A 54,092-nucleotide genomic window follows, 5' to 3' on the forward strand; every position below is an offset into this window, starting at 1 on the left:
TGGGCTGAAATCCAGCCAGACGGCTCTATCAACGGACAAATCTGCTTCCAACGCGGCGACGAAGCAGACTTCATCGCCCGCAAATGGACTTCTTCAACAGCCTGCTAAGTCAGGCCGCGGATAGTCTATCCAGGCTGAGCTTACCGTTTTGTAAGCCAAGTCACACGAACGTGCTGAAGGCATTGCATAATCTCGCCACTGTTCCCGCCCAATTTGCGATTATCCCGCCAATTGTCCCCGGAAGCAGATGTTGCAGACCTCACCCGTGCCGTTCCGCTCTATCCTGGTCATCCAAACGAAGTTCATCGGAGATCTCGTCCTCGCCTCGACATTTGCAGAAAACCTGCGGCTCGAATTCCCCGGCGCCAAAGTCGTATTTCTGTGCGAGGCTAGCTTCGAGAGCTTCGTGATCGCTCATGGCATCGCTTCGGAGGTGGTCACGTTTCGGCGCGCCCGTATGCGCGGCACTAACCTCGAGCGCGGGAAAGAGCTTTACGCCATGGTGCGGGCGTTACGCCGGTTCCGTTTCGACCTGACGATCGACCTGACCGATTCAAAGACGTCGCGCATTGTCAGCGGGCTCGTCAACGCAAAGACCCGCGTCGGCTACAATCCTTCCGAAAGACCCTTGCGTATGCTGGAGCGCCAGCCCGCCAATATCTTTGCCAAGCCCTACGGCTTTGATGGCCAGCATTTTCTGTACCGCTACCTCTCGCCGCTCGAAGCGCTCGGCATTGAACTCCGCAAGGTGATTCCGAGCCTTCAGCCGCTGCCGCTGGAGACGGCGAAAGCATTGGCGCTGCTGGGCAAGCACCACCTGCGGCCAAACGCCTTCATCGCCGTGCATGCAGGTGCAAGCTTCGAGGGGCGACGCTGGCAGCCCGAGCGGTTTGCCGCTGCGATCGGCGAGATTATGGGCGAAACCGATCTGGACGTCGTCCTGGTGGGCGGCCCGGACGAGCGGGAGATTGCCGAACGTATCGTCGCCGGGACCGCGCCGTCGGTCGTCAATCTCGTCGGGGACCTGTCGCTCGAAAGTCTGCTGGCGGTGCTGAAGCAGGCCCGGCTGTTTCTCGGCAACGAGAGCGGCCCGATGCACATGGCTGCCGCCACCGGAACCCCGGTTGTCGGGCTGTTCGGTTTGACGCGTCCGTCGCGCTGGGGTCCTGTCGGCGTGCCCAGCATCTCGCTCCAGCCGCCGATGCCTTGCAACTGCCTGGCCAAGGGCCTCTGCCGCGCGCCGGATCCCAGCAAGGCCTGCTGCGTCTGGGGCCTGGAGGTCAAGCCGGTTGTCGACGCGGTGCGCGAGGTTCTTTCGCGCACCGAAATGAAGCTAGGACGCGCCATCTGACATCGTCGTCGCGCAGCCAACCGCTATCGCCGCAATGGCCTTTTCACCACACGAACGGTCAAATTGTCGCGACAGCCACTTTCCTGCTATCCACCATCCCGATTTCCGCCTTCATGCGGGTCTTGGCATGCCGGCTTGAAACGACCGGTCAGGAATTAGGTTTGATGCGCCTGCTGCGAAAAAATCTCTGCATGATCGCCATGTCGTTGGCGATGGTATCCGCCGGCCATGCCGCGCCGCTCGTCGAGCCCACGCTGCACATCAGGGCGGAGACGAGCGGAGCCGGCCGGGTTGCGCTCACGCTCGATGCCTGCGGCGGACAGACCGACAACCGGATTCTTTCGGCTTTAGTGGAAAACAAGATCCCCGCCACCATTTTCGTGACCGGCATCTGGCTGAAGCGAAACGCCGCTGCCGTCGGGATCATGCGCGCCCATCCCGATCTGTTCGAGCTTGAAAATCACGGCGGCCATCATATCCCGGCGGTCGATACGCCAAGGAAGATCTACGGCATCCGCAGCGCCGGCAGCCCAGATGCGGTGCTGGCCGAGGTCGAATCGGGTGCCGCCGCTCTTGCCGGGACCGGCGAGCCGGCGCCGAAATGGTTTCGGGGCGCAACCGCCGAATACAGCCCGTCGGCAATCGCCATGATCCGCAAGCTTGGTTTCAAGATCGCGGGCTTCTCGATAAACGGCGACGGCGGTTCATTGCTTGGCGCCAAGGAGACCGCGCGGCGCATTGCGGTGGCCAAGGACGGTGACGTGATTATCTCGCACATCAACCAGCCGACCCATGCCGCCGGCGAAGGCGTGGTGCAGGGGCTCCTGGCGCTCAAGGCCAAGGGCCTGACCTTTGTGCGGCTCGACGATGCCAATGCCGATGGCATTGGCGATCACGGCACCACCGACTGACCGGTGCATTGATATTCAGGTGATGCCGGCCTGCGAATGTTGGTTTCCTGCGCTTCCGGTACTCACGGACCAAAAGTCCGCTCCGTTCCGGTTCTCGGAACCCAGCATTCTCGACTAGGCCTGACCTGAATCTCAACGCACCTCACGCCGAGTTCGCCTGGGTTCGAAAGTCGGTCAGTCCGGTTTGGCTTCGATCGTGACCTTGCTGGCATAGAACGCGCCGTGGTTGCGGATCTCAGCCATTTCGTCGAAAGGATGCTCGTAGGCCCACATTGCGTTCTGGCCGGTTTCGCCGGCAGGCAGCACGCTCCAATAGCTTGCATCGCCCTTGTAGGGGCAATGGGTCGAGTGTTCGGTGCCGGCGAGCTTGCCGAAATCGATGTCGGCGAACGGAATGTAGAAGACCGCGGGATAGGGGGGCTCACTCAGCACCTTGGCCCTCGTGGATGAAGCGATGACCGTGTCTCCGGCGCGCACGGTGACTGTGCCGGCAAACGGCTCGATGGTGATGACTTTGTCGGGATTGCGTTGAAAACCGGGGGCGGGGTTGGTGATCTGGTCCATGCGGGTCTCCTTGCGTCGATTTTTCAGATGTGTCGCGCAAGGGCATTGTTCAAGGCCGGCGGTGGCCATGCACCACGCAGGCCCCAATCGGCCGAAAAAGACGGATCGTGCCTCCGAAGCAAATTGAAATACCTGTCGCCAGCAATCAGGCGGCGGCCTTGAACACGTCCATGAGACCGGCATAGGCAGCAGCGATGCCGGCGACCGGGTTGCTGCTCCTCGACGCGGTTTCGACCTTCAATGGGCCGCCGCCGGTCGGCAGGGTGAGCAGCAGGAACTGGCGATTGCCGCCGTCGCCGACGGATGCGGCCGCGACATGCTGGCCTTCGCCGTGGTTCTGGACGCACATCTTGAACAGCAGCGTGCCGCCGACCGCTTCGAGCGCGCCGCCGACAACTTCGACAAATTCGTCTTCGGAAACAGTCTTTGCGTCTGGCACCAGATCGGTCAGACTTTCGGCAAGCGTACTCTCGAGGGTCTTGTCGTCGAGTTGCGCGTCCATGCGAACCTCTTTCAGTCGCCAATCGCTCCCTTGCCCGTTAACGAAGCTTAACGCCGAGGATGGCCGGATTGTGGCGGTTTTCCACCAATGCAGCGCTCGACCGTCATGGCGGCTGGACAATCCGGCGGTTCGCTCCACAATGGCCCGAAAAGCGCACACAAAAGCGCGAAGGGAGGATCGAATGCTGGGATTGATGCAGGAATGGCCGCTGCTTTGCCACAAGCTCATCGACAATGCCGAGCGGCAGCATGGCGTGCGCGAGATCGTGTCGCGATCGATCGAGGGGCCGATCGTGCGCACCACTTACGCCGACATCCATCGTCGCGCCCTGAAAGTCGCCCAGCGGCTGGAGCGTGATGGCTATCGCCTGGGCGATCGCATCGCTACGCTCGCCTGGAACACCGCGCGCCACATCGAGGCCTGGTATGGCATCATGGGCATCGGCGCCATCTACCACACACTCAATCCGCGGCTGTTTCCCGAGCAGATCGTCTGGATCATGAACCATGCCGAGGACAAGGCTGTCTTCGTCGACCTGACCTTCCTGCCGCTGCTCGAGAAGATCGCCGGCGTCGTCAAGTCGCTGAAACGGGTGGTCGTGCTGACCGACAAGGCGCACCTGCCTCAGACGACACTGCCCAACGTGGTCGCCTACGAGGACTGGCTAAACGAGGCGGATGGCGACTTCGCCTGGAAGAGCTTCGACGAAGGCACCGCCGCCGGCATGTGCTACACGTCGGGGACCACGGGCGATCCGAAGGGCGTCGTCTACAGCCATCGTTCGAACGTGCTGCACGCCATGATCGCTGCCATGCCCGATGCCATGGGCCTGTCGTCGCGTGATACGATCTTGCCGGTCGTGCCGATGTTCCACGCCAATGCATGGGGGCTTGGCCAGAGCGGACCGATGATCGGCGCCAAGCTGGTCATGCCTGGCTGCAAGATGGATGGCGCCTCGATCTACGAACTGCTCGACACCGAGAAGGTGACCTTCAGCGCCGCCGTGCCGACCGTCTGGATGATGCTGCTGCAGCATCTGGAGGAGACCGGCAAGAAGCTTCCCTATCTCAACAAGGTCGTCATCGGCGGCTCGTCCTGCCCGCGCGCGATCATGTCCAAGTTTCAGCAGAACTATAATGTCCAGGTCATCCATGCCTGGGGCATGACCGAAATGTCACCGCTCGGCACGCTGTGCACCTTGAAGCCGGACTATGCCGGGCTTGAGGGTGATGCCCGGCTCGATGTCCAGCAGAAACAGGGCTATCCGCCCTTCGGCGTCGAGATGAAGGTGACCGATGACGACAACAAGGAACAGCCTTGGGACGGCAAGACATTTGGCCGCCTGAAAGTGCGCGGACCGGCCGTTGCCCGCGCCTATTACGGCGGTGCGGGCCCAGAACAGTTCGACGAGGACGGCTGGTTCGACACCGGCGACGTCGCTCACATCGACGCCGGCGGCTATATGCAGATCACCGATCGCGCCAAGGACGTCATCAAATCCGGGGGCGAATGGATTTCAACCATCGACCTCGAGAACCTGGCTGTCGGCCACCCCGATGTCGCCGAGGCTGCAGCCATCGGCGTTTGTCATTCGAAATGGGGCGAGCGGCCGTTGCTGGTCATTGTCCGCAAGCCGGGCAAGGAACCGACCAAAGCGGACATTCTCGGCTTCATGGACGGCAAGGTTGCCAAATGGTGGATGCCGGACGATGTCGCCTTCGTCAGCGAAATTCCACACACCGCCACCGGCAAGATCCAGAAGATCACCTTGCGCCAGCAATTCAAGGACTATCGCTTGCCGACGGATTGACGGGATGTCGCGCGTTTCGGCTTCAAGTGGCCGCAAAAAGGCACTAGAGCAATTCAAGGAAAAGCGCATAGCGTTTTCCCTTGGGATTGCGTCAAAACAAGGCGATGGAGCGGTTTGCCGGGTCCGCGAAACGGTGAACCGTTCTAAGTCTCCGTTCGGGTAGGGGCAGCACAGAAGACGATGGTTAGCATTCCTGATCGGCAAACGTCGAGGGCGGCCGGCTGGTCGCGGCGCACGGCCGCTTTTTCGGCGGTGCTGCTGCTGACCGTTTTCGTCGGCCACCGCTTTGACCTCGTCGAAACACCGGCCTTCCTGTGGGTGCTGGGCATTGTCGCGTTGCTGGCGGCCTTGGCGCTGTTGTTTGCCGGATTCGCCTTTTCGAGGCTCTGGAACTTCGGCGACCGCGGCGGTCGCGACCTGACGGTCGGCGCCCTCCTGGCGCTGCTGGTGCTCGCACCTTACGGCGTCGCCGCCTACTGGGCGACAATCTACCCGCCGCTCAGGGATATCTCGACGGATTTCGACGAGCCGCCGGCGCTCGACGTGGGTGACCGGACGAAAGAAATGAACGTGCTTTCCCCGTCGACGCCTGGCGAACAGCGGCTGCAGACCGATAGCTATCCGCTGGTCAGTGCACGCAGCTACGCCCTGCCATTCGAGACTGTCGTCAATGCCGTCGAAACCGTCCTTGACCGGCGCGATTGGGATTTGTCCGAACCCTATCCTGACCTCGCCGGGCAAAACGATGTCACCATCACCGCCGTCGCCAAGGGGTTCGTGATCGGTCTTCCGGCCGACGTTGCGATCCGCGTGACCGACGATGGCGATGCGGTCATCGTCGATATGCGGTCAGCTTCGCGATACGGCCGCTTCGATCTCGGCGACAACGCCGCGCGCATCGTCGATTTCCTCGCCGAACTCGACCAGGAAGTCGCCGGTCAGGTTGGTGCGGCGCCCGCCGAGTGATGTTCAGAACTTGTTAGGCGGATCCGCCTGTCGCCGTGGAGATTCGGCTTGAGCCTGCTGCCGACTATTCGGCGGGCTCGTATCTGCCCTGCAGCAAGATCGCCGCCGACGGCCCAAGCGGATTGACGATCCGACTCTCCAGGACTTCGATAAGCTTGCGTCCAACCGCCGCCATATCTACGAAATGAACACCGATCTTTGCCGGCAGGAAGCGTGCCAGCCGCGTGCTGTCACGACTGACAATGTGGACGTCGTTGCCTGGCACGAGACCTCTTCTGCCAAGAGCATGTAACGCTCCTAGAAGGCCCAGTTCGTTGGCGCATGCCAGGCCTGTCGGCGGATCTGACGACGCCAGCATGCGATCGAACCAGGCCGCACTCAATTCCATCGTGAACATACCATGACCGATCAGTGATTGGTCGATTGGGATGCCGGCCTCGGCCATTGCCCTTCCATACCCGGAAAGACGCATGGCACTCGTCTGATCTTCCGGAACGAGAAGTTGCAGTGCAATGCGTCGACAGCCCTTTTCCATCAGCCGCAGGGTCGCCTCGTAGGCGATCTGTTCGTTGTCGATATCAACATAAGGATATGCGACATCCACGTCGGTTCTTCCGAACGCGACAAATGGCATGCGTTGATCCAGCAGCAGCTTGACGCGCGGATCGCCCGACACCATGCGCGTGATGATCAGTCCGTCTGTGCTGCGCGCCTGAAGCTGCCGCTGCACACTCTCAACGGGATCGTCGTCGGGAGTCGTGGAATAAATGGACACACTATAACCGGCTCGCCGGGCAGCCAGCGTCATGCCTTCGATCAAGGGAAGCTTCAACAGATCGGACAGATGGTCTCGTGTCTCCATCGGGAGCACTGCCGTCAGCGTCAGTGTCCGACCGGTTTTCAGCGCACGACCATGATGATCTGGCACATAGCCAACCCGCTTAGCCACCTCCTTGACGCGGGCTATGGTCGAGGGCTGTACTTCCGGCCCATCCTTCAGAGCGCGTGACACCGTGGTCACCGACAGGGAAAGTTCCGCCGCTATCTGCTTTAGGTTGGCCATTGTTCGCCCGACTTCGAAAGCGCCGGCTGATTGCTGACCTCCATAGCGTTACCGGATTCGACATCCCGGTCAATCTGGAACTCCCGTGGAAAGCAGCTTGACTCCCTTGCATTAAGGTGAAATCGTAACGTTACGATTACAAATAAACGGGCCTTTCAGGCACCATTCGTAAAAGATTGGGGAGGAGAACCTATGTCTTGGCTACGCATTTCCTTAACAGCATTCGCAATCTCGGCAGCCTTGCCCGTCCATGCCCAATCAGTCACCATCACGACCGCGGGCGGCGACTATGGCAACGCCATGAAGGAGGCCATGTGGGCCCCTGCTGCAAAAGAGCTTGGCTATGATGTCCGTGAGGAGACCCTAAGCGACGGCTTGGCCGCCCTGAAGATGCAGGTCACCTCGGGTGCGGTCACAACCGACGTCATTCACCTGGGCTCACCGGAAGGCGCGCAGGCCGCCGCACAATCGCTGCTGGAGCCGCTCGACTACAAGATCATCGACCCAAAGGCCGTGCCGGCTGGCGCAAAGTCCGACTACTGCTATCCGTTCGACTCCTATGGCACCGTCTTGTCGTGGAACACCAAGACCTATGGCGAGAACCCGCCGAAGACATGGGCGGAGTTCTGGGACGTTGCCAAATTTCCTGGCCGTCGTGCGCTGCGTGCCAATGCCCAAGACTCGATTGAGATCGCGCTGCTCTCCGATGGCGTGGCACCGGCGGACGTCTATACCGTTCTCAGCACGCCGGAGGGTCTGGATCGCGCCATCAAGCGGCTTGAAGCAATCAAACCAAATGTCGCCGTGTGGTGGACCTCGGGAGCGCAGTCGGCGCAGTTGCTGAAAGATGGTGAGGCGGATTTGGTCGTTACCTGGAACGGGCGGGCCCAAACCGTGAAAGCGGATGGCGGCGCGGCTGACTACACGTTCAAGGGTTCGGTCATTGGCACCGACTGTCTTGCGGTGCCGAAGGGGGCGCCGAACAAGGAAGCAGCCATGAAGCTCATCGCGGCGATGACACAGCCCGCGCGCGTGGCGAAGCTGACCGACTTCATAGCCTATGGCCCGGTCAATCCTGCTGGCTATGAGGGTGGCCTTATTCCCGAGGACCGTCTGAAGACCCTTGCGACCGCGCCTGAAAATGCCGGCACTTCGGTGTTTTCGAATTCAGAATGGTGGGTCAAGAACGGTGAGGCTGCCCAAAAAGCCTTCGATGAGATGATGGCCCGCTGAGTCTCAGCTGTAAGACTGGAGCAGATGATGGAGTCGCTCCCGATCACCATCGACAGCGTCAGCAAGTCTTACGGGACCTACGTCGCACTGGATGATGTTTCGCTCGACATTCAAGCTGGCGAATTCCTCACGCTGCTAGGGCCATCGGGATCGGGCAAGACCACGTTACTCATGGCTCTGGCCGGTTTTGTCCGGCCGGATTCCGGCAAACTCTTGTTGGGGGATCGGGACATCACCCGCCTGGCCCCCAACAAGCGGGACATCGGCATAGTGTTCCAGAACTACGCCCTGTTCCCCCACATGAACGTTCTGGCGAATGTCGCGTATCCGTTGGCGCTGCGAAAGATGCCGAAGGCGGAGGCCCGTCGGCGAGCGCTTGAAACATTGGCCCGCGTGAAACTGGAAGGTCTGTCGGAGCGCAACATTGCCGCATTGTCCGGCGGTCAGCGCCAGCGGGTGGCGCTGGCACGGGCAATCGTCTTCGAGCCACGTGTGATGCTGATGGACGAGCCGTTGTCGGCGCTCGACAAGAACCTGCGCGAAACCATGCAGTACGAGATCCGGCGTCTGCATGACGATCTGGGGATCACCACGATCTATGTGACGCATGACCAGCGCGAAGCGCTGATCATGTCAGACCGGATTGCGGTGATGAATTCCGGCCGCATCCAGCAGATCGACACGCCGCAGCGGATTTATGATCGCCCATCGACCCGCTTCGTCGCGGAGTTCATGGGTGAGGCCAACATTGTGGCCCCAGGCCTGGTGCGCAGAATCGATGGCGCCGATGCGTCGCGCGCCACTTTGATGATCCGCGCGGAAAGCTTCCATCTTGATGAGAAGCTCGTCGGGCGAGACGGGATAGCGCTCGAAGGAACACTGTGCGCCAAGGCGTTTCGCGGGGAGAACTGGCTTCTTACCCTTGTGCTGGATGGCGGCGGGCAAGAGGTTCTCGTCTGCATTCCGGCAGCCTTGGCCAGCGGCTGCGGCGAGCTTTCCACCGGCCAGCGGGTGACCGCCTATGCGCCGGCATCGAAAGTTCACCCGTTACCGGAAACGATAGCGTGACCGCGACCGCGGATCCCGCACTCGCGGCAGACGCCCTGCGCGAGCGGCGGTTCTTCCTGTCGCTTTCGCTGCCAGCGTTGTTCATCGTTGGACTGGCGGCGATATTGCCTATCCTGTGGATCATCCGGCAATCCTTCCTGACCACGGGAGGCGAATACACTTTCGGCAATTACGAGAAGGTGCTTTCGAGCGGGCTGACATGGTCGGCACTCGTCACAACCCTTGAGCTATCCTTGGCCACGCTGGCGATCTGCATTCTTCTCGGCACCCCGCTGGCGCTCGCTCTGGCCAGCGCCAGACCAAGGGTCGCCAACGTGCTGATGGCTTTCGTCATGCTGCCATTATGGACCTCGATCCTGGTGCGCACCTATGGCTGGCTAGTGCTCTTGCGGCGCGATGGCCTGATCAACGCGGCTTTGACAGGTTCAGGCCTGACAGCGGAGCCATTGCCGCTGGTCTACAACTTCACGGGAACGCTCATCGGCATGGTTCACTACATGCTGCCGCTCTTTCTGCTGCCCGTTTATGCCGCGATGCGCGATATCGACGCAAACCTCATTCGCGCGTCGTCGAGCATGGGAGCCTCTCTCGGGCAAGTGATCCGCACAGTCATTTTGCCTCTTTCGGCCGGCGGCATCTTCTCGGGTTCGACCATCGTCTTCATCTACACCATAGGGTTTTTCATCACACCGGCGGTGCTTGGCGGCGGCAAGGTAAATCCTCTCTCTACCCGGATCGAGCGCACGCTATCGACCTTTCAGGATTGGGGTTCCGCGAGCGTCTTGGGCATTCTGCTCCTCATTGTCATGGCGATGATCGGGGTGATGTTCCTGGCGGCACGGCGACTGTCGACGCGCAACGGTGCGGCCCATGCTTGAGGCCTATCCGGACAACAGGCTGTCCCGCATTTTTCTGTGGGGCTTTTCCGCACTCGTAATGGCGTTTTTGATGTTGCCAACGCTCGTGGTCGTGCCGCTGTCCTTTTCGGCGTCCAATCTTCTCGAGTTCCCGCCGCGCGCATACTCGTTGCGCTGGTACGAGACTTTCTTCGGTTCGGCGACATGGATGGCCGCACTCAGGACGAGCCTCATCCTTGGGACATTGACGGCGATGGTCGCAGTGCCTCTGGGGCTGCTGGCCTGCATTTCGATAAATCGGCTTGGCGGAAAGGCCGCGGTAACCATTCAGGGCGTCCTGCTCACCCCGTCCATTGTGCCGGGCATCCTGCTTGCGATCGGTCTCTTCTTTGTTCTGGCGGCGCAACGGCTGGTCGGGACGCTGTTCGGTGTGCTGGTTGGACATGTCGTGCTGGCCATTCCGGTCGCATGCATTGTGTTGTTGCCCGCCCTGGCCCGCTTTGACTGGAACCAGGTTCAGGCGGCTCGTAGCCTCGGTGCGAACTGGGCCAGAGCTATTGGCGGAATAATTGTTCCCCAACTTCAGATCAGTTTGCCGTCGGCGACATTGATGGCGTTTCTGACTTCGCTTGATGAGTCTGTGATTTCAATCTTCATCTCAAGTGGTCGCAACAGCACGATGCCGAAGCTTATGTTCCTATCGCTGCGCGATCAGATCGATCCGACCATTGCGGCGATCTCGACATTGTGGACCGCCATCGTCGTGGCCGTCGTCCTGATCGTGACCCTTCGCCGAAAATCCTGACCGAGACTGGAAACATGCCTACAAATCATCACCCAGCCGCCGATCTGGCGTATCAATCAACGGACATACCTCAGGTAGGGTTGGCCATCATCACCGGCTCTGCAAACTGGGGGCTTGCCTTCCCGGAAGATGTCGAAGTCGATGGTGTGCGCACTTTGCGGCGCGACATGAGTTTTGAAACGCCTTTCGGTCGCTCCGACAACTGGAAGCTTCTCGAGTTCGATGCGTCGATTACAGCTGAAGGTAAAACGAAACGTGCATTGTGCATGTATTCGCACGGCAATCCCCGAGACCATATCGACCATTCCTGCCATCGCCGCGCGTTCTGGGTCCTGATGAACGCGGGTGTACGACAAGTGCTCGCCTGCTCGACCGTCGGCGCCGTCAACAAGGCGATCCAGCCCGGAGACATGGTGGTGAGCGCCGATATCATCGAACTGTCGCAGACCCCGTTTTCACTGCTGCCTGGCCGCCAGAGCTTCGACTGCTCGGGCAAGCAGATCGTATGTCCAAGATGTGCGGCGTTGCTGGCCGAGACCGCCCGGCGCCATTGGCCTGCCGAATGCCGGGTCCATGGCATCGAACAGCAGTTGGTCGCTGCCCACTGCTACGGGCCGCGATTGACAACCCCCGCTGAAGCTCTGGCGTATCGGAACATGGGAGCGGACGTGCTCAACCATTCAATTGCCCCTGAGGCAACCTTGTCGCGCGAGATCGGCGCGTGTTTCGTGCCATGCGCGTTCGTGACCGCAGGTTTCAACGACTATATGGACCGCAACCGCCAGGAATTGTTGCAGGAGCACGTGTTGCCGAGCCTTTCCATGACAGCCTCGCGGGTTGCGCTGGAGACCGCGGCACGTCTTCCGGCTAACCCTGAATGCTCTTGCCAGGGCTTGAAGTCGCCCCAACCGGCCGCGCGCTCCAGCCGTTTCTAGCGTACGAGAGCACGGATGAACTCGTGCCCGGGTTCTAACCCGCCGGCACAAAGATACCGGTGATAGCCGGGTCGCCGTCAGTGCTGACAAGACTGCGCGCCACCAGGTCCTCGAGATGAGCAAGCACCGACAATCCGGCGGCGCCATGCAGCCGCGGGTCGGTATCGCTGTAGATCGCCTTGACCATATCCACGATCGTCCGGTCGCCCGCTCTGACCCGCTCCAGTATGGCGCGCTCGCGCATCTTGCGGTGCGTCTTCAGGCCGCGCATGAAAGCGCGCGGTGCGGTCACCGCCCCGCCATGTCCTGGCAACAGCAAACGGTCACCACGTTCGATCAGCCGGTCCAGCGAGGCCATATAGTCGGCCATCGCCCCATCCGGCGGGGCGACGATGGAGGTTGCCCAGGCCATCACATGGTCGGCCGAAAACAGGATGCCGGTTCCTTCCAGAGCGAACACCGCGTGATTGGCGGTGTGGCCCGGGGTCAGAACGGTCCTGATCGACCAGCCGTCGCCGTCGACTACCTCGTCGTCGGAAAGCGTGATGTCGGGGGCGAAAGCCATGTCGGCGCTGGCGTCGAGCGCATTGGTCTCACCGATATGCAGCGGTCTTGCAGGGCGATGCGGTCCCTCTGCCAGCACCACGGCGCCGGTGCGCTCTTTCAGCCGGGCCGCCAGCGGTGAGTGGTCGCGGTGCGTGTGGCTGACGAGGATATGACTGACCGGCCGGCCTGCGATCACGTCAAGCAGGGTCTGCAGATGCGCCTCGTCGTCCGGGCCCGGATCGATCACGGCCAGCGTATCGTTGCCAACGATGTAGCTGTTGGTGCCGTGAAAGGTGAAGGGGCTCGGATTGCGGGCCGTGATGCGCTGGATGTCGGGCGCGACGCTTACCCCTTTGCCATAAAGGGGATCGAAGCTGGTATCGAACTTGAGTGCCATGGCGGATGCATCGGTGCCTTGTTTCAGGAACGGCAAAACCGATTGCCGCATAACACGCAAGCCAATATAGGAGAACGTGAGGCCGCGAACATCGGATAGCGGCAACCGGATTGGGGAAATACCATGGCAATTGCAACAACGACGCGTCCGCTTGTTTCTCTGGCTCTGCCGCAAAATGGCGCGGCGCGGCTGGCAACGCAGCTTTTCCTGGCGATCGCTGGAACGCTGCTGCTGACTCTGTCGGCCAAGACCAAGGTGATGCTCGGGCCAGTCGATATTTCGATGCAGACGCTGGCCGTGCTGCTGATCGCCGCCGCCTTCGGTATGCGTCTCGGCGTCGCCACCCTACTGCTCTACATGGCGGAGGGCGCCATGGGCTTCCCTGTCTTCCAGAGCACCCCGGAGAAGGGCATCGGCATTGCCTACATGCTCGGCTCGACCGGCGGTTATCTCGCAGGCTTCGTCGTCATGGCAGCGATTGTCGGCTGGGCCGCGGATCGCGGTTGGGACCGCCATCCGATCAAGCTTTTCAACGCGATGCTGGTTGCTGAAATCGTCATGATGGCCATGGGCTTCGCCTGGCTGGCGCTGCTGATCGGCCCGGAAAAGTCGTGGCAGTTCGGCGTTGTGCCCTTCATCGTTGGCGACCTGATCAAGGTGGCGCTCGCGGCAAGCCTAGTACCGGCCGTGTGGTCGTTGCTGAAGCGCGGCTGAAACGCGAGCGGGTAGGTGCCGGCGGCTTGAGCGGTCAAGCCCGGCTGGAGCACGGCACTTGGCGGACTTCGGCCTGGTGTCCGCCAAGTGACCTCACCTAGCTTTCCAGAAACAGCTTCGGAAACAGCGTATCCAATGCATGGGCCGGGAAGCGTAGCGACACCGGACCTTTGGGTGTTTCCGACGCCAACAGACCGAGCGCGATCACCTCGTTGAACACGCGACGCGCCGTGCGCTCGGGCAGTCCGCTAATGCGCGATGCTTCGCCGCGTTCAAATTCACCGCGCATTAGCGCTGCCTCCAGGAAGCGGCCGGCTTCGGGTTTCAGGCCACTGAGCTCGACATAGCGATGCAGCCGCTTCGCGAGCGTGTCGAGATCGAACAAGCCGGTCATTAAGTTCACCTGATCGATGCATACCTGCATGAACCAAAGCGAAAAGTCGCCAAGCGCGCGCTCGGAGAGGTTGCCCCGTCCGTCGAGATCACCCTGGCGGGGCATATCGGCATGATCCATCATGCGCTTGTAGTCCGTGCGGCTTTTCATTCCGCGCGCCAGACCGCGTGAGATCGACCACAGCCCATGCGCGGCGATCCCGGCTTCATGGGCCATGGCGTGGCTCATCAAACGGCTGACGCGGCCGTTGCCGTCGGGGAACGGGTGAATGAAGTTGAAACGATGATGCGCGGCGGGAATGGCCAGGATCCGCCCGGCTTTGCCCAGCCTATCGAAGCGATAGCGCATGGCAAAATGCTGCATGAAATCGTCGACGTGCTTGCTCGAAGGCGGCTCATGGCGGCCGACGGCGACGTCATGCTCTGGCTTCGATCGCCACTCGCCTGGCGCCATGACGAATTCACGGCCGGCACCCTTGACAGTCAGCATGGGCGCTTCCGCATCGCGGTAAAATTCCGCGTGCAGCCATCGCAGAAACTTGGTGGATGCAGGCTCAGGCAACCGCTTCTCGGCGGCCATACGGTCGATCTCAGCTTGCAGGCGAACATGGGCGGCCGCCTCTAGCTGCAAGTTACGGCGGTTCTCGTCTCGATCGAAATTTCCTGCCAGCGCCCGCTCGATGTCGCGGGGGCGCGTATCATGGCCCTCGATCAGGTTGCTGTAGTAGGTGTTCATGATGCGTACCAGATCGGCGAGGTTGGCAGCGGTACGTGGGTGCAGGCTTTGGCCCAAAATGGCTGACGTGGCCGATAGTTCCGCCAGCGCATCCGATATAGGTTCGGATACATCGGTCAGGCGTGCCGGTTCGATACGCTGTACGCTTTCCATGGTTGGCCGATCTTGGCTTCCGCTAAATGCATAAATATAAAGATATATTTCAAATTTGCCAAGATATTTGGCCGATCTTCTGGCCGATCATCGGCACCCTGCCGGCTTCGCTCGCCATCGGCGTCACGACGACGCCAAGATCCAGCGGCTTCGGGAACACAAGATTCCTCGCCCCGAAACCGATCTGCCCAAGCTCCAGCGCGCCTCGCACGGAGAACTGCACCTTATCATTACCTCTATAATCCTGGCATCGACGTTCCGTGCAGAGCGGCTTTTCTGAAGCGTAAAAGCAATGCTGTTGATCAAGACTTCAGCTAACTATTGATATGAAATAGATACTTGCTAGCGGAGACGAAGTGTTGTAGCCATTGCTCTTCGACTGTGTCGGATCGCCGGGGGGTGAGATGTTCGATTCGTTCTACGAACGAACGGGTAGGTCAGATGCAGAATCGCGCTGGCCCGTGGCAGCAACTTCGGGGCAAGGGGCAAGGCGTTGAATGTCGCGGCTTCAACTATTGTCGGAAGCCGGCATTTCCTGTTCAGGATTCGATTTCAGCTGCTTGGCGGACTGACATTCGCGATTTTTGCCCCAGCCATTATCCGGATTGTCTTCAATCCTGAGTTTATCTATTCGGCATACCTTCAGGTAACGGTGACTGCCGCGGCGATTGCGCACCTTGCGGGTTTCCTCTCCTATCGCCGCATCGGAAATTTCCCGGGAGTGGCCGCGGCAAGCTACATCTTGCCGACATTTGCCTTGTCCTACGGGGCTGTCTTCCTGACCATCTTCTTTTTCCGGTTCGAGTACAGCCGGTTCCAGGCCGCCGCAAGTTTCACGCAGTCCACGCTCTGGTATTTCGGCCTGAGCCTGTTGACGCGGCGTCTCGACCCACACCGGCTCGTCGTGATTCCCGGCGGAGATGTCGAGCGTCTCAAGACCTTGCCCGGGGTGCACTGGTTCTGGATCAAGTCAACCAGCACGGTCATTGAAACAGCCAGCGGCGTGGTCGTCGATCTGCGTGCCGATCTTGGCGCGGAATGGGAGCGGTACATCGCCGATCGGGCCCTTTCGGGAACGCCCGTATACCATGTCAAGCAAGTCAGGGAATCGTTGACCGGTCGGGTCGAGATCGAGCATCTGTCCGAAAACACGCTTGGCTCCCTCAACCCGAACCAGGCCTATCTTAAGATCAAGCAGGCGGCCGACTGGATTTCCGCGTTTGTCTTGGTTGTCGCCCTTTCCCCCGTGCTGGCGGCGATAGCGCTGCTGATCCGGCTGGACTCAGAGGGTCCCGTGCTGTTTCGCCAGCAACGCATGGGGTACCGGGGCAATATCTGCACGGTCTACAAGTTTCGCTCGATGCGGCAACATGGCGAGGCCGGTAGCGACAGGGAGGAGGCGATCACCAAGCGCGACGACGATCGCATCACCCGCGTCGGACGTTTCCTGCGAAAATTCAGGCTCGATGAGTTGCCGCAGGCCATCAACATTCTACGTGGTGAAATGAGCTGGATCGGGCCGCGGCCGGAAGCCGTCGTGCTGTCGCAGTGGTACGAGACTGAGTTGCCGTTCTACCGCTACCGGCACATTGTCAGGCCAGGTATAAGCGGCTGGGCACAAGTAAATCAAGGGCATGTAGCCGCCGTCGATGACGTTATGGAAAAATTACACTACGACTTCTATTACATAAAGAACTTTTCACCCTGGCTTGATGTTCTGATAACGCTCAAGACCACGAAAACAATGCTCACCGGGTTTGGCGCGCGATAGCCCAATGCGAAGCATGAATCTGAATAACAAACAGGAAGCAGATGGATCTCGCCTCCAGAAAGATAGCCATCATCGGACTTGGCTACGTCGCCCTGCCGCTGGCGGTCGCCTTCGGTGCCACCAGGGATGTCGTCGGCTTCGACATCAACCAATCGAGGGTGGACGCGCTGGAGCGCGGCGAGGACCATACGCTGGAAGCCAGCAGCGATGAGATCAGGGCAGCCAAGGTCATCCAGAACACCCAGAGGGACCTCAACATCGAGCTGATGAACGAGCTGTCGCTCATCTTCGGCAAGCTGGGCATTGACACGTCCGAGGTGCTGGAGGCCGCCGGCACCAAATGGAACTTCCTGCGCTTTACGCCGGGTCTAGTCGGCGGTCACTGCATTGGGGTCGATCCCTACTATCTTACCCACAAGGCTCAGGAACTTGGCTATCATCCGGAGGTGATTCTTGCTGGCCGCCGTATCAATGACGGTATGGGTCGACACGCGGCGGATCAGACGGCCCGCCTGATGATGCGCAAGGGGATACCAGTTGTCGGCAGCCGGATACTGGTGATGGGTGCGGCTTTCAAAGAAAATTGCCCGGACCTGAGAAATTCCAAGGGCGCCGATATCGTCTCCCGGTTGAAGGAGTATAATGCCGGCATCGACATTTGGGATCCTTGGGTCGACGCGCAGGAATGTGCGCGCGCCTTCGGCATAACGAGCATGAAGGATATTCCCGACGAGCCCTATGACGGCGTCATCGTGGCCGTCGGCCACAGGCAGTTCCGCGCGCTGGGCGTCGATGGCCTGCAGGCGCTTTGCAAGACCCCAGGCGTCATCTACGACATCAGGGGTCTGTTCCCCAGACATGTCACGGATGGGCGCTTCTGATGAAGGTTCTGGTCACCGGCGCCGCCGGCTTCATAGGCTATCACGTATCGAAGCGGCTGCTGGAGCGCGGCGATGAGGTTGTCGGCATCGACAATGTCAACAGCTATTACGATCCGCAGATCAAGGAGGCGAGGCTGGGGCTGCTCGATGAAGCGAGCCGCAAGACCAATGCGGGCTATCATTTCATCCGCGGCAATCTCGCCGACAAAAGCGTGGTCGACGATTGCTTTGCCGACCACGCATTCGACCGGGTGATCCATCTCGCCGCCCAGGCCGGGGTTCGCTACAGCTTGGAAAACCCGCATGCCTATGTCGAAAGCAACATCATCGCCTACGCCAACATGCTGGAAGCCTGCCGCTACAGCGCCGTTGCGCACCTGACCTATGCCAGCACCTCGAGCGTCTACGGCGCCAATACCGACATGCCATTTTCCGAGCACCGGCCGGCCGACCATCCGCTGCAGTTCTACGCGGCGACCAAGCGCGCCAACGAACTGATGGCACACAGCTACAGCCATTTGTTCAGGCTGCCGACGACCGGGCTTCGCTTCTTTACCGTGTATGGCCCCTGGGGGCGCCCGGACATGGCGCTGTTCCTGTTCACCAAGAACATCCTTGCCGGCGAGCCGATCAAGCTGTTCAACAACGGCAACCACACGCGCGACTTCACCTATGTCGATGACATCGCCGAAGGCGTCGTGCGGGCCAGCGACAGCCCGGCCACGGCCAACACCGCCTGGGAGTCCAGCCATCCGGATTCGGCCACGAGCAGCGCCCCCTGGCGCATCTTCAACATCGGTAACAACAGCCCCGTGAAGCTGACCGCTTATGTCGAGGCGCTGGAAAACGCGTTGGGCAGGAAAGCCATCGTCGAACTGCTGCCGCTGCAGCCCGGTGACGTGCCCGACACCTTTGCCGACACGTCGGCGCTGGAGCAGGCGGTGGGCTATCGTCCGACGACGACGGTGACCGAGGGCGTCGGGCGATTTGTCGAGTGGTACCTGGCGTATTTTGGACGGGGATAGGCCTGGTCTTGGCGGTTCCCGGCGGATCCGCGCTGCGTTCCATGACCGCGCAACCAGGGGAGAGGGGATCGATACGGCTCGCAAACAGGCAGATTGCAATCCATTGCGGTCCCAGGCGCTGTTGAGCGTTTGCATCCCCACGTTCAATCGGCGGGATCGCGTTGCTGCGCTGGTTCAGGAGCTACTGCGCGCGACGTGCCCAGTGCAAATATGTGTCCATGTCGACGGTTCGACCGACGGGACAAGCGAAGCGCTTGCGGAGATCGCGTCACGCGATGCCAGATTGGTGGTCACAACCGGCCCCAATGGCGGCAGAGGGGTCGCGATGTTTTCGGCAATCGCTTCCGCCACTGGCGATTATTGCATGATTTTCGATGATGACGACGATCTGTTCACCGACCGATTGCCGGAGGTTTGTGAGCGTCTCTCCCGGCAAGGTGCCGATGAGAGGATTGCGGGATTTGTGTTCTCCATGGTTCTCGAGGGACCAGATGCAGCAGCAAAGCGGTTCCCGTCCGAGCGCACAAACCTGATCAGGATGCGAGCCGACGAAGGTGTAGTCGGCGACAGGAAAGAGGTCATCAGAACTGCCTTGTTGAAACAGGTTGCCGTGCCCCCTGCGGGCCGGTTCCGCCGCGTTCCAACATCTCTTCTCTGGTCCAGATTGGCGATCGAACACGATGTCATTTGTGTCAACGTCGATGTCGGGCGAAAGAGGTATTTGGCGGAGGGGATGACGGCAAGAATTCGGCATCTTCAGCGGCAAAATGCGTACCCGCTGTTGTTGCTGAACTTGAATTACATCAGGGCATTCTGGCGTGGACGATATCGCTCGGGCCGGTTCCTGAGCAAGGCGGTCCTTGCCTGCTTGCGCTTTGGTGCGTTGAGTTTTCCCTTCTTGCTCAAGAGGTCACTAGCACGGGTGATCTCATGAAGATAACCAGCCTGTGGAAATTCGTGGAGGCCGTCGTCATACGAATTGTGCCCGGCCTTTTGAACATAGTGACCTTACTATACATCGGAAGCCATCTGGAAACTGCGCAGTATGGGATTTTCAGCTCGACGATTGCGACAGTCTTATTTATCTCGACGCTCGTTTTTGGAACTGCGACCTATTCGATAATGCCGGTTTCCGCAAAAATGCATGCCGCTGCATTGGGTAGAGAGTACGTATCGTCTATTTTGGCTGCGCTGGCCATTGTGGCGTTGTTTGTGATCCTGGCTGGATCGGCTCTGGCATGGTTCGGATTTGGCAACGTCGTCGCCGCAACCATCATCGTTTCGTTCGGCTTGCACACCGCACTTCAAGAGGTCCTGAGGTCGCAGTTGCGGTTGTGGGCGTACGGTTGGTCAGCGATCGGCCAGGCTGTCGCATACCAGGCGGGAGCGGTAGTCCTGCTTGCCGGAGATGCAAAAGTAGGTTCTGCTCTTACGGCCTTTTCGCTCAGCTATTTCGCCGGAGCGCTAATTTCATTTGCCTTGCTGGGACCGATGAATCTGAGGCGGCCGCGCCTTTCCTACCTTGGCGGGTCTCTGGCCACAGGCTGGGCATTTGTGCTGAGCAATCTGGCCGAGAGCGGCGTGTTCGTCGGCATTCGATACATCATCTTGTTGTTTGGCTCTCAGGCTCTTCTCGGCGTCTTCTCGTTCTGTGTCGATCTCTCGCAACGCTCCGTCGGCTTCTTTATGAATGCGGCCAGTTTCGTGTTCGTGCCGCGGGCGTTTCTCAATGCCGCAAATGGAGAGGTCAGGGCGTTTCGGCGCGGATTGTTCGAGGGCGCGACCATTGCGCTGATTTTTGCTGTCGCGTCTGCCGTGGGAATAATCGGCCTGTTTTTTTCCGGCTATGCGTCCGGATGGCTGGGAAGGTCATTCCACCCAGCGGTCTTTGCGATCGTTTCCTGCGCTGTCCTGGTAAACAGGACGAAAAAGGTGGTCATCGATCCGTTTGCGCTCCGCTCGAACAACGCAAGGACGCTGACCTATTCCTACGCGGCAGGAGCATTGGCTTGCTGCTGTTTGGCGGCATTGAGTCTGTGGTGGCGGCTGCCGCTTGGCAGCGAAATGGCATTCCTGTCCGGCTATGCCATAGCCGCGGCTTGTTCGTTTTTCTCGTTAAGGGGTGTGATTGCGGACAATGGGCCTGATGCAACGCAGCGAACCCTTTTTTATGGCCGGTCGGATGCCGGAAATGAATGAGAAGAAGGCATTCTATGACGAGAAGAACGTCCGGATCGTCCATGTCGGCACGATAGCCGACGACGACTATTGGGATTCCCACTGGGCCGAAGGGACTGTTTCGAGGCCGGATCGCTTTGTCGTCGAAACGACCAAACGATATCTGTCAGGATCGGCCAAGGTTCTGGACGCCGGATGTGGCCTGGCCAACACGGTCTACGGCCTGCATCAGGCGGGCTTTTCCGCATATGGTATCGACTTTGCGAGAAAGACCGTGGGGATGGTGAATCGCGCCGCGCCGCATTTACAAGTGACGGTTGGGGACGTTCGGGCAACAGGTTTCGCGGACGAATTCTTCGATGGAGTGTGGTCTCTCGGCGTGATCGAGCACTTCTTCGACGGGTACCGCGAGATCGTACTGGAGATGCGCCGCATCATCCGGCCGGGAGGAATTGCCTTCGTGACGGTGCCGAGCATTTCTCCTCTCAGGAGATTGAAGGCCAGCATAGGTCTCTACCCCAGTTTTTCAGGTGAGCGGGCCGGATTTTACCAGTTCATCCTGGAGCCATCCTCGATTGTTTCCGGGTTCGAGCAGCACGGCTTCAAGCTTCTGGACACACGACCAAGGGGTGGCTTCAAGGGGTTGAAGGACGAGACGTTTTTCAAAAAGCCGATGCAGGCTTGGTACGACAGCAGGAACAGCATCCTGAGAGGTTTGCGGGCTGCTGCCGATCGGTTGCTCGGCCCGTTTTCGCATCATACGCGGCTCTATGTGTTCCACAGGATATAGCGCGGATGTCTGCTCCGAGTGGACACAGTTCGGCGAACGAAATTGATGGTGAGGCAGTGTCGATGTTGCGAAAGTTTATTCGCGCGAACGTAGCCGTTTCCGAGTTCCTGGACAGCGTTCTACCCTTGCGCCTTCGTATCGACGGCAACCGAACGTTTGCGACGGAGATAGGACCTGCCTGGCTTGCCTCCGATGCGCTGGTTTATGACCTCGGCGGGGGTGCAAGGCCGTTCGTCGGCCTATCCGAGAAGCGGCGCCTGAGGCTTTTTGTCATTGGGGTCGATCTGGACGCACAGGAATTGTCGAAAGCGCCGCGCGGAATATACGACGAGGAGATTGAAGCGGACCTTACCTCGTTTGAGGGGAGGGGTGATGGCGACGTCGTGATTTGTCAGGCGACGCTCGAACACGTCCGCGACAGTGAGGGTGCCTTGCGTGGCATTGCCAGTTGCGCGAAGCCGGGAGGCGTGGTCGCCATTTTCTCGCCCTCGCGCAACGCTGTTTTCGCAAGGTTAAATCGGGTCCTGCCAGAGGGCATGAAGCGACAGTTGCTTTTTGCGATCTTTCCCGAAAAGGGCAAGGGTCATGACGGGTTTCCGGCTTTTTACGACAAGTGCCTGCCCAGTGAGGTCGAAACAATCGCAAAACGGAACGGCCTGGAGCTCATCGAGCGTCGTCTGTTCTGGAAGAGCTCCTATTTCTATTTTTTCGTGCCGGCCTTTCTCGCCTGGCGCATCTGGTTAGGCGTTTCGGCGCTGTTTCTCGGCAAGGATGCTGCCGAAACCTACGCCTATGTCTTTCGGCGAAAACAGTGAATCCCTGCAGCTCATGAAAAGGAAGCTCGCGCTGGTCGCCATTCCGCTCGACATCAGAGGTGGAGCTGAAACCATCCTGAAACTGGTTGCGCAGGCACTTGCGCGCCGTCCCGACTGGGACGTCGAAATCGGCTTTCTGGGTAGCCAGGCGGCGGGGGATGCCGTTGGGCCACTCCAGGATGAAATTCGGCGCAGTTACGGCTTCGGCGGCGGCAAAGCGATGAGCGAGCTTTTGCTTGCCCCGCGGCTGATCCGGCATCGGTACGATTTGGTATTCTCAAGCCACACGCGGGTGAATTCGTTCCTGGCCGCCGCCCGAAGTATCGGGGTTCTTCGAAGCCGCAGGCTGGTCGCTCGCGAATCCACGGTACTTCTGGATCGCTTCAATGGCCCTCGCGCACTGACCTACAGGGCGCTCTACGCTGCCTATGGCAGCCAGGACATGGTTGTCGCGCAAACGAGCTACATGAATGAACGCCTGCGTGACGTGTTGCCTCGGCGAGCAATCGATAAACTGTGTACGTTGCCCAATCCGGTTGACGAAGATCTCATCGTCAAAATGTCCACCGAAATGTTGGCGGAGGACGACGCGAAGATGATTTCCCGTCGTCCGCAGATAGTCTGGTGCGGCCGGCTGATCGAAGTAAAGCGGCCAACGATCGCGATTGACGTGCTCGCCGAGGTCAGGCGAAGAACCGGCGAAGACTATGAGCTTAGCATGGTGGGGGCCGGACCCATGGAAGCGGAGCTAAGGGCCTACGCCGGCAGGTTCGATCTGGCCTCTCGAGTAAATCTGCTCGGCCAGAGAGATAATCCATTTCCGCTGTTTCGTGCATCGCGCGCCGGCCTGCTCACGTCGGCGATCGAAGGATTTCCAAACGTCCTTCTGGAAATGATGGCTTGCCGGATTCCCGGCATCGTCACCACGCCCTGTGCGGGAGATCTGGACATGCTGTCCGGCCTGGAGATTTCAGCCGGATTTGGCGCGTTGGAAATCGCGGACGCACTGTTGAAGGTCATTCACGCCGGCGATCGGTCGGCCTTGTATGGAGAGACCCTGTCGGAAAGGTCGCCTGGGCGATTTGCGGACGTGCTGTTAGGAGCGCCTTCGCCATGCCCGGGCGGGAGCCAATGATGCCGGCTGCTCGCAGCAAGATAATTGTCTCGACAAACACGTCCTGGAACGTCGTCAATTTCCGCAAGGGGCTGATCGAGGCATTGCAGAGCCATGGCTATGACGTTGTCATCGTGGCGCCGAGAGACGAATACACTTCGCTGATATCGGCCATGGGCTGCCGCTATGTCGAACTCGAAATGGACAATTCCGGCATGTCGCCTTTGCGGGACATGGCACTTCTGTGGCGCTTCTGGCGTCTCTTGCGGCATGAGAGGCCGTTGGCGTTTGTCGGGTTTACGATCAAGCCCAACGTGTTCGGCTCCATCGCCGCCAATCTGAACGGCGTTCCGGTCATAAATAACATTTCCGGACTGGGGACAGCATTCGTCCGCGGTGGGCTCCTGCTCAGAATTGCCAAGGCCTTGTATCGGGTGGCGCTGGCCCGTTCCAAAATGGTTTTCTTTCAGAATGACGATGACAGGACGCTGTTCGTCATTGGGAATTTGGTTCGCAAGGAGCAGACCGGGCTTTTGCCTGGCTCCGGCATCGACCTCGTGCGTTTTACTCCGTCGTCCGAAGCGCGCACCAACCCTGGAGCGATTGTGTTTCTTCTGGTGGCCCGGCTTCTCTGGGACAAGGGTGTCGGCGAGTTTATCGAGGCGGCCCGTCTGGTTCGCCAGAAGATGCCCGGTGTGCGTTTCCAACTGCTCGGCTTTCTCGATGTCGAGAACCGGACCGCCGTCAGTCGGCAGCATGTCGAGCAATGGGTCGGTGAGGGATTGATCGAATATCTCGGCACCACCGATGATGTGCGGCCTTTCCTGCGTGCCGCCGATTGTGTCGTCTTGCCTTCCTACAGGGAGGGAACGCCGCGTTCGCTGCTCGAGGCGGCCGCGATGGGCAAGCCGCTGATCACCACCGACGTGCCCGGGTGCAGGGAGGTGGTGGACCACGCCATCAACGGCTTCCTGTGCAAGGCGAGGGACACTGATGATCTGGCAAGCAAGATGATCGAGTTTGCAATGATGGATGATGCCTCCAGGAGCCGGATGGGAGTGGAGGGCAGAAACAAGGTCGAGCGGCAATTTTCGGAAACTATCGTCATCGCGAAGTATATGCAGCAGATAGAAAAGCTGGATGGCCTCGCGGCGAAAGAATGAAAGGGCTTGACGGCCAAGGGGGAAGACCTGGCTGCCATATTTACGCAGGGCCGAATTCTCTGCGGCGAGTCGATTCAAGCCGGTCCAATGTGCAAGTCTTGCTGAACCGCCACGGACTGGATGCTCTTGCGGCGAAGTGAATGGATCTGCCCTGGCCCCGGCCAACGAGTTTCCTGCATTAGGGTATTTGTGGTCTTCTGCTGGGTAACGTCGGTTTCTGAGATTTTTGGTCGAAACTGTTCATTCGATATGGCTAAAGTACTGTGCTATGACAGTTACGAATCGGCCTAAATTGCCGCCAACGCGAAATGTGTTGGAATTGTGATCGAAAAACTGCTACGTGCTGATCTGCTATCTTTGAATTGGTGCGTCGAAGGTGATGCAGAGGGGATCAAAGACAGATGAATCTGTGAGCAAAACGGCGCCTGCCGTATTTGTTGCGTCGATCGAGTTCGGCGGCTGCAGCCTGAATGTGCCGGCCAATTCGAGTCTCGATATTTTCCGCCTCGACGACAACATTTGCCTCAAGCTTGTTGGTTCCGAACAGACGGCCGCAATTCAGCCGTCCGGTGGCGGCGGTGGGGGTTGACCTACTGGAAGCGATTTTGCCTGCGCGCTTCTGACAGTTCGCGGCGACGCAGTACGACGTCAGCGGCGTCAGCCTCTGACGGAGATTGACGGGGGAGCCGGTGTGATTCATTCCAAGAGGGTGAGTTGCAGGTTTGGGTGGGGTAGAAATGGGGATTCGTCGTAGGTTCGGGGCTGTTTTCGTTTTTGTTGTATTCGCCGCAGAGGGCATTCTGTTTGCAACGCCCGATGCTTTCGCTCAGGAGACCTGTTCCTGTCTTGCGACCGTGCCGGCGTCCGCCGGTGCGGTAGGTCGCCTTACGCAGGTCCATGGTAACGTTCAAATGTCCCAGGCCGGCGGCTATGCTGGCGTGGGTCCCGAAGCACCAGTGTATTCGGGCGCGCGCATCATGACCGGGGCAGAGGCGTCCGCTTTGCTTGCGGTGGGTGCCAACTGCGCATTCGATATTCCTGGCAACACCACGATCAAGGTCGATCCTGTCGAAGGTGGCATGTGCGTTTCGCTCGATACGCCAGTTGCGACGGTTGTGCCTGCCAGCTCGAAGCCTGTCATGCTGCCAGCTCTCTTGGGCGCCGCCGCGGTTGGTGGCGCCGCCGCTCTTATTACCGGGCTGCAGGACGACGATGACGCTGTCAGCCGATAGCCGAGGTCCGACACCCGCTGTTTTGCGTAATTTTGTCGAATGCGTCATTCGCCGTCATGCGGGTAGCGCATTTGTGTTTTGTCGAGGCGACGCTTCTGGCGGTCAACCGTCCGGACGCGATATTGCAGGATCGGGCGCTCGTGCCCATTGGAAAGCGGAATGCGAAAAGGTCGGGTGCCAGCAGCGTAGGCCGTTTCGGCGGATTTGGCCGGCTGTTCAAGAGCGGGACCCACTGATCGGCATCTTCGATTTTGCAAGGCGTAATGCAGGCACCGTGACAGCGCTGCTCGCATCGCTGGCGATATCTGCTTGCACCAGCACCCCGTCGACATCGACGTCGTCCACAAATCCTGTCAGCGCCCTTCAGCCGGCGGCGTCCTCCAGGGCTCTTTCAGGCGGCGGCACACTGCAGGTGGTGAAGGACCTGCCGCCGCCGCAGAATACGCAGAATGGCCGCGAGCAACCCCTCTCTGCCAATGATGTGCTGGAGGTTAGCGTGTTCCAGGTCGACAATTTGAACAGGACTGTTCAGGTCGACGCAGGCGGGCAGATTTCGCTTCCGCTAATCGGAACGATGACTGCGGCCGGCAGGACCGTGCGTCAACTCGAGAAGGAAATCGAGACTGGCTACGGTGAAAAATACCTGCAAGCGCCTGACGTGACGATTTTCGTCAAGGAATCGATTGGCCGGCGCATCACGGTCGATGGCGAAGTCAACAAGGCCGGTATCTATCCTGTGTCCAGCGGTGCTTCTTTGCTGGACGCGATCGCCCTTGCCGGAGGCTTCAATCCGGTCGGTGATGCCGGCAAGGTCTTCGTCTATCGGAATATCGGCCAAAACAAGCTCGTGGCAAACTACAATGTCGAGGAAATCCGGGCCGGCAAAAATCGCAACCCACGCATTTATGGCGGCGATGTGATCGTCGTGTTTGCTTCCAAGTCGAAAATCGCGATGAACAATTTGAAGGATGCCCTGGGTCTCGCGTCCAGCGCGGCCCGCATTGCGGTCATTCCTTAGGACAGGGCACGACGAACAACCCCAGGGTCACCTCGCACATGCTCGATCGTAACAGGCAGTCCCAACTTGCCGGATCCCGACAGGCCCTGTCCGCGGATCTCCCCTATGACGTGCCGCAAAACGACGGTCCTTATGATCGTGACCATGCCGGTCGGGACGATGGGTTCAACCCGCTCAAACTGTTGTTCTACATTGTCCAGTATCGTTGGTTGATCGTCATGATGGTCGCTGCCGGACTTGTCGCCGGCGTCATCGTGACAATGATGCAGACACCAAAATATCAGGCAACGACGCAGCTCGAAGTGCTGGTCCCCTCGGCGAAGGTCTTTCAGGACATCGAAGTTGTTTCCGAAAACAGCGACGTCAGGGCCTTCCTGACCGCCCGTGAAAAGCTGAAGAGCCGCGCGCTGGCTCAGCGCGTGGCCTTCCAGCTAGGGCTTGGCGAAAAGCCGGACTTCCTGTTTCCGACGCCGAGCTTTTCGCTGAGCAACATTGTCTACCGGGCGTTCGGACTTTCGAAGTCGCCTTCCATCGAGGAGAAAACGCCCGAGGAGCGCGAGGCAATTGCCATCAAGCGAATCCTGGACGACCTGACGGTCAATCTGGTCACCAATACAAGCCTGCTGTCGATCACCTTTGTCGATCAGAAGCCGAAATATGCAAGCGACGTAGCCAATCAGGTCGCACAGAGTTTTATCGATCAGCGACTGGACCAGACCAGCGAGACCTCTGATCTGGCAAGGCAATTCATCCAGGAACAGGTTCTGCAGGTGAAGCAAAAGCTGCAAAAATCCGAGGAGGAATTGGTCACCTACGCAAAAGACGCCGGCATCACGGTCACTGGCGACGACAAATCGCTGATCGACTCTAACATCGAAGCCCTGAACACCGCGCAAGCCATGGCGATCCAGGAGCGCCTGGATGCGGGGCGGGTCGTGAGTCAGATAGAAAAGGGGCGCGGATCAAGCCTCGGCCCGGTTCTGGAAAGCGAAGGTCTGCAGAAGCTCAGCGAAAAGCTGGCGGATCTGTCCAGCCAGTATCAGCAGAAACTGGGCATCCTGAAGCCTGGTTATCCGGAAATGCAGCAATTGCAATCGCAGATCAAGGAACTGCAGCGGCTCTATGACAATGGCGTTCTTGCGATAACGGATTCGTTGCGACTGAAATACCAGGAAGCGCAAGGCAAGGAGGCCGACCTAAAATCCAAACTCGCGGAAATGGAGAGACAGCAGGCCGTCTTCAACGACAAAAATATCAAATACACGATCCTGAAGCGTGAGGTCGATTCCAATCGGTCGCAGTACGACAGCCTTATCACCAAGCTGAATGAAGTTGGGGTTAGCTCGGAACTCAAGACGCAAAGCGCCGCGATCGTCGACTTCGCTTCGCTGCCCGTAGCCCCCTATTCTCCACGCCTGAGCATCAATCTTGCAATCGCGCTGGCGCTTTTCATGGCTTTGACTGCATCGATCATCTACATCATCGAGCTCTTGAACAACACCTTCACCAATCCGGAGCAGGTCGAGAAAGAGCTGGGACTGGCGATGCTCGGCATCCTGCCGCTTGTCGACGACCGCGAACTCATAGCCAGCATCGCCGATCAAAAATCCGGGCTCTCAGAGGCCTATCGTTCGTTGCGAACATCGCTGCAGTTCTCCGGTGCGGAGGGTGCGCCGCGATCGCTGCTGGTGACCAGTTCGGAACCTTCGGAAGGCAAGTCGACCACCTCGTTCAAGCTCGGCCAGGATTTCGCGGCGCTCGGCGCAAGGGTTCTGCTGGTCGATGGCGATCTTCGCAAACCGAACCTGCATCGGCTGTTCGGTCTCGACAACGCGATCGGGTTGAGCAACCTTCTGACGAATACCGTTCGCAAGGATGATCTGGCGGGCATTTTCAGGACGACGAAATACCCTAACGTGACTGTACTGACGTCCGGGACCATTCCGCCGAACCCGGCCGACCTGCTCTCTTCGCAGAAGATGGCGCTGATCTTGACCAATCTCGGCAAACGCTTCGATCTGGTCATCATCGATGCTCCACCGGTCGTCGGCCTTTCCGACGGCCCAATCCTCAGCCGGCTGGCGGAGGGCACGTTGATGGTCGTTTCCACCAACCAGGTGACGCGCAAATCAGCCAAGACGGCGCTCAGGCGTCTGCGGGCGGCCGGTGCGAATGTGATCGGAGGGGCGATGTCGAAGTTTGCAGTGAACAAGTTCGACTACAACTATGCCTACAAATATATGAACTACCAGTACTACGACTACGGCGCGAGCACCCCGAAAATCGAAGGCAAAGTCGATGATGGAGCAGGCCAGCCCGCTCACGCGAAATCTCCTGCGGTCAGGCGTTTGGTTCGTCGCCTCCGTTCTAGTGTTGGCCGCTTCGTCGATCGGGCTAAGTCGGCTCCTTGAGGCCGGACCGCCAGCTGTCTCGCTTGCGATCGATCCGCTGAACATAAACGCGTTGATAGGTGACATCACAGGTGACCTGAACGAAACAGGCATTGGTCCTGATCTGGACGTTTTGGCTGCCGAGGCGAGGGGTGCGCTTCGCTTCAATGTCGCGGATGCCCGGCTCTACAGCCTATTAGGCGAGATCAAGTACCGGCAAGGCGAGAAGGACGAAGCCTTTGAATTCTTCGACCAGGCTCGAAAACTGTCCAAGACGGAAATCCATGCACTTCAGAGATCGATCGACCGTTCGATCGAGGTAGGTGATCTGTCACGCGCGGTCGCTGAGATCGACACATTGCTACGTCGGTGGCCGGACCGCTTTCCAATCATCGCGGCGGGCATGCCGGCGATTCTTTCAAATCCGGACGGATACCGGGCTGTCCTGGCAGCCATAAAGATAAAGGCTCCGTGGAGGTCCAATCTTTTTTCTGCCCTTGGTCAGGATCCGCGAGGCCTGCGCGCGGCGAGTCAACTGTTGCTCGACCTCACCGGATCGAGTTCACCACCGACTACGAAGGAACTGTCTGCGGTGATCAACGGCTACATCAGGCAAAAGGACTATGAGCCAGCCTATCGGCTGTTCCTTTTCAGCCTGTCCGATCAGGAGCGGACGCTGGGTGGCTATATTTTCAACGGCGGCTTTGAACCCGTCCGCAGCGGCAAGCCCTTCGATTGGCAGGTTCACGATCGCTCCGGTCTGGAAATTACCTTTGCCGGGTCGCGTGATGTCGGCGAAAGCGACAGCGGAGCGATCGTTCGATTTTTGAACACGCCGGTGAAGAACGCGGGGCTCCAGCAATATGTCGAATTGCCTCCCGGCTCCTACAGGATTTCCCTGACTGCCTCCGGGAGAAACCTGAAGTTGCCAAAGGGGCTGTTCTGGTCCATCCGCTGCGCAGATCCGGCAAGCGAAATAGCCCGGTTCAACATTCCGGCAGGCACATTCAACTGGCAGCATCTGAGCCTTGATTTTGCGATCGGAACGAGCGCGTGTCCGATGCAATTGTTGCGGCTGGAAACAGCAGCCATCGCCGAGAGCTGGCGATTTCGATACGTCGGCACGTTGGTCATGCACAAGCTGAGCATCGAAAGAGTTTCATTGTGAGAGCGCGCCCAAGCCGGTCCACGGAATGGGAAAAGTATCTGCTTGGGTCGGTTCTTTTCCTGTCGATGCTGATTGGCGGCGGCACGGCGAGTGGCCTCTACACCGAAACGCTGATCGAAATTGCAGCGATCGTCTCGGCCGCGGCCGTCTTTTCAAGGCCATCGGGGCAGCGCATCCCTCGTCCGGTCTTGTGGCTGCTTGCCCTGACCCTTGTCGTGTTCTGCTTTCAGATCGTGCCGCTGCCTGCGGCCCTGTTGAGCGGATTGCGGCCGGAGCTGCTGCTCGCCACTCCGTGGCTCGCCGGCGAAACCCGGCTGCGCTTCGTCAGTGTTGGCGTCGGGCGCACGATCGAGTGCTTTCTGTATTTTTCGGCGGGGGCAGCATTCTTTCTGAGCGTTATCCGCTTGCGTACGGATCAGGTCTACGGCCTTCTGCCGTTCTTTTTCATGGGTGTCATCTGTAACGGATTGGCTGCCGCGATCCAGTATTCACTCTCCGATACGGTTGCCATAGAAGGGTTGTTGCCGTTCACGATCAATGCGGGACTGTTTGCCAACCAGAATCATTTTTCGGCGTTGCTGTTCGTTTCCATCCCTTTCGTTGTCTACCACGGCCTGTTCCGCGGGCACCTTCTGTCTGGATCGCTCGGATTGATAGTGCTGTTGCTGCTGCTTCTGGCCGCCGGTTCGCGCGCCGGGATCCTGATAGGGCTGGCGATCACCATAATATCGGTTGTCTTTCTGTCCGCTCGCTCCAGGGTAGGTGGGTATGGCGTCCTTGCGATCTTCATCGGCCTTTCGCTCTACACGATAGGCGCGTGGACGAAGATCGATGCGGAGGTGGTTGATCCGGAATTTGGACGAGCCGAATTCGCCCGCACCACGATTGCGGGAATTGAAGAGAATTGGGCGACAGGTGTGGGTTTCGGCAGCTTTCAGAAGGTGTACCAGATTTACGAAAAGGGCGAGATGATCTTCAAGCCCTACGTCAATCACGCTCATAACGACTATCTGGAGCTGGCACTCGAGGGTGGCGCGCCCGTCGTTCTTCTGATCGCGGTTTACCTGATATTGCTTTTCGCGTCGTCTGTTGGGGTTCGGCGGGAGCCGCTGCAGAAAGCCGCGTTCCTCTCGGTGTCGTTTCTTCTCGTTCATTCGCTGGTTGATTATCCCTTGCGCACAGCGGCGCTTGCGATGATTTTTGCCTACATGAATGGCATCATCTTTCACAAAGGCTTTCCTGTGCGGTTGAGCCAAAGGGGCGGGTCGACCGAGACCCATGATGACGATTTGCGTGTTCCCGCCAGGCCGTTGACGCCTGCGAGATGAGAGTAGGTGGACTTGCCGGGAGCGGCGCCGGACGCGGTCCGGTCGTTTGTCGATTGCCGAGATTGACAAGCCATTGCGTGGAACCTAAGCACAAGCAGCAAGGCCAGGGGGCTTTGGCATGTCAAGGAGAGCTTCTTGAAAGGAATTATCCTTGCCGGGGGCAGTGGAACGCGCCTTTATCCGCTAACATTAGCAATCTCTAAGCAGATTCTGCCGATATACGACAAGCCGATGATCTATTATCCGCTGAGCGTTTTGATGCTCGCGGGTATCCGAGAGATTCTGGTCATTTCAACACCGCGTGACCTGCCGGTCTTTCGCGATCTGCTTGGCGATGGATCGGAGTTCGGGCTCGATCTGTCCTATGCCGAGCAACCGCAACCCAACGGTCTGGCGGAAGCCTTCATCATCGGCCGGGATTTCATCGGCAAGGACAGCGTGTCGATGATCCTCGGCGACAACATCTATTTCGGCGATGGGCTGTCGCAGCTTTGTCGCGCCGCGGCCTCGCGCGAAAAGGGTGCTTCGGTGTTCGCCTATCATGTCGAGGATCCCCAGCGTTATGGTGTCGTATCCTTCGACAAGGCCACCGGGACGGCGCTGACGATCGAAGAAAAGCCGCAGAATCCGAAATCCAACTGGGCCGTCACCGGTCTCTATTTCTACGACAATGACGTCGTCGACATCGCCCCCTCCATCCGGCCCTCGGCGCGTGGCGAGCTCGAGATCACGGCGGTCAACAACGTCTATCTCGAGCGTGGCCAGTTGCATGTGCACCGGCTGGGGCGCGGCTACGCCTGGCTCGACACCGGTACGCAAGACAGCCTGCACGAAGCGTCTTCCTTCGTGCGCACCATCGAGCATCGCCAGGGCATCAAGGTCGCCTGTCCGGAAGAGATTGCCCTTGAACAGGATTGGCTGACCGCGGACCAGGTTCTGCGTCGCGCCGACCGCCTGGGCAAGAACGAATATGCCGCCTATCTGCGCCGGCGTGTCGTCGAGCTCTCGGAGGGTTAGATGCTGGAAGTCAGGTCCCTCGGCATCGATGGCGTGCTGGAAATCGTGCCGAAGCGGCACGGCGACGCGCGCGGGTTCTTCGTCGAAACCTACAATGCCGAACGCTTTGCGCAGGCTGGGATAGATCTGCTTTTCGTGCAGGACAATCATTCCTATTCGGCAGCCGCAGGTGTCCTGCGCGGGCTTCACTACCAACTCGCGCCGCGGGCGCAGGACAAGCTGCTGCGCGTCATCCGCGGCAGTATTCTCGACGTTGCGGTGGACATTCGCCGCGGCTCGAAAACCTTTGGAAAATGGGTCGCGCTCGAAGTGTCGGCCGAAAAGGGTAACCAGATTCTGGTGCCGAAAGGCTTTGCGCACGGCTTCGTGACGCTCGTGCCCGACACCGAGGTCCTGTATAAGGTTACCGACACCTATTCGCAGGCGCACGACCGGTCGATTCGTTTCGACGATCCCGCCATCGGCATCGAATGGCCGTCATTGTCCGGCGGGTTCCAGCTTTCGGACAAGGACCTGAAGGCGCCGTTATTGGCCGCCGCCGAGGTGTTTGCCTGATGATTGCCAAAGGATGAGGACAGTGGCATGAATTTTCTGGTGACAGGCGGTGCTGGCTTCATAGGCTCGGCAGTATGCCGGCATCTGTGCGCCAACCCGGCCTACCGCGTGACCAATCTCGACAAGCTCACCTATGCGGGCAATTTGGCCTCGCTGCGGCCGATCGAGAACGCGCACAATTACCGCTTCGCGCAGGCCGATATCTGTGACGAGAAAGCGGTGCTCGACATCCTCCGCCGGGACGATATCGACATCGTCATGAACCTCGCCGCCGAGAGCCATGTCGACCGCTCGATCGACGGGCCGGGCACGTTCATCGAAACCAACATCGTCGGCACCTACAAGATCCTCAATTCCGCGCTGGAATACTGGCGCGGCCTGCCTGAGGACAGAAAGAGCCGCTTCCGTTTCCATCATGTCTCGACCGACGAGGTGTTCGGCGATCTGCCTTTCGATGGCGGCATGTTCGTCGAGGAAACGCCCTATGCGCCGTCCTCGCCCTATTCCGCCTCCAAGGCGGCGTCGGACCATCTGGTGCGCGCCTGGCACGAAACCTATGGATTGCCGGTCGTGCTTTCCAACTGCTCGAATAATTATGGACCCTACCACTTTCCCGAAAAGCTGATTCCGCTGGTCATTCTCAATGCGCTCGACGAAAAGCCGCTGCCGGTCTATGGCGCCGGCGCCAATGTGCGCGACTGGCTGTTCGTCGAGGATCACGCGCGCGCGCTGGAACTCGTCGCCACGAAAGGGCAGCCGGGCGAAAGCTACAATGTCGGCGGCAATTCCGAGCGGACGAACCTGGGCGTCGTCGAGACGATCTGCGATCTGCTCGACATCAGGCGTCCGCGGGCCGGTGGCAAGAGCTATCGCGACCTGATCTCCTTCGTCACCGACCGTCCCGGCCATGATCGCCGCTACGCCATCGACGCATCGAAGATCGGCCGTGATCTCGGCTGGGCGCCCAACGAGAACTTCGACAGCGGGTTGGCCAGAACCGTGGACTGGTTCCTCGACAACAAATGGTGGTGGGGGCCGATCCGCGAAAAGCACTATGCCGGTGAAAGACTGGGCGAAGCGCGCAAGGGGGCCGCGTGAGGCTCGTTGTTACAGGACGCGAGGGCCAGGTCGCGGCAAGCCTCCTGGAGGCCGGCCAGCGACGCGCCGGCGTGGAGGTCGTTGCCATTGGCCGCCCGGAACTCGATTTGGCGAGACCCGACATGGTGAGCGAAGCCATTGCGGCCGCAAAGCCCGACATCGTCGTGTCGGCCGCCGCCTACACGGCGGTGGATCAGGCCGAGGATGAGCCCGACCTGGCATTCGCGGTGAACGCCGTCGGCGCCGGCAAGGTGGCGGAAGCCGCAAGGCGGCTGGGCGTTCCCGTCGTCCATCTTTCGACCGACTATGTCTTCGACGGTTCGAAGGACAGCGCGTACGTCGAGACCGACGCAACCGCACCGGCCAGCGTCTACGGCGCCTCCAAGCTAGCCGGCGAGCAGGCGGTGGCGGCAGCCAATCCGCATCATCTGATCCTGCGCACGGCATGGGTCTACAGCCCGTTCGGCAAGAATTTCGTCAAGACCATGCTGCGGCTTGCCGCCGATCGCGACGAGATCGCCGTGGTCGCCGATCAGTGGGGAAATCCCACCTCCGCACTTGATATCGCCGACGCAATCCTGCATGCGGCAGCACAGCTGCATGACGACAAGAGCTTCGGTGCGTCCGGCATTTATCACTTGGCCGGAACCGGCGAGACCAACTGGAGCGGCTTTGCCCGTCATATCCTGGACACAAGCCGCGTGTCTGGTGGTCCTTGGGCGCGGGTACGGGACATTGCAACGATGGACTACCCGACCAAGGCGCGCCGCCCCGCCAGTTCCTGGCTATCGAGCGCAAAATTCGCCTCCGCGTTCGGGTGGGATGCGCCGGACTGGCGGCAATCGACGGAAGCGGTGGTGCGGCGGCTTGTCATCGATGGGACGAAATAGGACGGAATGAATAAAGACCCTTCACCGGAAAACACGCGCGATGCGACGCCTGTTGATGAGCCGAAAGCACGCAAGGCAAAGCCGGCCAGACGCACCTGCATCATGGTGCTCGGCATGCATCGCTCGGGCACCAGCGCACTGACGAGGGTTCTCAACCTTTTGGGGGCAGCGCTCCCAAAGAATTTGATAGGCGCTGGTCTCGGAAACGAAGGGGGGCATTGGGAGCCGACATGGATCGTAGACCTCAACGAGCGGCTTTTGGCAGAAGCTGGTGGAACTTGGAACAAGGTTATCTCATCGGGGCTCGATGTTATCCCGACATCGGTTAGACAATTCTATGTAGAGGAGATTCGCAGGATTGTGGCCGCTGAGTTCGGCGATCACACAACTATTGCTATCAAGGATCCACGTATTTCTCGCCTATTGCCAATCTACAGCGAAGCGCTAGAGGGCATAGGCTTTCAACTGAAAATAGTGATTCTCGTCCGTGATCCAGATGAGGTTGCCGCTTCTCTTTTTCGTCGCGACGCAATGTCACCAGATCTAGCCTTCGAGACCTGGCTCGATCATATGCTCACAGCAGCTCATCAATCGCGTGCGTTTGTTGCGTCTGTTTTGTCATATCAAGCGCTTCTTGATGATTGGAGACAGGCAGTGGAAGCGATTGACGTCATATTGGGGACTAGCTTTATGGCGAATGCCGCATCGGCGGGAGAAGCAGTCGACAACTGGCTTCGGCGCGAGCCTGTACGACAGATGCCGCCCTATGCCGAGTCGCCGATGCGATCCTGTGCTCAACAGACTTATCGCCTCCTAGAGTCGAACAAATCAATCGATTTGGCTGATATAGATGCCGCAGGACTGGCGGCGGCAAACGCAGACTGGTTGCGGTTTTCTAGCAGGGATCCTCCAAGCACCAAAACAGAGATTGGCAAAGTTAGCGCGAGCCAAATAGCCTATTGTCAACAGACTAAATCGAGGGGACTGGACCAAATGAAGACAAAAAGCTTGGACGACATTGGCCGTTCCCGCGGCACCGACAAGGCATCAAATATCCACGATTACTTGTCCTTCTACGCCGAGAAATTTGAACCTATCCGTCACGAATCATTCGTGATGTTTGAACTTGGCGTATTCCGAGGCGCATCTGTGCGCATGTGGGCTGACTATTTTCCCAACGCCAAGATCGTCGGAGTCGACTATGATCCTGAGGCTCGGCGATATGAAGGTGAGCGTATTTCCATTCTGATCGGAAACGCAGCAGAAGAAGGGTTCCTCCGTTCCATAGTAGAGCGCCACGGACCACCGCGCATTGTCATCGATGATGCGTCGCACCGCTGGGACCACCAGATTCTTGGCCTTCAGACATTGTTTCCTTTGCTTGTTCCCGGCGGCCAATATGTCATCGAAGACATAGATACCAGCTTCGAGCAGCATCTGAAGAATGCACCTTTTCAGGGCGAATCGAACATTAGTGCCATTGACTACGTCTATAAGCTAGCGCGTTGCGTCGTCGGTGATGCTGCGCTCGGCTCTGAGCAACCCTATGATACGTTCATTGGCAATTACTATAAGAGCGTAAATTCGATTGAATTATATCGGCGCCTCGCGCTTATTAACAAGCGAGCAAATCCTCGACCATGAGTGAAATTGTTTCCCTCGGAAGCTTTGATGCTGTTGCGACTGACCCGCATAGCTATCGTCGTTATGCACCCAATCTTTTCAATTATCGCAGTGCGCACGATGATCTTCGAACATTCATTTTGAGAGTGCTTTGTGAGGACTCTGTTGACTGCCCCGAGGAAGGTGTTTGGTTGATTAGGAATTGCTTGATCGTAGACGGCAAGCATGTGCTGCTCGAATCGGGGAAGTTCGTAGAGACCAGCATAGTCGACCGCCCGTTGGAGGACATAAAACTTCTGCTCCGGCAATCCACCTCTTCAACCCGCGCTGTCAATTTGCGGGACCAAGCGCAAAATGACGATCCTATTGTCGTCTTTATGAAATCAGGCGCGGCAAACTATGGCCACGTTTTGATTGAGATGCTCCCTCGTTTGCTCAACGCTAAGAGGATAGGGCTATCTCGGTTTAATATTATTCTCCCGCAAGAGGCATTGTGGGCCAAATCACTCATTGATTTTGCTTGCAGCGCGTTGGACATCCAACTCAAGTACATCGAAGTTGATACTTCGTCAGCACATGCTGATGAAGTGGTGTTGCTGTCGCCGGTTTCGAAACACAATCGACGGAAATCGCAGACAGTCGTCGATATGACCGCGTTGCTGCTTGAGGGTGTTGATGCTCCGAAAAAGGCACGGAAACTAGCAGTTTGGCGCAAGCCAGATGAGAAACGCTCTATTGTTGGTGACGCCTATCTGCTTTCAGCCCTTCGGGATGCCTCCTACGACGTGGTCTATCCGGGTGAGATGTCATTCGTCGAACAGATGCAGGCATTTAGAGAGGCCACGCACATCGTCGCCCCGTTGGGAGCAGGTCTGACCAATCTCGTTTTCGCTGGCCCGCATTGCGACGTGTTCATGATAGATCCTGGCACTTATGACTTTTTCTTCTGGGATCTATCCTGCCTCAGAGAGCAGCATTTTAGCTGGTACTTTAATAAGGAAATTGATTTCTTCAAGGTCGATAGCCTCACACGCCAGGTTGACTTAGATGCAAATGCGGTTATCTCCGCGTTAAAGCTTTCACATTTCATCTAGGTTTCAAATGAACTCTCGTCTGGAATACAATATTGATGCGCTCGAATTCAGCAATGGTCGCTGGCGGCTTTGGGGTTGGGTGTTTGCCCCAGACGCGGAAATCAGGAACATTGAACTGAGGGTCATGTTTGGCTCCGTTCTTTTCGTGCGTCCATTGACCGTTGGCGGTCATCGCCCTGATGTTGCTGGGTCTTTCGCCGAAAGTCGAAACGCGATGTATTCTGGTTTCTTTGGATTCGGCACTGCGCCGGCGGGTGGGCAAGCACCCTCAACCGTGGAACTCGCAATAAACTTCAAGAATGCCTTAGAGATTGTCATCGACGTCTCGCGTTTTGCAAAATTGAATCAGTCGTCAATGTCCCGCCTGCTTGAGAAGGCTAAAGTCGCAGGGCGGCTGGCTCGCTCAGGTCAGTATCATACGCTGGTTCACAAACTCACCGCTGCATGGAACGATCATAGGCGGCGGATACCGCCGGCTTCGCGAGATGATGCATTGCACGTTGCAATGGCTGAGCCTGGCCTTGTGCTACTATTCGATCACTCGATGGGCGGTGGCGCTAATGCGTTTTCATCTGGTCTTGAGCGCGGCTTGCTGGAGGCGGGAAAGACGGTCGCGCGGGTGCGCTACTCAATCAACGATCTGATGTTTCATTTGGAAGTATTTCGTAACAAAGGCCTAGTCGCCGCTCGTTCATTACGCTCGACTGATGATCTCGCGGCGCTACTTCAAATCGCCCAGTTAGAGGAAGTCCATGTCAATAGCACGGTATCGTTCCCATCCAACGCCGATGTTGTATCGATGCTGCTTTCTGCCTTGCAGCTAAGTAAACAGTCAATTTTCTATTTCCATGATTTCTACAGCGTATGTCCATCATTTAATTTGCTAGATCAAGACAGGAAGTTCTGTGGAGTACCTGGTCCATCACATTGTAATGCGGTGTGTATACCTAACAATCGTGACCCATTCATGCTCTCACAGGCGCCGCAGAAAATTGAAGAATGGCGGAGCCAATGGAAGCCGCTGTTCGAGAGCGTCGGGAGTATCCGATTTTTTTCGCAATCTTCACTACAGCTGTTTCGGAAGGCGTTTCCGGATATTGCGAATGACAAATGCTATGTCGAACCCCACGCTGCGCCTGACTCGCGTTTGTTTGACAAGTCCTCGTTTGCTCCGTCGCCAAGTCTCGGTATCGCGGTAGTCGGGACGATCAACTATGCTAAGGGCGCTGATGTGGTGGCGGAACTATGCCGGTACATTGCTCGTGAGCGGCTCGATATGTCGCTGGTCATCATCGGTACGATCGATCGGGAACTCGATTATCCGTTCGTCACTATCACTGGCCCATACGTTCCCAGCGCGCTGCCACGATTGATGCAACGACATGGCGTCGCCGTTGCATTGTTCGCATCAGTCTGGCCTGAAACATATTCTTTCGTTGTCGCCGAACTCCAGGCAATGGGCGTGCCTATTGTCGCCTTCGATCTCGGCGCTCCTGCTGAGCGTCTGCAGGGCGAGGCCAGCGCCAAGCTGCTGCCATTGGGGGCCGGTCCAGCAGACCTTGTCGCCGCGCTGCAAGCCGCCGCGGTGGTAGAGCGGCCACAGACGATCCCCGCTGCCGTCAAACAGCGAAACCGTGTCTGCGCTTTCACTTCGGCGGCAACCAATTATCTGCCGAAGGCGATGCTGCTTGGTCAATCGCTCAAAACGCACCACCCTGAAATCGATGTCTATTACGGGCTGAGCGACCGACGCAGTCCGGATGTCGACTACCGGCGAGGGGTATTCGATGACGTAATCTCCGCCGAGGATCTAAATATCCAGGCATTTTCGAGCTGGAGTTTTCGCCATACGCTCGTGGAGTTAAGTACCGCAATAAAGCCATTTGTTGCTGCTGAGTTATTCCGACGAGGGTACGAAGAAGTTTACTATTTCGATCCGGATATTGTGCTGTTCAGTCGATTGGACGACCTAATGGCGCACACTGCGGCGCACTCGGTGACGCTAACACCGCACCAGACCGCTCCGGATTCCGATTTTCAAGCGATAATCGATAATGAGATTGCTAGCCTTAAGCACGGAGTTTACAACCTCGGATATGTTGGCATCCGCAACACAGATGCGGGGAGGCGGTTCACCGATTGGTGGGCAAAGCGCGTCTATCGCTGGTGCCGAGATGACATTCCCAACGGCCTTTTCACCGACCAGCGCTGGATCGATCTCGCTCCAGCTCTCTTTCCAGACGTTTTCGTTATGAGAGAGTCACGATTCAACGTCTCGACTTGGAATTTGACGCAACGGCACTTCGCCGGTTCGATTTCGGACGGGTATATAGTCGACGGGCAGCCTCTAGGATTCTACCATTTCACTGGGTTCGACAAGGGTGCTCATCGGGTAATGGCAGAGAAGAACAGTCGGGCGAATCCGGCGGTAATGGGGTTGGTCGATTGGTATCAGGAGAAAATCAAGTTTGCGCCGGACGACCCGGCGTCGGGCATCGGTTGGGCCTATGGACGCTATGCAAACACCGCACCTATCCCTTTGTCGCATCGGATCATTTATCGCGACCGCGAAGATCTACAGTTGGCTTTTCCGGATCCGTTTGAAACGCCCGATGAGGGAGGCTTTTTGCGTTGGGTGCGCTCGCAGGGTCGTATCGAGTATCCTGATCTTGATCTTTGACACTGGGGCCAAACCATAATGCTGCCTTCTCTGACCTTAGCCCTTGCACGTCGCGAAGTCGCCGGGCGTTACCGCGGTTCCACGCTCGGAGTTCTTTGGTCGCTTTTGACACCGCTATTCATGCTGGCGATTTACACCTTTGTTTTTGGCGTGGTGATGAAATCGCGATGGACCTTGCCGAGTGGTCAAGCTGGCGAACATTCAACTGGCGAGTTTGCGATTATCCTCTATTCTGGATTGATCCCGTTTCAGCTTTTCTCAGAGGTGGTTTCGATGTCGCCTGGAGTTATATTGGCGAATGTCAACTATGTTAAAAAAATTGTTTTCCCGATTCAGATACTCCCGGCCGTTTCTGTTGGTTCTGCATTGTTTCACGCCGGAGTCAGTTTATTAGTGCTTTTTGTTTTTTCTTTATTCGCCTTTGGCGGAATCCCAGTTTCTGCGTTGTGGGCTCCCATAGTGTTTGCCCCTCTTGTCGTCATGGTTCTCGGCATAGCGTGGTTTCTTGCTGCTGCTGGGGTTTATTTTCGTGACATAAGCCAGTTTGTCTCCCCTCTCATAACCGCCACAATGTTTTTTTCGCCGATCTTTTTTCAGCGCACGTCAATGCCCGAGTGGCTTCAGCCATGGCTAGCCCTCAATCCGCTGACCGTTCCGGTCGAGAATTTCCGAAATGTCGTCGTTTTCGGCGTGCAACCGGGCTGGATGGTACTCGGCTTCTATTCGCTGGTCGCGCTGGTTGTTGCCTTCCTCGGCTATCAATTCTTCCAGAAGACCCGCAAGGGATTTGCTGATGTTCTCTGAAAAGTGTGGTGACCGTGGTCGCAGGTCGCGATTCGCGTGCGCGTCGCCTCCAAGCATCATATCTATGTCCAATTGGCCCGGAAGCTGCTCCGAGCAGATAGTGGTGCCGCGACCGACTGATCGGCCCTACGCCAAGCCATTATTTTCGCGTCCTATGGGAAAGCATTTCTCGTATTGGATGGATCATCGGCCATGACCAACAGTGATATTGCCATCCGCTTGCAGGATGTCACGAAGGTTTTTCGCATCTATGCGCGCCCTGAGGATCGGCTGATACAGATGGCAACCCTCGGTCGTGTTCGACGATTTCGCGAATATCCGGCGATACATGGAGTGTCATTCGAGGTTTTCCGAGGGGAAACGGTTGGAATTATTGGGCGAAATGGCAGTGGCAAGTCGACGCTTCTCCAGATGATCGGCGGCGGATTGCATCCGACGTCTGGAACCATTGAACAAAAAGGCAAGCTGTACTCCCTCCAGCTTGGAACTGGCTTCAATCCGGAATTCACAGGACGCGAGAACGCCTATCTTGGTGCCGCGATCATCGGAATGTCGAGATCTGAAGTTGAAGCCAGAATGGATTCGATCCTGGAATTTGCCGGCATTGGCGATTTCATCGACCAGCCAGTCAAGACCTATTCAAGCGGAATGTATGCGCGCCTTGCCTTCGCCGTCGCCGCGCATCTGCCAACGGATATTCTGCTGGTAGACGAGGTTCTGGCAGTGGGTGATCTTGCCTTCTCGCAGAAATGCATGCGTTTCATTCGGGAGTTCAAATCACGTGGGACTCTGCTCCTATGTGCGCATGATCTGGGTTCGGTGATGGCGCTATGTTCTCGTGCCATGTGGATCGACGGTGGAAAAATCCGCATGATCGGGCCAACGAAAGAGGTTTGCGATGAGTACCGCCGTGCGATCGAGCTTGAAGGCGACAGCACGGCTGAGTTGAAATTTGGTGGCCGCCGCGGCGAGCGCCCGCCTGAGGCCCCGCCGCCTTCGGACCATCGTTCGGAAATATTGCGGTCGTCCTCGCTCGCCAACGAAATCAAAGTGTTCGATTTTGATGATGATGCCGCTTGGATTGGTACCCGTTCGGGATCGATCGTTTCTGCAGGGTTGAAAAATCCGGCGGGGTTGCCGCTCACCAATCTGTCGGGTGGAGAGAGCATAGTCTTTGAGATCAAGGCGAAGGCAAATACGGACCTTGAGCTTCCAATCCTGGGGTTCACCGTTCGTGACCGACATGGCCAAGCTGTCTTTGGCGACAACACATTCCTGACCTATCGCCACGATGACATCGTCATACCGGCCGGAGAGACGATCATTGCCCGGTTCGCGTTTCAGATGCCCTACCTGCCGACCGGAGATTATGGAATTACGGTCGCATTGGCCACCGGTAACCAGGCAGAACACATCAAGCAGCACCGCGTCGAAGATGCCATCTTCTTCCACGTTCTCTCATCGCATGTCGCGAAAGGCCTGATGGGGATCCCCATGCAGTCGATCACGATGGAAACGTTAGGCGACCAGGAGATATCCGCATGAAGCATCATGGCGACCTTTATCTCGATCTGCTGAAGCGCTCGCTGCTGAATCGCGTGTATCTCGATAACGAGCTTCGCATCATCTATCTGCGCAACTGCATTGCGGGCTCCGAAGTGTTCGATCCCCGCGTGCTGCACGATATTCGACATGAACGAGCTGATGCCTATGCCGAGATGATGGCAGGGCGCACCGATGGCAGATTCTTCAGCCACAGTATTCACAATGCGGGATATCCCCATACGATGATCGGGCAGGCGCGTCTGGACATGCTTCATGAGTGCCTCGACACAGTGGTTGGCGACGGCATTCCGGGCGATTTTGTCGAGTGTGGGGTCTGGCGCGGCGGAAGCTGTATTTTTATGGCGGGATATCTTAGGATTAACCCGGCCGAAAACCGCCGGATATTTGTCGCCGACAGCTTCGAAGGACTACCTCCTCCGAGCCTTGCACAGGATACCGGACTTGACCTGAGCAAGACAGTCTATCCCGAGCTTGCGGTCGGTGAGGAAACTGTTCGCGAGAACTTTGGCGTTTACGGGCTAGAGTCCGATTCGGTTGTCTTTGCCAAAGGGTGGTTCAAGGACACGCTCCCTCGGCTCCAGACGGGCGAAATTGCCTTGCTTCGTCTCGATGGCGATCTTTATGAGTCTACGATGGACTCCTTGGATGCGCTCTACGAGAAAGTTTCGCCAGGCGGGATTGTGATCATTGATGACTACGGGATAGAGCAATGCCGTCTCGCGGTCGCAGATTATTTTGCTCGAACGTCGCGAGATCTTCCTCAAATGCACCACGTCGATTGGACGGGCGTTTGGTTCCGCAAGGCTGCGTAAAATGGACTATCTTGAAGCCCTCTCGTTGATACACAAGATATTGCAACCCAGGAACTATCTTGAGATTGGTTCTCGCTTTGGCCACAGCCTTGCCTTGTCGGAGGCGCCATCAATTGGGATCGATCCGGACTATGAAATCAGGGCGCCACTGAAGGCGCCAACGCGTTTGTTTGCTGAGACAAGCGACGACTTCTTCAAGCGTGACGTCGCGGCGCTGGTGGGTGGCTCGGTCGATCTCGCCTTTATCGATGGCATGCACAACGCGGAGTTTGCGCTCCGCGATTTCATCAATTGTGAACGCGTGAGTCACGCCCAAGGCGCCATTGTGATCGACGATGTCTTGCCACGCGACATTGCTCACGCGAGCCGTGAGCGCAATACTCAAGTTTGGACGGGCGATATCTATAAGCTGGTTACGATATTGCGGAAATTCCGACCTGACCTGATCGTGGAAACGTACGATGTCGAGATGAAGGGTCTGTGTATCGTTTCCGGATTGAAGCCGGGCGACCCCACCCTCTCGGAAGCATATCGCGACATCGAGGCCGGGATTCTGGACGGCCACTACCAATTGGATACAATCGAGGAAATCACCCGGATTGTCGCGCCGCGTCCGACGGCCTCTTTGCAAGCTGATCTTGGGCGATTGAACGAGCGCCGCTCGAAACGAAGCTACGTGACCGGCTTGGCTGGCGCTAGTCTGCCTGGTTATCATGCCGGGACGATGGAATATCGTTACCGTGGCATTCCGTGTCTAAAAAGCTCTGTTGACATCGCAATCTATCTGCGGTTGCTGGAGCAACTGCGGCCTGCATCGATCATCGAGATCGGATCGAAACATGGCGGAAGCGCCATGCTGTTCCGAGACATGTGCAGGGCAATGGATATCCAGGCCCGGATTGTTTCGATCGATCTGGATCAGCCAGGCGTGCCCGCTTCGGAAGGAATTAGGTTCGTTCAAGGCGATGCCGCCAATCTTGAGGTTCCGTTCCGCCAGCATGGACTTTTTGACTTGCCGCGGCCCTGGCTGGTGATCGAGGATTCGGCTCATAGCTATGCAGTTTGCACCTCGGTTCTGGAGTTTTTCGAAGAGCATCTTCGCGCCGGCGAGTATCTCGTCATGGAGGACGGCGTGCTTGACGATCTCGGATGGTCGGCCCGTTATCAAGGTGGACCCAACAGAGCGATTGCAGAATTTCTTGCCAAAGGTTCCGGGTCTTTTGAAATAGACGTCGCCTGCTGTGACATGTTCGGTCAGAACATGACTTATAATCCCAATGGATATCTGCGAAGGACATGAGGCTTTTCTCACGAAAGCGTCGACCGTTCCTGTCGGTGATCATCTGCATCAATAATATGGCAAGAGAGGCACCGCGTACGATCCTGTCCGCTTGCCGCCCTTATCAACAAAATGTCTCGTCGGAGGACTATGAGGTCATTGTCGTCGACAATGGCTCGGCCGTTCCTTTTACGCTGCGCAATAGCGCCGGTTTGTCGCCGGCGCCCCGGATTGTCAGCATGCCCGACCCACAACCGTCCCCTGTCTTTGCGCTTAATTGGGCAGCAAGGCACGTGGCCAAAGGCACGCATATCCTCTTTGCAATCGACGGCGCCCGTATCTTTTCCGATCAGCTGATCGCCAACATGTTGAAAGCACACTCAATGTGTGCGGATGCATTCGTCTATACGCTGGGCTGCCATCTCGGGCCGAGCGTGCAGATGGTTTCGACCACCCAAGGATACAACGAGGCAGTGGAAGATAGGCTTATCGCGGATAGTGGCTGGCCTTCGAAGCCATCCGCTCTCTATGATATTTCCGTATTTGCGGGATCATCCACCAACGGCTTCTGGAATCCCATCGTCGAGAGCAATGCGTTCTCTTTGCCGCGCCATCTGCTGGACGCCATCGGCGGCTATCACGCGGGCTTTGTTTCCCCAGGCGGAGGCTTGGCCAATCTCGAGATTTTCGCACGCTACGTACAACGCCCGGATGCTAAAAACGTATGCTTGCTGTCAGACATGACATTTCATCAGGTTCATGGCGGAATCGCAACTTCAGGGAAGGTTCAGTTTTCCACGTTCGATGCAGAGTACCGTTCAATTTTCCAGCGCGGATATGTTCAGCCGTCTTTTGAAGCAATTTATCTTGGGCCGCTTCGCCCGGAGGTTGCGAAATTTGCGCGCATTGGCCTCCTGTAATGCGTTTAATGCTGGCAATGGGTAGGCGACGACAGTCAAGGCAACGAACTTCGGAGCCTTCGCCGGCGCGTAGGCTGACGGAAACGAAAAACCCGCCTGTACGGCGGGTCACTGGCGCAAATCAGCACCATAGACAAATATGTACCATAGCTGAGGTCACGAAGTCAAGAAAAAATTCCTATCATGAAAAGCTGCCGGCACAAAAGCTGCCACAGGACCTCGGATTGAGAAAGCAACCCCTCAGTCAGGTGTATTTCCCCAAAAAACCTCTGGCTATGCCTTCAACCTCGCAGTATGCGATACAGGACGGCGGGGGCCGCGGATGGCACTTTTGAGAAAGTGGATGCGAAGCATCTTCGTGTTAGCGTCTTGGCGGTGTTCATATCCGTGAGCCTGGAGTCTAGTGCCTTCCGATGAATTCTTACCTCGAATCAGTATTCGGGCTCCGGCCACAGGTGCGGCGCGCCTTCATCATGGTCCAGGACGTGGCCATGGTCCTGGTCGCCGTGGCGCTCAGCCTCGTGCTTTCGCGCTCGGATCTTTCGTTCGAAGCGCTCTCCGACGAGGGTCTGGCAACCTGGGCGGCCATTGTTCTCATCAGCCATCTGCTGTTCAGATATTCTGGCCTCTACACGACCGTCTGGCGCTTTGCCTCGACGCCGGACTTTTTCAACATCCTGAAGAGCTGCGCGATTTTGACGCTCGCTCTGTATGCCACTTCGCTGCTGGTTCGAACCTTCCAACCGGTGCAGGGGCTCAACGAGCGCCAGTTCATCGTCTTCTTCCTCGTCTCCTTCACGATCATTTCGGCGCCGCGGCTGTTCTACCGCTTCCTGCGTGACGGCGCGAGCTGGGGCATTCTGAGCCGCAAGACCGGCGAGACCGAGGTCAAGCGCGCGCTGTTCGTCGGCCGTCTCGGTGAGGCCGACCTGATCATTCGCTTCACGCGCACGGCACAGCCGGGGGACTATTCCATCGCAGGCATCATGGCGACCGAGCGCGGCGCGCCGTTGGGCACGCGCATACAGGGTGTTCCCGTGGTGGCGACCCGGCCGCGTCTGATCGACGTCCTGGAGGACTATGCGAGCGGCACCAAGAGCCTGGACCTGCTGATTTTCGGCAGTGGCGCCGAGCACGAGATCGAGGACTATTCCGAACTCGTCCGCGTCGCCCGGCACGGCGACATCAACGTGGTGCAGTTCTCCGGTCTTTCGGAGCTGGAACGGCACGGAAAGCTGGTTCTCGACACCGTCGAGATGGAAACAATCCTGCGCCGTCCGACAGTCGCGTCCGATATCGAGCGCATCGGTGCTTTTATCGGCGGCAAGCGTGTCCTGGTCACGGGCGGCGCCGGCTCGATCGGCCGAACGCTGGTCAAACGGTCGCTGGAACTGGGAGCCGAGGAGGTGCTGGTCGCCGACAATTCCGAGTTCGGCATCTTCCAGCTCAGTCAGTATATTGACGAGAACGACCACGACCGCCTCAAGGTCCGTATCGTCGATGTCGCGGACCGGCGCCAGATAACGCGGGTCGTCACGGAATTCCGGCCTGATATCATTTTTCATGCCGCCGCGCTCAAACACGTTCCGCTGCTCGAGGAGAACTGGGATTCGGCCATCCAGACCAATATTTTCGGAACGCTCGTTTGTGCCGAGGTCGCCGCCAAATGCGGGGTCGCGCAATTTGTCCTGATATCGAGCGACAAGGCGGTGGATCCCTCATCGGTGCTTGGCATGACGAAGCGGGCCGCCGAACAGATCGTCAGCGCCTTGCATGGGACGCCGGCGGCCGAGCCGGGCGGGCGTCGCTCCGCCACCAAGTTCATAGCCGTGCGGTTCGGCAATGTCTTTGGCAGCAATGGTTCGGTTGCGACCATATTCCAGGCGCAGATCGAGGCCGGGGGGCCAGTCACCATCACCGACCAGCGCATGACACGCTATTTCATGACCGTGGCCGAAGCCGTCGATCTCGTCATCATGTCGGCGGCCGATGCCGCGTCGCGGCAGAGCGGGGACGATTATGCCGTCTATATGCTCGACATGGGCAAGCCGGTGCCGATTCTTGAAGTGGCCGAAACGATGATCCGCCTGTCCGGAAAGAGCCCGTACAAGGACATCGCAATCAGGTTCACCGGTATAAGGCCTGGCGAAAAGCTCCACGAAACGCTGCATGGCGAAGACGAGGAACTCGTCGAACTCGACATTTCGAAGATTTTTGGCCTCAGCACGGACGTCGTGGAATGGTCGGATGTCCAGGTCGCGCTCACGGCGCTGCAGCAGGCAGCAAAAAATCAGGACAAGGCTGCCGCGCTCGCCGTGCTGGCAGGCCTTGACCGCGCCAAGAAGGCCAGGGGAAGCATTCATCAAGATGCGATCCCGAAAACGGTCGGGCAGGCGGGCTAAGCCGCTCTTCTTCCGACGCGACCATGATATGGGATCCGGAAATCTCTGGCATATGCAAGGTGTTTGACGTTCGTGGATAAAGCAGACCTGCGCATCGCAGTCCTGATGGGCACGAAAGATGGCGCCGCCTTCATCGATGAGCAGCTGCAGTCGCTGCTCGCCCAGTCGCACCGTCTGGTCGACCTGTGGATATCCGACGATGGTTCCATCGATGGTACGACCGCGATTATCGAGGCATGGCAATCCCGCTGGCCCAAGGGTCGAATGACCCTTGTGGAGGGGCCGCGGCAAGGATTCGCGGCCAATTTCCGGTCGATGATCCTTGATCGACGCATCGATGCGGACGGCTATGCCTTCTGCGACCAGGACGATATCTGGGAGCCCGACAGGCTGGAAAGCGCCATCAGCTGGATGCAGGGCCACGATGCAAAGACGCCGCTGATGTATTGCTCGCGAACCGCGACCATGACCGAAACGGGAAGCCTTGTAGGCCATTCGCCGCTGTTTGCCCGGCCGCCGTCCTTTCGCAACGCGCTTGTGCAAAGCATCGCCGGCGGCAACACCATCCTACTCAACGCCGCGGCACGCGACCTGCTGGCCAAAGCCTGCGCGCGGACCGGCTTCGTCAGCCACGACTGGTGGGCCTATCTCATCGTGACCGCTGCCGGCGGCATCGTCCGCTACGATCCGCGGCCACTTGTGCGCTACCGGCAGCACGCCGCGAACCTGGTTGGCGCCAACGTGTCGTGGAAGGCAAGGGCTTCCCGGCTTGGCCGCCTGTTCAAAGGCGAGTTTGCCGGCTGGACGGATCTCAACCTTGATGGACTTGCCGTCAATCGCGACCTGCTGACCGAGGACGCGGCGGCGTGCCTCGACCTGTTCATCCGCGGGCGGCAGGGCGGTCTTTTCCACCGCTTGGCTGGCTTGCGCAAAAGCGGTGTCTATCGACAAACCCTTTCCGGCACCCTGGGGCTCTATCTCGCTTTCATCCTCGGGCGCATCTGAGCATCGAACGGCTGCGTGGCGCACTTGGTCGAGAGATGAGCTCATGCTACGTCGACCCGGGCCTCGCCTGCGGCGTCGCCTCGGGACTTTGGCAGGGAGCATGATCGGTCGTTCATGAAGGCAACCAAGCACATCTTCGATCTTGCCGGTGCCGCTCTGCTGCTGGTGGTCACATCTCCCGTTTTGGCGCTTGCCGTCCTTGCCGTTCGGGTCTCGTCGCCCGGTCCGGCTATCTTTTCGCAGACGCGGGTCGGCCGCGACGGGCGGCTTTTTCGCTGTCACAAATTGCGCACAATGTATGTCGGGACCCCGTCATTGCCCTCGCATGAGGCACCACCGAATTCCGTGACATCGGTCGGAAAAGTCCTGCGGAAGTTCAAGCTCGATGAGTTGCCGCAATTCTGGAACGTTCTGAAGGGCGAGATGAGCCTGGTCGGCCCGCGCCCCTGTCTGCCGACCCAAGCGGAATTGATCGAGTGCCGCAGGCGGCTGGGGGTTCTGGCGGCGCTCCCGGGCATTACTGGCCTGGCCCAGATCAAGGGCATCGACATGTCGAACCCGAAGCTTCTGGCTGAAACGGATGCCGCCTATCTCGGTGCGGCGTCATTCTGGCTCGACCTTCGGATTCTGCTTGGAACGTTCTATCGAAGCTGACTGGCCATCATCATGGTCAAACAAGGAGTCGGGATTTACCAAGCCGCGCTAGCTCCGCCAGCCTTTCCAGCGTGCCGGTTTCAGGCCTCCACCCCTGCGATATCAGCAGGGCAGGGTCGCATATCTGTGTCGCGGTCAGACTGTCCCAAAACGCCCGCCTGCCCAGCACGGCCGCCGCCGGCCGTATCAGGCCGGCTGGTATGGCCATCACACGCATCGGCCGCCCGAAACCTCTGCGAAACGCGGCGATGATGGCCTCGACTGCGATCGGCGGCACATCGGCGCCGACATAGATCTGACGAAGTGACCCCGAATGGCTCAAAAGGTGCGCCACCGCCCGCACTGCCGCCCCGGATGACATCAGCGAGCGGATTCCCGTCAGGGCGCCCGTCGGCAGCGGCAGCGCCGTATCAGCAAGGCGCATCAGCGTAGCGAGATTGCCCTTCATGCCGTTTCCATAGACCGGGGGCAGGCGCAACACGGCGGCGTCGGAACGGCCTTGCGACGCATAGGCGCCCAAAACCTCGATCTCGCCTTCGCGTTTGGAGCGTCCATAGACGCATTGCGGGGCAGGAAGAGTGTTTTCGTCGATCGTTGCGCTGACGCAAGCACCGATCACGGCCCGGATCGAGGAGAGATGGATGAAGCGTCCGCTTACCTGTGCCGCCGCGGCATGCGCCAACCGCGCGCTCAATTCCACATTGGCCGCCCGGTAGTCGGCTTCGGTGGCATTGCCCCGATCATTATTGAGGCCGGCACAATGGACGACGTGGGTCACATCCCTGGTGAGTGCCAGGAAGGCCGCGGCCGGTGCATCGAAATTGGGCATCAGCACCGCGCCGTCCCCCGACCCAAGCCTTTCCGGATGGCGGGAAGCGAGACGAAGCTCGGCGCCGGCTTCGCGAAGTTTGTGCACGACAAGGCGCCCGATGAAACCCGTCGCGCCGGTGACCAGGACCTTCATTGCCTTGCCCGCAACAACTCTTGGGTGGCCGCCGGAAGCTCCTGCTCTTCCATCACTGGTGGAGGTGCATGCTTTTCCATCAACGGAGCCTGACGGCCGGAGGCAAGATACGTTCCACACACCAGGAAGACCATCAGCACCGAGTCCAGAATGTCATGGCCGACCAGGATGCCCGTCATTCCGGCCGTGAGATAGGTTATCACCACGACGACAATCATGGTGGCGCCGAACCGTTCGACCGGATCACTGCTGTTTCGTAAGACCCGAGCAGCATTTCCAGCGGCAACGACAAAGATCGCCGCCAGCGTTGCGGCGCCCAGAATTCCTGCTTGCACCAAGGCGGTCAGGAAGCCGTTGTGAAAATGATTGAAGCCTGCGTCCATCGCGAACTGATCATGAAAGCCCTGCTTGATCAAAGACTGGGTCGCACCCACCCCATGTCCGAACAGCGGCATGTCATGGAATGCTTTGAGGCCGATCTCCCAAAGCGCCAAACGTATTCCCAGTGAGCTGTCGTAATTGCCCTGCGCGCCAAGCGCATTCCAATCGGAGTGCAGAAAGGCGACGCGCCCGGATATCGCCTGGAAGCCGAAGGCGGCGACCACGACGCCGACTGCCACCAGCAGCAGAAGCACACGAGCGGCATTCCTGCCTCTGAGCCTCTGATGGTTAATAAGCAAAACAGCGATGCCGGCAATCAGCAGTGCCAGCCAAACGATACGCGAACCGGAATAGATCATGGCGATCGTCCCGGCCAGCGCGGCGTGAAAGATAGGACTCCGGGCTCGCTCTATGCCTGACAAGGCACCGGCCACACAAACCGTTACGGCAAGGCAGAGCACGGTTGCAAAGATGATCGGATTGCCGGCCCCGCCCTCGGCCCTGACCCCAATCCAATATTGCTGGATGACAGCCATCGGCAGCGCGACAAAACAGGCGACCATGCTGCTGAGTACGATGATGCGGGCAAGCGTGGTTTTCTGCGTAATGCTCCAGGTCGAATAGGAGACGGGGAAAAACAGGAAGGTGACGAGCGGGATAAGGTGCGGCGCATCGCGGACGAACGAATTGTTGACGACGGTGGCCAGGAGATTGGCCGCGCAGTAGGCATAGATCGCGACCGTCAGCCAGATCACCGGCCGGTCTGCGTTAAAGCGCCTTTTCCCAGAGGCAATCAGTACGATGGAAGCTAGGGCCCCGCCGTTGAACACAAAGCTGACCACCGATCCCAGAACCGGTGGAAAAAAGAAGCAAAGAATGGAGAAGTAGATATTGATCCACGAAGGCGTGAATTGCTGTCTCAGGGATGAAAGCCGGTTCAATTGTCGGGCTCGCTATTTTTCGGGAAGTTCATGCGGCGGATCTTGTCTGGCGAAGTAGAATGCCTCGCCCCGAATTACCACCCTACATCATGCACTTGCCCGCTTCCCAAGGCTGGTATAGCGGCTGGGTTCGCTTTTCGAAAGCGTGTCGGACCGCTTGCCGCTGAAAAATCGGCAGCCTGCGCCGATCGATCTGGAGAATTCCTGGAAGGGCAGTCGCATGTCTATCCAAGCAATATTTTTCCCGCGGTTTCCCGGACTTCGGACCCACGAGCAGGAATTTCCGGGTTTGGCGGTATCCTTGGAAAATTCATTCCCGAACCGTGCGTCGGCACGCCAGTCTTGCATTGTTCTTGGCAATGGCGATCTGCTAGAACGCCGGCTTGAGAGAGATTGTCCAGAAGCAGGGCTTGAACCGGGCGCAAAAAGCTCGATGATTTGAGGCGAAGTCTTCTGTTGGAAGGTACGAAAGAACGCTCACAGTCCATGACAACAGAGCTTACGCATCTTCAGCGGCTTGAAGCCGAATCCATTCACATATTCCGCGAGGTTGCGGCCGTCTTTTCCAAGCCGGTTATGCTCTATTCGGTCGGCAAGGATTCATCCGTGCTGATGCATCTGGCGATGAAGGCGTTTTATCCCGCCAAGCCGCCTTTCCCATTTCTCCACGTCGATACGACGTGGAAGTTTCGTGAGATGATCGCCTTTCGTGATCTGATGGCGCAAAAACTCGGCTTCGATCTTCTGGTTCACGTCAATGAAGATGGCGTGCGCCACAACATCAATCCGTTCGATCATGGCTCGAACACGCACACCCATGTGATGAAGACAGTGGCGCTGCGCCAGGCGCTCGACAAATACGGTTTCGACGCGGCCTTTGGCGGCGCTCGTCGCGACGAGGAGAAGTCTCGCGCCAAGGAGCGCATCTTTTCCTTCCGCAACGCCCAGCATGTGTGGGATCCCAAGAACCAACGCCCCGAGATGTGGAAGATATTCAACACCCGTGTTGCATCGGGTGAATCGATCCGCGTCTTTCCGCTCTCGAACTGGACCGAACTCGACATCTGGCAGTACATCCTGCAGGAGAGTATCCCGATCGTGCCGCTCTATTTCGCCAAGGAACGGCCGGTGGTGGAGCGCGACGGCATGCTGATCCTGCGCGATGACGAGCGCATGAAACTGCGCCCCGGCGAGACGGTGGAGAACCGGCTGGTGCGTTTCCGCACGCTGGGCTGCTATCCGCTGACCGGTGCAATCGAATCGGGTGCCGACACGCTGGAAGCCATCGTCGGTGAAATGCTGACCGCGCGCACCTCCGAACGGCAGGGTCGCCTGATCGACCGCGACGAAGCCGGCTCGATGGAAAAGAAGAAGCGCGAGGGGTACTTTTGACCATGCGCCACATCATGGCAAAGAGCCTCGCACCCACCGACGGCGTCCGCGACTATCTGGCGGCGCAGGAGAAGAAGTCGCTGCTGCGCTTTCTGACCTGCGGTTCGGTCGATGACGGCAAGTCGACGCTGATCGGGC

The 54,092-nt window shown here is 58.4% G+C and carries 49 protein-coding genes; 41 read left to right on the forward strand and 8 right to left on the reverse strand.

Annotated elements, in window-relative coordinates; genetic code table 11:
- The first annotated feature begins 247 nt into the window (after window positions 1-247).
- A complete protein-coding gene (locus NKJ89_RS30520; protein ID WP_352608048.1) occupies window positions 248-1,351 on the forward strand; it encodes a glycosyltransferase family 9 protein in 1,104 nt (367 codons plus the stop codon).
- A 164-nt stretch (window positions 1,352-1,515) separates the two neighbouring features.
- Window positions 1,516-2,262: a polysaccharide deacetylase family protein gene (locus tag NKJ89_RS30525; RefSeq protein ID WP_352608050.1), complete on the forward strand. Its 747-nt coding sequence runs from the start codon at window positions 1,516-1,518 to the stop codon at window positions 2,260-2,262.
- A 174-nt stretch (window positions 2,263-2,436) separates the two neighbouring features.
- On the opposite strand, the gene NKJ89_RS30530 is transcribed toward NKJ89_RS30525, so the two are convergent.
- Both NKJ89_RS30530 and NKJ89_RS30535 read right to left on the reverse strand, forming a co-directional pair.
- Window positions 2,437-2,826, reverse strand: coding sequence for a DUF427 domain-containing protein (locus NKJ89_RS30530; RefSeq protein ID WP_352608052.1), 390 nt, complete (start codon window positions 2,824-2,826; stop codon window positions 2,437-2,439).
- Window positions 2,827-2,971: 145 nt separating this feature from the next.
- Window positions 2,972-3,328 carry a hypothetical protein gene (locus tag NKJ89_RS30535; RefSeq protein ID WP_352608054.1) on the reverse strand — a complete coding sequence of 119 codons (357 nt, stop codon included), beginning with the start codon at window positions 3,326-3,328 and terminating at the stop codon, window positions 2,972-2,974.
- A 181-nt stretch (window positions 3,329-3,509) separates the two neighbouring features.
- On the opposite strand from NKJ89_RS30535, the gene NKJ89_RS30540 reads away from it, so the two are divergent.
- Both NKJ89_RS30540 and NKJ89_RS30545 read left to right on the forward strand, forming a co-directional pair.
- The gene (locus NKJ89_RS30540; protein WP_352608057.1) at window positions 3,510-5,138 is read left to right on the forward strand and encodes a fatty-acid--CoA ligase; all 1,629 of its coding nucleotides are present in this window, start codon (window positions 3,510-3,512) and stop codon (window positions 5,136-5,138) included.
- Window positions 5,139-5,318: 180 nt separating this feature from the next.
- Window positions 5,319-6,104: a DUF1499 domain-containing protein gene (locus tag NKJ89_RS30545; protein WP_352608059.1), complete on the forward strand. Its 786-nt coding sequence runs from the start codon at window positions 5,319-5,321 to the stop codon at window positions 6,102-6,104.
- Between the two features lie 64 nt (window positions 6,105-6,168).
- Here NKJ89_RS30545 and NKJ89_RS30550 read toward each other — a convergent pair whose 3' ends face one another.
- Window positions 6,169-7,167: a LacI family DNA-binding transcriptional regulator gene (locus NKJ89_RS30550; protein WP_352608061.1), complete on the reverse strand. Its 999-nt coding sequence runs from the start codon at window positions 7,165-7,167 to the stop codon at window positions 6,169-6,171.
- A 192-nt stretch (window positions 7,168-7,359) separates the two neighbouring features.
- On the opposite strand from NKJ89_RS30550, the gene NKJ89_RS30555 reads away from it, so the two are divergent.
- From NKJ89_RS30555 to NKJ89_RS30575, 5 genes are all read left to right on the forward strand, one after another.
- Window positions 7,360-8,400, forward strand: a complete 1,041-nt coding sequence (locus NKJ89_RS30555) for an ABC transporter substrate-binding protein (protein ID WP_352608064.1) — start codon at window positions 7,360-7,362, stop codon at window positions 8,398-8,400.
- A gap of 27 nt (window positions 8,401-8,427) precedes the next feature.
- The gene (locus NKJ89_RS30560) at window positions 8,428-9,468 is read left to right on the forward strand and encodes an ABC transporter ATP-binding protein (protein WP_352608140.1); all 1,041 of its coding nucleotides are present in this window, start codon (window positions 8,428-8,430) and stop codon (window positions 9,466-9,468) included.
- Window positions 9,465-10,346, forward strand: a complete 882-nt coding sequence (locus NKJ89_RS30565) for an ABC transporter permease (protein ID WP_023760585.1) — start codon at window positions 9,465-9,467, stop codon at window positions 10,344-10,346. Before NKJ89_RS30560 ends, NKJ89_RS30565 begins: the two co-directional genes overlap by 4 nt.
- A complete protein-coding gene (locus tag NKJ89_RS30570; protein ID WP_352608066.1) occupies window positions 10,339-11,130 on the forward strand; it encodes an ABC transporter permease in 792 nt (263 codons plus the stop codon). Before NKJ89_RS30565 ends, NKJ89_RS30570 begins: the two co-directional genes overlap by 8 nt.
- Before the next feature lie 80 nt (window positions 11,131-11,210).
- Entirely contained in the window at window positions 11,211-12,065 is an 855-nt protein-coding gene (locus tag NKJ89_RS30575) for a phosphorylase family protein (protein WP_245266743.1), read from the forward strand.
- Window positions 12,066-12,099: 34 nt separating this feature from the next.
- Here NKJ89_RS30575 and NKJ89_RS30580 read toward each other — a convergent pair whose 3' ends face one another.
- Complete coding sequence (locus NKJ89_RS30580; RefSeq protein ID WP_023760582.1) at window positions 12,100-13,008, reverse strand: MBL fold metallo-hydrolase; 909 nt, start codon at window positions 13,006-13,008, stop codon at window positions 12,100-12,102.
- Between the two features lie 123 nt (window positions 13,009-13,131).
- Here NKJ89_RS30580 and NKJ89_RS30585 point away from each other — a divergent pair, with 123 nt between their 5' ends.
- The gene (locus NKJ89_RS30585; RefSeq protein ID WP_352608068.1) at window positions 13,132-13,722 is read left to right on the forward strand and encodes a biotin transporter BioY; all 591 of its coding nucleotides are present in this window, start codon (window positions 13,132-13,134) and stop codon (window positions 13,720-13,722) included.
- Between the two features lie 97 nt (window positions 13,723-13,819).
- Here the strand turns inward: NKJ89_RS30585 and NKJ89_RS30590 are convergent, their stop codons facing one another.
- A complete protein-coding gene (locus NKJ89_RS30590) occupies window positions 13,820-15,004 on the reverse strand; it encodes a Fic family protein (protein WP_352608070.1) in 1,185 nt (394 codons plus the stop codon).
- Between the two features lie 49 nt (window positions 15,005-15,053).
- Complete coding sequence (locus NKJ89_RS30595) at window positions 15,054-15,227, reverse strand: hypothetical protein (RefSeq protein WP_352608072.1); 174 nt, start codon at window positions 15,225-15,227, stop codon at window positions 15,054-15,056.
- A gap of 270 nt (window positions 15,228-15,497) precedes the next feature.
- Here NKJ89_RS30595 and NKJ89_RS30600 point away from each other — a divergent pair, with 270 nt between their 5' ends.
- The 30 genes from NKJ89_RS30600 (at window position 15,498) to NKJ89_RS30745 (ending at window position 50,276) form a co-directional block, all read left to right on the forward strand.
- On the forward strand, window positions 15,498-16,775 hold the full coding sequence (locus tag NKJ89_RS30600; protein WP_352608073.1) for a sugar transferase: 1,278 nt from the start codon (window positions 15,498-15,500) through the stop codon (window positions 16,773-16,775).
- A 41-nt stretch (window positions 16,776-16,816) separates the two neighbouring features.
- Window positions 16,817-17,656, forward strand: a complete 840-nt coding sequence (locus NKJ89_RS30605) for a nucleotide sugar dehydrogenase (RefSeq protein WP_352608075.1) — start codon at window positions 16,817-16,819, stop codon at window positions 17,654-17,656.
- On the forward strand, window positions 17,656-18,681 hold the full coding sequence (locus NKJ89_RS30610) for an NAD-dependent epimerase (RefSeq protein ID WP_352608077.1): 1,026 nt from the start codon (window positions 17,656-17,658) through the stop codon (window positions 18,679-18,681). Before NKJ89_RS30605 ends, NKJ89_RS30610 begins: the two co-directional genes overlap by 1 nt.
- A 121-nt stretch (window positions 18,682-18,802) precedes the next feature.
- Window positions 18,803-19,615: a glycosyltransferase family 2 protein gene (locus NKJ89_RS30615; RefSeq protein ID WP_352608079.1), complete on the forward strand. Its 813-nt coding sequence runs from the start codon at window positions 18,803-18,805 to the stop codon at window positions 19,613-19,615.
- Window positions 19,612-20,880, forward strand: coding sequence for an MATE family efflux transporter (locus NKJ89_RS30620; RefSeq protein ID WP_352608081.1), 1,269 nt, complete (start codon window positions 19,612-19,614; stop codon window positions 20,878-20,880). Before NKJ89_RS30615 ends, NKJ89_RS30620 begins: the two co-directional genes overlap by 4 nt.
- Window positions 20,819-21,649 carry a class I SAM-dependent methyltransferase gene (locus tag NKJ89_RS30625; RefSeq protein WP_352608083.1) on the forward strand — a complete coding sequence of 277 codons (831 nt, stop codon included), beginning with the start codon at window positions 20,819-20,821 and terminating at the stop codon, window positions 21,647-21,649. The genes NKJ89_RS30620 and NKJ89_RS30625 overlap by 62 nt, the downstream gene beginning before the upstream one ends.
- Window positions 21,541-22,464, forward strand: coding sequence for a class I SAM-dependent methyltransferase (locus NKJ89_RS30630; RefSeq protein ID WP_352608085.1), 924 nt, complete (start codon window positions 21,541-21,543; stop codon window positions 22,462-22,464). The genes NKJ89_RS30625 and NKJ89_RS30630 overlap by 109 nt, the downstream gene beginning before the upstream one ends.
- Complete coding sequence (locus tag NKJ89_RS30635) at window positions 22,442-23,599, forward strand: glycosyltransferase (protein ID WP_352608087.1); 1,158 nt, start codon at window positions 22,442-22,444, stop codon at window positions 23,597-23,599. Before NKJ89_RS30630 ends, NKJ89_RS30635 begins: the two co-directional genes overlap by 23 nt.
- Window positions 23,599-24,741, forward strand: a complete 1,143-nt coding sequence (locus NKJ89_RS30640; protein WP_352608089.1) for a glycosyltransferase family 4 protein — start codon at window positions 23,599-23,601, stop codon at window positions 24,739-24,741. Before NKJ89_RS30635 ends, NKJ89_RS30640 begins: the two co-directional genes overlap by 1 nt.
- Before the next feature lie 409 nt (window positions 24,742-25,150).
- Window positions 25,151-25,330 carry a hypothetical protein gene (locus NKJ89_RS30645; RefSeq protein ID WP_352608091.1) on the forward strand — a complete coding sequence of 60 codons (180 nt, stop codon included), beginning with the start codon at window positions 25,151-25,153 and terminating at the stop codon, window positions 25,328-25,330.
- 148 nt (window positions 25,331-25,478) lie between these two features.
- Window positions 25,479-25,973, forward strand: coding sequence for a hypothetical protein (locus tag NKJ89_RS30650; protein WP_352608093.1), 495 nt, complete (start codon window positions 25,479-25,481; stop codon window positions 25,971-25,973).
- Entirely contained in the window at window positions 25,954-26,991 is a 1,038-nt protein-coding gene (locus tag NKJ89_RS30655; RefSeq protein ID WP_352608095.1) for a polysaccharide biosynthesis/export family protein, read from the forward strand. The genes NKJ89_RS30650 and NKJ89_RS30655 overlap by 20 nt, the downstream gene beginning before the upstream one ends.
- Before the next feature lie 38 nt (window positions 26,992-27,029).
- On the forward strand, window positions 27,030-29,402 hold the full coding sequence (locus NKJ89_RS30660; protein ID WP_352608097.1) for a GumC family protein: 2,373 nt from the start codon (window positions 27,030-27,032) through the stop codon (window positions 29,400-29,402).
- Window positions 29,290-30,549, forward strand: a complete 1,260-nt coding sequence (locus NKJ89_RS30665) for a tetratricopeptide repeat protein (protein WP_352608099.1) — start codon at window positions 29,290-29,292, stop codon at window positions 30,547-30,549. The genes NKJ89_RS30660 and NKJ89_RS30665 overlap by 113 nt, the downstream gene beginning before the upstream one ends.
- Window positions 30,435-31,877 (forward strand): O-antigen ligase family protein, encoded by a 1,443-nt coding sequence (locus tag NKJ89_RS30670; RefSeq protein WP_352608101.1) that lies wholly within the window; start codon window positions 30,435-30,437, stop codon window positions 31,875-31,877. The genes NKJ89_RS30665 and NKJ89_RS30670 overlap by 115 nt, the downstream gene beginning before the upstream one ends.
- 135 nt (window positions 31,878-32,012) lie before the next feature.
- Window positions 32,013-32,894, forward strand: a complete 882-nt coding sequence (gene rfbA, locus NKJ89_RS30675; RefSeq protein ID WP_352608103.1) for a glucose-1-phosphate thymidylyltransferase RfbA — start codon at window positions 32,013-32,015, stop codon at window positions 32,892-32,894.
- On the forward strand, window positions 32,895-33,449 hold the full coding sequence (rfbC, locus tag NKJ89_RS30680; protein ID WP_352608105.1) for a dTDP-4-dehydrorhamnose 3,5-epimerase: 555 nt from the start codon (window positions 32,895-32,897) through the stop codon (window positions 33,447-33,449). It begins immediately after the preceding gene.
- A 27-nt stretch (window positions 33,450-33,476) separates the two neighbouring features.
- Window positions 33,477-34,547 carry a dTDP-glucose 4,6-dehydratase gene (rfbB, locus tag NKJ89_RS30685; RefSeq protein ID WP_352608107.1) on the forward strand — a complete coding sequence of 357 codons (1,071 nt, stop codon included), beginning with the start codon at window positions 33,477-33,479 and terminating at the stop codon, window positions 34,545-34,547.
- Window positions 34,544-35,437 carry a dTDP-4-dehydrorhamnose reductase gene (rfbD, locus tag NKJ89_RS30690; RefSeq protein WP_352608109.1) on the forward strand — a complete coding sequence of 298 codons (894 nt, stop codon included), beginning with the start codon at window positions 34,544-34,546 and terminating at the stop codon, window positions 35,435-35,437. Before rfbB ends, rfbD begins: the two co-directional genes overlap by 4 nt.
- Before the next feature lie 6 nt (window positions 35,438-35,443).
- Window positions 35,444-37,081, forward strand: coding sequence for a class I SAM-dependent methyltransferase (locus tag NKJ89_RS30695; RefSeq protein WP_352608110.1), 1,638 nt, complete (start codon window positions 35,444-35,446; stop codon window positions 37,079-37,081).
- Window positions 37,078-38,154, forward strand: a complete 1,077-nt coding sequence (locus NKJ89_RS30700; protein WP_352608112.1) for a glycosyltransferase family 61 protein — start codon at window positions 37,078-37,080, stop codon at window positions 38,152-38,154. Before NKJ89_RS30695 ends, NKJ89_RS30700 begins: the two co-directional genes overlap by 4 nt.
- A gap of 7 nt (window positions 38,155-38,161) precedes the next feature.
- Window positions 38,162-40,834, forward strand: a complete 2,673-nt coding sequence (locus tag NKJ89_RS30705) for a glycosyltransferase (protein ID WP_352608114.1) — start codon at window positions 38,162-38,164, stop codon at window positions 40,832-40,834.
- An 18-nt stretch (window positions 40,835-40,852) separates the two neighbouring features.
- Window positions 40,853-41,638: an ABC transporter permease gene (locus NKJ89_RS30710; protein WP_352608116.1), complete on the forward strand. Its 786-nt coding sequence runs from the start codon at window positions 40,853-40,855 to the stop codon at window positions 41,636-41,638.
- Window positions 41,639-41,830: 192 nt separating this feature from the next.
- Window positions 41,831-43,183, forward strand: a complete 1,353-nt coding sequence (locus NKJ89_RS30715; RefSeq protein ID WP_352608118.1) for an ABC transporter ATP-binding protein — start codon at window positions 41,831-41,833, stop codon at window positions 43,181-43,183.
- Window positions 43,180-44,016 carry a TylF/MycF/NovP-related O-methyltransferase gene (locus NKJ89_RS30720; protein ID WP_352608120.1) on the forward strand — a complete coding sequence of 279 codons (837 nt, stop codon included), beginning with the start codon at window positions 43,180-43,182 and terminating at the stop codon, window positions 44,014-44,016. Before NKJ89_RS30715 ends, NKJ89_RS30720 begins: the two co-directional genes overlap by 4 nt.
- A gap of 1 nt (window position 44,017) precedes the next feature.
- The gene (locus NKJ89_RS30725) at window positions 44,018-45,316 is read left to right on the forward strand and encodes a class I SAM-dependent methyltransferase (RefSeq protein ID WP_352608122.1); all 1,299 of its coding nucleotides are present in this window, start codon (window positions 44,018-44,020) and stop codon (window positions 45,314-45,316) included.
- A complete protein-coding gene (locus NKJ89_RS30730) occupies window positions 45,313-46,215 on the forward strand; it encodes a glycosyltransferase family A protein (RefSeq protein ID WP_352608124.1) in 903 nt (300 codons plus the stop codon). Before NKJ89_RS30725 ends, NKJ89_RS30730 begins: the two co-directional genes overlap by 4 nt.
- 413 nt (window positions 46,216-46,628) lie before the next feature.
- Window positions 46,629-48,617 carry an SDR family NAD(P)-dependent oxidoreductase gene (locus NKJ89_RS30735; RefSeq protein WP_352608126.1) on the forward strand — a complete coding sequence of 663 codons (1,989 nt, stop codon included), beginning with the start codon at window positions 46,629-46,631 and terminating at the stop codon, window positions 48,615-48,617.
- Between the two features lie 72 nt (window positions 48,618-48,689).
- Window positions 48,690-49,622, forward strand: a complete 933-nt coding sequence (locus NKJ89_RS30740; protein WP_352608129.1) for a glycosyltransferase family 2 protein — start codon at window positions 48,690-48,692, stop codon at window positions 49,620-49,622.
- Between the two features lie 114 nt (window positions 49,623-49,736).
- On the forward strand, window positions 49,737-50,276 hold the full coding sequence (locus NKJ89_RS30745; RefSeq protein ID WP_352608131.1) for a sugar transferase: 540 nt from the start codon (window positions 49,737-49,739) through the stop codon (window positions 50,274-50,276).
- Between the two features lie 16 nt (window positions 50,277-50,292).
- Here the strand turns inward: NKJ89_RS30745 and NKJ89_RS30750 are convergent, their stop codons facing one another.
- Together NKJ89_RS30750 and NKJ89_RS30755 are read right to left on the reverse strand one after the other, a co-directional pair.
- Window positions 50,293-51,240: an NAD-dependent epimerase/dehydratase family protein gene (locus tag NKJ89_RS30750; RefSeq protein ID WP_352608134.1), complete on the reverse strand. Its 948-nt coding sequence runs from the start codon at window positions 51,238-51,240 to the stop codon at window positions 50,293-50,295.
- Complete coding sequence (locus NKJ89_RS30755) at window positions 51,237-52,562, reverse strand: O-antigen ligase family protein (protein ID WP_352608136.1); 1,326 nt, start codon at window positions 52,560-52,562, stop codon at window positions 51,237-51,239. Before NKJ89_RS30755 ends, NKJ89_RS30750 begins: the two co-directional genes overlap by 4 nt.
- A gap of 486 nt (window positions 52,563-53,048) precedes the next feature.
- Between NKJ89_RS30755 and cysD the strand changes: the two genes are divergently transcribed.
- Complete coding sequence (gene cysD, locus NKJ89_RS30760; RefSeq protein WP_352608138.1) at window positions 53,049-53,954, forward strand: sulfate adenylyltransferase subunit CysD; 906 nt, start codon at window positions 53,049-53,051, stop codon at window positions 53,952-53,954.
- Window positions 53,955-54,092 lie beyond the last annotated feature (138 nt).

The organism is Mesorhizobium sp. M0047, assembly GCF_040323315.1.
Taxonomy (GTDB): domain Bacteria; phylum Pseudomonadota; class Alphaproteobacteria; order Rhizobiales; family Rhizobiaceae; genus Mesorhizobium.

Coding starts and splice junctions, on each gene's coding strand:
- NKJ89_RS30725 (WP_352608122.1), top strand. CDS start 44,018: ATGGACTATCTTGAAGCCCTCTCGTTGATACACAAGATATTGCAACCC.
- NKJ89_RS30550 (WP_352608061.1), bottom strand. CDS start 7,167: ATGGCCAACCTAAAGCAGATAGCGGCGGAACTTTCCCTGTCGGTGACC.
- NKJ89_RS30585 (WP_352608068.1), top strand. CDS start 13,132: ATGGCAATTGCAACAACGACGCGTCCGCTTGTTTCTCTGGCTCTGCCG.
- NKJ89_RS30540 (WP_352608057.1), top strand. CDS start 3,510: ATGCTGGGATTGATGCAGGAATGGCCGCTGCTTTGCCACAAGCTCATC.
- NKJ89_RS30605 (WP_352608075.1), top strand. CDS start 16,817: ATGGATCTCGCCTCCAGAAAGATAGCCATCATCGGACTTGGCTACGTC.
- rfbB (WP_352608107.1), top strand. CDS start 33,477: ATGAATTTTCTGGTGACAGGCGGTGCTGGCTTCATAGGCTCGGCAGTA.
- NKJ89_RS30530 (WP_352608052.1), bottom strand. CDS start 2,826: ATGGACCAGATCACCAACCCCGCCCCCGGTTTTCAACGCAATCCCGAC.
- NKJ89_RS30750 (WP_352608134.1), bottom strand. CDS start 51,240: ATGAAGGTCCTGGTCACCGGCGCGACGGGTTTCATCGGGCGCCTTGTC.
- NKJ89_RS30720 (WP_352608120.1), top strand. CDS start 43,180: ATGAAGCATCATGGCGACCTTTATCTCGATCTGCTGAAGCGCTCGCTG.
- NKJ89_RS30625 (WP_352608083.1), top strand. CDS start 20,819: ATGGGCCTGATGCAACGCAGCGAACCCTTTTTTATGGCCGGTCGGATG.
- NKJ89_RS30700 (WP_352608112.1), top strand. CDS start 37,078: ATGAGTGAAATTGTTTCCCTCGGAAGCTTTGATGCTGTTGCGACTGAC.
- NKJ89_RS30580 (WP_023760582.1), bottom strand. CDS start 13,008: ATGGCACTCAAGTTCGATACCAGCTTCGATCCCCTTTATGGCAAAGGG.
- NKJ89_RS30710 (WP_352608116.1), top strand. CDS start 40,853: ATGCTGCCTTCTCTGACCTTAGCCCTTGCACGTCGCGAAGTCGCCGGG.
- NKJ89_RS30535 (WP_352608054.1), bottom strand. CDS start 3,328: ATGGACGCGCAACTCGACGACAAGACCCTCGAGAGTACGCTTGCCGAA.
- NKJ89_RS30555 (WP_352608064.1), top strand. CDS start 7,360: ATGTCTTGGCTACGCATTTCCTTAACAGCATTCGCAATCTCGGCAGCC.
- NKJ89_RS30735 (WP_352608126.1), top strand. CDS start 46,629: ATGAATTCTTACCTCGAATCAGTATTCGGGCTCCGGCCACAGGTGCGG.
- NKJ89_RS30620 (WP_352608081.1), top strand. CDS start 19,612: ATGAAGATAACCAGCCTGTGGAAATTCGTGGAGGCCGTCGTCATACGA.
- NKJ89_RS30695 (WP_352608110.1), top strand. CDS start 35,444: ATGAATAAAGACCCTTCACCGGAAAACACGCGCGATGCGACGCCTGTT.
- NKJ89_RS30610 (WP_352608077.1), top strand. CDS start 17,656: ATGAAGGTTCTGGTCACCGGCGCCGCCGGCTTCATAGGCTATCACGTA.
- NKJ89_RS30705 (WP_352608114.1), top strand. CDS start 38,162: ATGAACTCTCGTCTGGAATACAATATTGATGCGCTCGAATTCAGCAAT.
- NKJ89_RS30590 (WP_352608070.1), bottom strand. CDS start 15,004: ATGGAAAGCGTACAGCGTATCGAACCGGCACGCCTGACCGATGTATCC.
- NKJ89_RS30745 (WP_352608131.1), top strand. CDS start 49,737: ATGAAGGCAACCAAGCACATCTTCGATCTTGCCGGTGCCGCTCTGCTG.
- NKJ89_RS30665 (WP_352608099.1), top strand. CDS start 29,290: ATGATGGAGCAGGCCAGCCCGCTCACGCGAAATCTCCTGCGGTCAGGC.
- NKJ89_RS30715 (WP_352608118.1), top strand. CDS start 41,831: ATGACCAACAGTGATATTGCCATCCGCTTGCAGGATGTCACGAAGGTT.
- NKJ89_RS30570 (WP_352608066.1), top strand. CDS start 10,339: ATGCTTGAGGCCTATCCGGACAACAGGCTGTCCCGCATTTTTCTGTGG.
- cysD (WP_352608138.1), top strand. CDS start 53,049: ATGACAACAGAGCTTACGCATCTTCAGCGGCTTGAAGCCGAATCCATT.
- NKJ89_RS30640 (WP_352608089.1), top strand. CDS start 23,599: ATGCCGGCTGCTCGCAGCAAGATAATTGTCTCGACAAACACGTCCTGG.
- NKJ89_RS30525 (WP_352608050.1), top strand. CDS start 1,516: ATGCGCCTGCTGCGAAAAAATCTCTGCATGATCGCCATGTCGTTGGCG.
- NKJ89_RS30655 (WP_352608095.1), top strand. CDS start 25,954: ATGACGCTGTCAGCCGATAGCCGAGGTCCGACACCCGCTGTTTTGCGT.
- rfbC (WP_352608105.1), top strand. CDS start 32,895: ATGCTGGAAGTCAGGTCCCTCGGCATCGATGGCGTGCTGGAAATCGTG.
- NKJ89_RS30730 (WP_352608124.1), top strand. CDS start 45,313: ATGAGGCTTTTCTCACGAAAGCGTCGACCGTTCCTGTCGGTGATCATC.
- NKJ89_RS30560 (WP_352608140.1), top strand. CDS start 8,428: ATGGAGTCGCTCCCGATCACCATCGACAGCGTCAGCAAGTCTTACGGG.
- NKJ89_RS30635 (WP_352608087.1), top strand. CDS start 22,442: ATGTCTTTCGGCGAAAACAGTGAATCCCTGCAGCTCATGAAAAGGAAG.
- NKJ89_RS30520 (WP_352608048.1), top strand. CDS start 248: ATGTTGCAGACCTCACCCGTGCCGTTCCGCTCTATCCTGGTCATCCAA.
- NKJ89_RS30660 (WP_352608097.1), top strand. CDS start 27,030: ATGCTCGATCGTAACAGGCAGTCCCAACTTGCCGGATCCCGACAGGCC.
- NKJ89_RS30545 (WP_352608059.1), top strand. CDS start 5,319: ATGGTTAGCATTCCTGATCGGCAAACGTCGAGGGCGGCCGGCTGGTCG.
- NKJ89_RS30650 (WP_352608093.1), top strand. CDS start 25,479: ATGGGGATTCGTCGTAGGTTCGGGGCTGTTTTCGTTTTTGTTGTATTC.